Source organism: Longimicrobium sp. (genome assembly GCF_036388275.1).
Classification (GTDB): domain Bacteria; phylum Gemmatimonadota; class Gemmatimonadetes; order Longimicrobiales; family Longimicrobiaceae; genus Longimicrobium.
Genome location: NZ_DASVSF010000015.1, coordinates 1 through 56,872, shown reverse-complemented (window position 1 = coordinate 56,872; position 56,872 = coordinate 1). Strand labels below are relative to the sequence as shown.

The following is a 56,872-nucleotide window of genomic DNA, read 5'->3' as shown; positions in this document are numbered from 1 at the left end:
TTTCGCAGCGTTCCGCGTTATATTGGACGCAAGCGATGGACAGCTGAACACACCGGCGGAACGCATCCCCATGGCTGATAGCATCAAACGCAGGTTTCCGATCTCCGCCGCTACGTTGAGGGAGCTTGCACGCTTCTATCTCTTCAGCGTCTGCGTAGCTCTCGTGCCGATCCTGTTCCGCTGTATGCCGTCGCCCACCGGACAACCGACGCGCACGCTCGCCGACGCCGTCGCGCACGGCGAGTTGCTGCTGGTAGGGGTTGGGGCCGCGGCGACCGCCTTGGGTGGGATGCTTGGCACGGGAAAACCGCACGATCTCCGGCATCTTGTTGCAGGCGGAATGTGCAACCTGACCGTGATTGTCGCGTCCCTGTACTTCGCGGGAATTCCCGCCGCGAGCCCGATCGATTCGGGTGCCGTGTTGGACGTTTCGGGGATGCTGTTCACGTGCTCCATGCTCGCGAGCACCTACACGATCACCCTACCAAGCGAGGTTGCCGAATGAACATCCACTTGGCCGCGCTTTACGGAGGCCTGGCTTCAGGCGTCTTGATGATGGCGCACTTCGCGGTGTACCGGCGACAGCAGTTCGGCGTGCAGGGCGCGGACGGACCGCGTGACCTCCGTCCCGTGCTGATCATGGATGCCATAGCACTGGCATCTGCGATCCTCATAAGCGTGATGCTTCACCGGGCACTAATAACAGTGGCGCCGGGCAACCCTCGGTGGGCGCTGGAGGGCGCGCGCTACCTCGGCCTGGGGCTGGTCGGCGTGGCGATCGTGCTCGCGGTCGTCGATACCCTCAGCATCTGGCGCAGCTCCCGGGGCGAATAGCCGTCAGTTCGCGGGCGCGGCCTCGACTGTTGGCTGCCGGTCGAATCGGAGCGACCGCGCGTACACCTTACCCTCAATCCGGTCGCTCCGCTGACCTGCACGAGAGGTGCACGATGTTCTTGCACGTCAACTCAGTGGAACCGCTCGAAGGGTACTCACTGCGGCTGGAGTTCAGCGACGGCTCCGTCCGCGATGTGGATCTCTCCGAAGAATTGTACGGTGAGGTGTTCGAGCCCCTTCGCGACGCGGATATCTTCAGGAAAGTCGCCGTCAACGAAGAGACAGGGACCATCGAATGGCTGAACGGGGCTGACTTCGCCCCGGAGTTCCTGTACGAGAGCGGAAGCCCGGCGCGCCAGCCCGCCTGAGCGGCTACGCTGAGACCGTCCCCTCGTCCAGCTGGCGGCCGCGCCACTCGGGGAGCATGAGCGCGCCGATGATCGCGACGCCGAAGAACCCGGCGAAGGTGCCGAAGACCGCCCATGAGCCGCCCGCCGCCATCAGCGGGGGCACCGCCAGCGGGGCCAGGATGCTGGCGATGCGCCCGAATCCCGCCGCCCACCCGGCGCCGGTCGCGCGCACTTCCGTCGGGTAGACCTCGGGGGTGGCGGCGTAGACGGCGCCCCACGCGCCCAGGTTGAAGAATGAAAGCAGGCACCCCGCGATCAGCACGGCGTTGCGCGATTCGGCGCCCGCGAACAGCAGGGCGGCCAATGCCGAGCCGGCCAGGAACGTGGCCAGGGTGGGGCGCCGTCCCCACTTTTCGATCAGGTAGGCGGACACCGCGTAGCCCGGCAGCTGCGCCAGCGTGATGATCAGCGTGAACTCGAACGACCTGACCAGCGAGAAGCCGCGCTCCATCAGCAGCGTGGGCAGCCAGATGAAGGCGCCGTAGTACGCGAAGTTGATCCCGAACCACACCAGCCACAGCGCGAGCGTCCGCCGCGCCAGCGCGCCACGCCACAGCTCGCCCAGCCCCACGGTGCGCGCGGGCTTCGCCGCGGGAGCGGGGGCCTCGACCGCGGGGGAGGATACGCCCGCGGCGGATTCGAAGCGGCGGACCACCTCCTCGGCCTCGGCGGCGCGGCCCTTGGACTCCAGGAAGCGGACAGACTCGGGAAGCGCGCGGCGGACGACGCCCGAATAGAGCGCGGGAAGAGCGCCCAGCGCGAACGCCCAGCGCCAGCCGTTCTCCGACCGGGGGATGACGTAGGTGCCGATCAGCGCGGCGAGTATCCACCCGAAGGCCCAGAACGCCTCCAGCAGCACCACGATGCGCCCGCGGATGCGCGCCGGGGCGAACTCGCTGACCAGCGTGGAGGCCACCGGCAGCTCGGCGCCCAAGCCGAAGCCGATCAGGAATCGAAAGACGAGCAGCGACGCCACCGACCACGAGAACGCCGCCGCGCCCGTCGCCACGCCGTAGATCAGCAGCGTGGCCGCGAACACGGTGCGGCGGCCCACGCGGTCGGCGACACTGCCGCCCAGGGTGGCGCCCAGCGCCATGCCGATGAAGCCCACGGCCCCGATCCACGCCAGCGTGCCGCTGCCCAGCCCCCACTGCGTGGCGAGCGCGGCCATGACGAACGAGATCAGCCCCACGTCCATGGCATCCATCGCCCAGCCGGCCCCGGCGACGAGAAGCAGGCGGCGGTGGATGGGCGTGAACGGCAGGCGGTCGAGCCGGTCGGCGCGGGAAAGGGCGGCCATGGGTCCGTGGTCTGGTGAAACAGCGCTACGGTGTGCCAGATTCTATCTTCAGGCCACCGCCTGCGCCAACCTCATCCGCCAGCGAGCGAACGGAATGCCCCGCGCCCCGGAACCCGGCTTCGAAGACCGAGTCCGCGAAAGCTTCACCCGCCAGCGGCTGATGGAAACGCTGGGCGCGCGGCTGGTTCGCGTGGGCGCGGGCGAGGTGGACGTGGAGCTGGACGTTCGCGACGAGGTGGGCCAGCAGCACGGCTTCGTGCACGCGGGCGCGCTGGCGTCCATCCTCGACAGCGCCGCCGGATTCGCCGCCTACACGCTGATGCCGGCCGATGCGGGCGTGCTGAGCGTGGAGTTCAAGGTGAACCTGCTGGCGCCGGCGCGCGGCGAGGTGATCGTCGCCCGTGGGCGGGTGGTGCGCGCCGGGCGCACGATCAGCGTGGTGACGGCGGACGCGTTCGGCGTCGAGGGCGGACGCGAGACGCACGTCGCCACGTTCACGGGCACCATGATGACCATCCAGGGCCGGCCAGGCGTCGCGGGCTGACCGGCCGCCGTCGATCATCCACCCCTCCATCCAGAGTCCCAGATGCGCATCTTCTCGTTCGTCCCCCTCGCGCTGGCCGCACTGGCGGCCTGCTCCACGGCGTCCGGGACCGCGGCGTCCGCCGCTCCGTCCGCCGCCGTAGCCGACTCGCAGGTAATCATCCTGGTGCGGCACGCGGAAAAGGCGGTCATCGCGGGTGAAGCCGATCCGCCCCTCAGCGCGGCGGGCGAGCAGCGGGCGCGTACCCTGGGAAGCCTGCTGCGGACCTGGGAACTGGGGCCAGAGCCGGCGGCGCACAGCCCGGAGTTCATCCTGCGCAACCGCGGGATCGACAAGATCATCGTCACGCAGTACCGGCGAACGCAGGCCACCGCCGCCCCCCTCGCGCAGCTGCTGCGGATCGTTCCCGACACGTTCACCACGCGTGCACCGGATCACCCGGCCGCCGTTGCCGCCGCGGCGCGGGCACACCGGGGCAAGGCGGTGGTGGTGGTGGGCCACAGCAACTCCGTCCCGGCGATCATCACCGCGCTAGGCGCGGGGCCGATGACGGACCTGTGCGAGGCGGAGTACTCCCACCTGTTCATCGTGGTGCTCAAGGACGGCGCGGCGCCGCGCCTGGAGCGGCGCACCTACGGCGAACCCGATCCTCCCGGCGCGTCGAACTGCCCGCGGTAGCGCCTCAGCGGCCCTGGACGATGTCGCCGCTGTCCACCTGGCCGTTCGGGGCGGGCACCCATCCCGCCCCGCGCCGCACCCGCGCGCCGGGAAAGTACGACGGCAGCCCTTCGCCCCCGTGCTGCACGCCGGTGACGAGCTGGTAGTGCAGGTGCGGGAAGAGCGAGCTTCCCGACGACCCCACCGCGGCGACTACCTGCCCCTGCGCTACCGCGTCTCCCACACGCACCGCGACGGAGCCCTGGCGCAGGTGAGCGAGCACGCTCATCTCGCCGCCGCCGTGGTCGATCACCACCGCGTTGCCGTACGCCACCAGCTCGTCGGCACAGAGCCTGGAGAGGTCGAACTGGCCGTCGTCGGCGCTGCCGTCCATGGCCGCGATCACGCGTCCGGCGGCCGGGGCGCGGACCGGCTGGCCGTACCCGTACCACTGCTCGTGCGACGAGCCGTCTCCGGCGTGCGTGCTGTCCGCCGCGCCGAGCACCACGAAGTCGTATGCGTAGCGGCTGGCGTTGCTCGTGAAGCAGTGGGAGGCCAGCATGGGGTGCGTCCAGTTCCATCGCCGGTGGTGCGAGTAGAAGTCGTGGCCGTCCCACACCAGCACCCGCCCGTCCACGGGCATCTGCAGCGCCGTGCGGTTGGCGTACGGCTCGGGCGCAACGGTGGCGTGAACGACGACGGGCGCGGCCTGCCCCTCGCCACCCCGTGCACGGAACTCGAGCTCGTATCGCAGGGTGGCGAGCTCCACCTCGCGCGGAAACTCGGCGAATGGATTGAAGATCATCCCCGTGGCGCCGGGGGCGAGCAGGCGGTCCGGAAGCAGGGTGAGCGCGCTGGGGCTGGGGCCGTTCTGGTTTACCAGCTTGCGCACTTGCAGCCCGCCTGCGCGGTCGTAGACGGACACCTCCACGCGCACGACTTCCAGCGAATCGGCCCCGCGGTTCTGGACGACGAAGTCGAAGTTCAGGTACTGTGACGCGCCCTTCTCGATGAACACGCGGCCGGGTGCCACGGTGACGCCAACCGCAGGTGTGTCGGCGGGCGCGGGGGCGGGGGCCAGGGTGATCGCGAGCAGAAGAGAGAGCATCGGCTGTTTCCGGGGCTGCGGTGTACAGGGTCTTGTGCGCCCGCCGCCGTACGGCGGCGGCGCACGCAGGTTTCAGCGGATGGCGATCATCCGCGATCTGGAGCGAGCATAGGGAGTGATCGATGGCGGATACGGGACGCGAAGTGGCCACGCTGGGCGGGGGCTGCTTCTGGTGCACGGAAGCGGTGTTCGTGGACCTGCGCGGGGTGGACCGCGTGGTGTCGGGATACATGGGTGGGCCGATGCCGAACCCTTCCTACGAGCAGGTGTGCTCGGGACGCACGGGGCACGCCGAGGTGGTGCAGGTGACGTTCGACCCGGCGGAGATCCCGTTCCGTGAGATCCTGGAGATCTTCTTCACCACCCACGATCCCACCACCCTCAACCGCCAGGGTGGAGACGAGGGGACGCAGTACCGCTCGGTGGTCTTCTATCACGACGACGAGCAGCGGCGCGTGGCCGAAGAGGTGATCCGCGAGTTGACGGAGCGGCGGCTGTACGACGATCCCATCGTCACCGAGGTGAGCCCCGCATCCGAGTTCTACCGGGCGGAGAGCTATCACCAGGACTACTACGCGCGGAACCCCTACCAGGGATACTGCCAGGTGGTGATCGCGCCCAAGGTGAGCAAATTCCGCAAGGCATACACGTCGCGCCTCAAGCGCTGACGACGGCGGCCGGTCCGGATTTGCCGGACCGGCCACCCCCACCCGTCACAAACCGCACGGCTCGGGCGTAGACACGTGCGTCCCATCCGCCGGAACCCTCAACGTACGCACCGATGTCCATCCTCCGCCCTTCGCGCCTGCTCCTGGCCTTGGCGCTGGCATGCGCCGCGGCTCCGTCCGCCGCCCAGCAGCCGGGGGAGTCGCGGCCGGAAGTCGGCGTGATGCCCTATTTCGGCACGGCGTTCCTGGTCGCCATGCAGGCAGGCGTGCAGATTCAGGTGCGCCCCTCGGCCAACAGCGAGTGGACCTTCTTCGCCGACTACAACCGCTGGCTGTGGGGGCTCATCTGCGTGGCCTACGTGGGCGCGGACGAGAACGGGGACACGTACTTCGATGACGGCCGTTGCGGTGAAGAGGGCAACGCCATGCACATGGGCGTGATGCGCACATTCAACCACGCGGGGACCTGGCAGCCCTACGTGTCCGCGGGGGCGGGGCTTTCGGAGGTGGTGACGAAGGCCAGGGATGATCGTCCGTCATTCGTGCTGGAGAGCGGTGTGGACATTGGCGGCCAGAAGATGCTGAACGGCCGCTTGGGCGTTCGCTACCAGACCCGCCCCGGCGCGGGCGGCGGCGCACTGCCCGCCGACTTCATCGGGCCGGTGATGGCGCTCCGGCTGACGTTCTAGGTCGAGGGACAGCGAACAGGGAATAGGTCCGGCAAGCAGACCGATTCAGCCTCCCATCGAACACGAAGCCCCGCACCATACCTGGCGAGGGGCTTCGTGTTGTCCTACTTCTTCGGTCCCGGCTTCGGCGCCGGGGGATTGTTGCCTCGGCCGCCGCCGGACGGGTTGCCGGTGGTGGCCGGACCGTTCGGCGGGCGCGGCTTGTCGGTTGCCATGGCGGAGCTCTCCTGTCCATCCCTCTCGATCGTGGCAGCGGACGCTGGAGGGGGAGCCCACCGTCCGCAGGCGCTCGGTGGCACCGGCGCGCCAATCCATACGACAGGTGAACGCGCAAGTTTCATCCACCCAACAGGATACCGGGTCGAGCACAAAACGGAGGGGGCGCGGGGATCATCCTCCCGTGCCCCCCCCCCGTGTCCTCCGTGCCCTCCGTGTGAGACCCGTCAGTTGTCTTCGATCCTCACCCGATCGGAGCTTCCGCGGCCGAACGTCTCGGGGCTGTACATCTCTTCCGCGCGCGGCGGCGGCACGATGAACTCGCCGAGCGTGGTGGCGCGCGCCACGTAGGAATAGGTGTGCACGCCGGCGTTCAGGTGCGTGGTGAACGCCTCGGCGCGGTCGTCGCGCAGGTTCTGGTGCTGGAACCACGGCCCCCACCACCAGCCGCGGTGCGAAACGGTCCAGGGCGCCTGGTCCGGCGTGTCGGCCGGCGGCACCACCTCGGCGCCGCGCAGGGCCGTGTTCACGGGCTCGAACCCGGCGGGCAGCGGATCCACCAGCGCCACGTGCACCCGGCGGCTGGGCGTCACCATCGTCACCGTCACCCGCACCCGCGCACCCGGCCTGATCCGCCACACGCCGTCCTCCCCGCGCACCACATCCGACGGATCGTCGATGGCCTCGTAGGTGCGCTCCACCGAGAACCCGCGGTCCAGCGACGGCAGATCCAGCCCGCGCGGCGCGTACCGCAGCCCCGCGCGGTAGTACACGCGCCCCGCGCCTTCCTTGCCGACGGTCACCGACTCGGGATTCAGCTCCACCAGGGCGTCGATGGGCACCGTCAGCTGGTGGCGGTCGGCGTTGCGGCCGGCGAACGCGTGCTCGCCGGCAAAGCGCTCGCCCAGCCACACGCGGGCGACGAAATCGGGGGTCTGCGCCTCGTACTCGCGGAAGTAGCGGTCCAGCGCCAGCAGCACCCACGCGTTCTCCTGCGTGTTGCTCCACCGGCCCGCGCGCCGCCCGCCCAGCAGCCCGCGCACCGTCTTGGCCACCAGCGGGTTGCGGGGCTCCGTCCGAAGCAGCGCCTCGAGCACCACGGCGTCCGTGCGGCGGCTGCTGTGAAGGAGCAGGTACTCGCCCTGTTCGTAGGTGTTGGCGAAGGTGGCGGTGGAGGCCGTCTCCGTCGCGCGGTTGTTGACGATGCGCAGCAGCTCGTCACGCGTTTCCTGCGTTCCCCCCTGCCCCGCAGACGCGGCGAGCAGCCATCCCACCACCTCCAGCGGAAGCCGGCCGGCCTCGGCCTCGCGCAGGAGCGCCGTCACCTCGCCGCCCACGCGCTCCCCCGCCAGCGAGCGGACATAGAGCGCATACGCACGGATCGCGCGGCGGGACGGCTCCGGGTACCAGGCCGGCATACGCTCCCGTACCGTGCGCGTGTACTGCAGGGCCCGCTGAAGCATGTCGTCGGGCACCGGGTAGCCCCGCTCGCGCATGCGAACCAGCGCGTGCGTCACGTGCACGCTCACGTACGGCCACGACTCGCGGTCGCCGCGCCAGAAGTCCCAGCCGCCATCGTGGTTCTGCATCCTGCGGAGCGCCTGGATGTCGCGCGCCACCGAGTCCGCCAGCGCCTGCGCAGGCGGCAGCCCCTCGGCGCGGAACTCGGTGAGCACGTCGCGCAGCGCGGCCACGGCCAGCAGCCGCGAGGCGATCTGCTCCGAGCCATGGTACGGGTACTTGACCAGGTACAGGAACGCGTCCGTCAGCTCGTGCAGCGCCGTGGACGAGGTGCTCACCTCCAGTCCGCCAAAGCCGGGAAGCACGTCGTTCTCGTCGATCTGCAGCGGCAGCGTGGCCGCGCCCTCGGTGAAGTTGCCGTACGTGGCGAACGCCTCGGCCGTAGCCGGCGTGTAGACGGGCAGGGTGACGAACGCCGCGTCGGAGCGGGCGCCGGAGACGGCCGCCACCTGCACGTGCGCCGTCCCCGCGCGCACCGCCTCGCCCGGAATGCGCACCTCCACGCGGTCGTTTGCCGGCACCGTCACCCGGCGCCCTGGCTCGGCGAACGCGATGCCCTCCGCGCGGGCGGCCACGTCCACGGTCATCGGCTCCCCCGTCTGGTTCTGGATGACGACGGTGAAGTCGAAGCGGTCGCCGAAGTTCAGGAACCGCGGCGCCGACGGGCGCACCATCAGCGGCTGGCGGACGGTAAGGGACGACTCGCCCGCCCCGAACCGCGCCAGCCCCTGTGCCGCGACGGCCATCACACGGTAGCGCGTGAGGCTGCTGGGCAGGGTGAACGGAACCGTCGCCCGTCCCTCCGCGTCCGTCCGCACCACCGGCGTCCACACCGCCAGCGGGTTGAAGTTGGTGCGGACGGCGATGGCGGGCTGCGGCTCCTCCGGAGGGGGCGCCGACACCGGGGCGGGCATGGGCGGCGCCGGGGGAGCGGTGGACGACGCGCGGCCTACCACGCCGCCCATCCTGCCCTGCAGCACCACGCCGTCCGCCGCGCCGAACCCGGTGACGGTGATGCTCTCCAACTGCACCTCGTCCGCCCGCATCACGATGTCCACCTGCACCGGGTCCGGACCCACCACCACGTCGCGCGACGCGGAGCCCAGCCCGATCCTGGCTGCGGTGAGGGTCCGCGGGCCGGACGGCACGCCGGTCAGCCGGAACGCGCCGGCCGCGTCCGTCGCCACCCGCAGGTCCGTTCCCTCTACGGTGACCATCGCGCCCGCGACCGGCTGCCCCGCGGTGTCGCGCACCCGGCCGCTGACCACCCCCACGCCCGAGCCGCGCTTCAGCACGGAGGGGTGCAGCCAGGCGTCCGTCGTGCCCGGACCGGACGCCGGATGGAACAGCTCCAGCGGGTCGCTGAAGCGGTAGCCGGTGAGCGCCAGCACCGCCTCGTCCACCACGGCAAGCGCCACCTCGGCGCCGGGCACGGGACGGCCCTGCGCGTCGTTCACCTGCACGGTGACGGACGCCGGCGCGTCGGGCACCGCCACCGAATCCGCGGCGAGGGGAACGATCGACAGCGACCGGCCCGTGGGCGGCACGCTGAGCATGGCCGTGCCGCTGGCGAAGTCCGTCCCGCGCGATCCCGGGATGGTGTCCGACGCGCCCACCACGTCCACCTGCACGTGGGTGTTGGGGATGTCGGCCTCGGTGACGGGCACCGCCAGGATGAACGTGGACGAGTCGGACTGGATGGTATCGGTGCTGACGATGCCGTTGCGGCGCACCGTCATCAGGCCGCGCGCGGGCCAGAACGGAAGCTGCACCAGGATGCGCGCCGTATCGCCCGGCGCATAGCGCTCGCGGTCGGGAAGAAGGCGAACCTGCTGGGCGGCCCCCATCCGCTGCCCCGGCTGCTGAAAGGGCGCGCCGCCCGACACCCACACCGTCACCTCGGTGCGCGACGGGCGGCCCCGCTCGTCGGTGACGTCCGCCACCAGGCGGTAGCGCCCGCCCTCCGGCGTCGCGAAGGTGCAGGTGCGAGGATTGAGATCCGAGACGAAGCCGCACGTCAGCGTATCGCCCGCCACCTCTTCCCATCCGCCGCCCCGCTGCACCCAGGACAGCCGCTCGGCCCGCATCCGCACGGGGCGCCCAGTGACCGGCTTTCCATCCAGGTCCACCACCATGCCCTCCACGCGGATCGGCTCACCGCGCATCTGCCAGGCGCGCTCCGTCCGCAACCCGACGTACACCTCGGCGGGATGCACCAGCAGCTGGGCGTTGGCCGTCCAGGGCTGGCGGTTGACGTCGACGACGGTGGCGTACGCGTTCAGCGTGTAGGCGCGCGGGGGGACGGCGCGGTCCAGATCCAGCCGGATGGCGTGCCGCCCCTGCACGTCCGTCTCGCCCTCCAGCGTGCGCGTCTCCTGCGGCGGCGGCGGGCGCGGCCTCCACGACCACCATCCTGCGTCCTCCATTCCGAACCGCCACTCGGCCCACCCGGGCGGGGTGTACGTCGCCGGATGGCTCTCCACACGCCACGACACCTCCGCGCCGGGAAGCGCGCCACCGCTGAAGTACGAGGCGGTCACCGACACCTGGGCCGAGCCGCCCACCACGTGCGGACCCGGATCGGCCTGCGCCGCCACCTCGAACTCCGGGCGGCGGAACTCCTGCACCTGGAACTGGATGGGGTGCTCGCCCTCCATTCCGTCCAGGCGCACCGTGATCGCGGCGCCGCCCAGGTTGGCCCCCGCGGGAACGGTGAACACCCCGTCGAAGCCGCCGAACTCCGTCAGCCGCGCGGTGCCCTTGGCGATCTCGTTCCCCTGCGGGTCGCTCGCGCGCCAGGAGACGCCGGAGCCCACGCCCGCGGAAGCCAGGCCGCCCCTCTTGGTGCGCTCGAACCGCCGCACCCATCCCTTGAAGCGCACCTCCTCGCCCGGCCGGTACAGGTTGCGGTCGGTGATGCCGTACCACAGCAGCTCCGTCTCCCTGGGCTCGCGCGTGAGGGACAGCCAGCCGCCACGGCCCTGGACGAGGATGGCCTGGTCGCCGGGCGGGCCCGCCGCCAGGTACCGCTGACCCTCGCGCTCCGCCGCGCCCGGAAGCGCCAGCGACACCAGCCCGTCCCGGCCCGTCACCCCGGCCGTGCCGTCGGGGAGCATGCGCACCTGCGCGCCGGCGATGGGGCTGCCGTCGTGCAGGGCCGTGGCCCACACCAGCACCTCCTGCGGGTCGGCGAACGCGGCCACGCCCACGCGGGTCACCTGCAGCCAGGTGGCGGACTCGCGGCCCGCCTCGGTCTCTACGGACACCAGCACGTGCCCGGGCTCGCCCCGCAGCACCTCGTCGGCGTCGATCGCGTGTTCGGTGACCGCGCCCCGCGCCGGGTTCGCGCGGAGCCAGCGGTCCACCACGGTGGTTCCCGGAAGGACGCCCGCCTCGGGGGTCCACCGCCGGAACTGCGCCCAGTCTTCCGGCCGCACGCGGTTCATGCGAAGGCGCAGGCGCGGCAGGTCGTGGGTGAACACGGAGACGGTGCGCGGGCCGGACGCCTCCAGCACCATCATCCGCTCCGCGAACCCGATGATGCCCGGCTCGGGCGGTCCCACGCGGAACACCCGCGTCTCCTCGCGCCCCAGCACCTGGCCGAACTCGTCGCGGATGCCCCGGCCCAGGGTCACGGTGTAGCGGGTGTTGGGCTCGGCGTCGCCGTGAATCCAGAGCTGGTTACCGACTACCGACACGCGCAGGCCGGGGAGGGCGGGCTGCACCCGCACCCACTCCGGGCGCCGCGCCGCGGAATCCAGCGCGTTGTTGAACTGTACCCGCCACGCTGTGCCGGGCGGGCACACATCGTCGCGATACCCGCATTGCGCCTCGGTGACGCGCAGCGGGGCGTACGTGCGGAAGCTCCACTCCTGGACGCGCGTGGTGCGCAGCGGCCCCTCGGCGGAGGGCGCGCCCTGGCGCACCTGCACCTGGATGGGCGTGTTCAGCGGAAGCGGCTGCGTGGCGCGGAAGGCGATCCAGGTGCCGGGCTCCCCCTGCGCCGCAAAGGCGCGGGCCACGGAGTCGCGCTGGATCTCCTCCGCGGATGCCAGGCGGACCGTCCGCTCCACGCCACCCGCCGTCAGCCGGATGGAGGGAAGCAGCGCGGGCGGCGACACCTGCTGGTCGAAGTGGATGAGAAACACGGGATCGGGCCGCACGCGGTCGCCGTACGGCCACGCCCCGATGCCGTTCAGCTCGGGGGTGCGGAAGGTCCACCGCACCTCTTCCGCCAGCGCGCCGCCGGATGCGGAGCGGGTGCCCGCGGGGATGGTGACGGTGTACTCCGTGGCGAACGGCACCCGGCCCTCGGGGGTGAACACCACGGTGCGCACGTCCAGCCAGCGCCAGCGCCCGGCGATGCGCGGGGTGATGACGACCGGCGCCTCGCGCGCCTCCACGTTGCTGACGGTGGAAAGCGGCACCATCGCCTGCGAGAAGGTGACGGTGACCTCTGCGCCCAACTGCACCTCGCCCCGCGGCGCGGCGCGGACCACGGTCAGGGGAGCGCGCGCCGCCACATCCGAGGGACGCTCCGGCCCGGCGCTGTCCGGCGGGGGAAAGCCCGCCAGCACCGTGCGCCCGGTGCGCGGCGGCGGCAGCGTGGCCGCGGGAAAGGCGAACCGCTCCGCCGCGGCGACGGAGGGCAGCGGCGCCAGCCGGGCCAGGATGCGCTCCGCGTCTGCCCGCGGCAGCATCAGCGCGGGGGCGGGCGTCTCGCGCTCCGGCGCGCGCAGCGGCGCGGCGCTCAGGCGAAAGCGCAGCCCGCTGCTGTCGGGGGCCACCGTGTCCGGCGCGGTGGAAAGCGGCCGGACGTGCAGCGGCGGGATGACCGAACGGCGCTGGGCCTGGAGGGGCGCGGCGCCCACCGCCAGGAGCAGCGCGATCAGGAGCGGAACGGGCCGAAGCAAGACTCGCATGGAACGTGTGCCGGTGTGTCTGGGGACGGCGGACGCGGGGCGCCGCTACGAAGGGTGAACGCCCGCGCGGTGCCAGGTCTGACACACACGGTACGGCGGACAGGGCCCGCGAGCCAGAGCGGCGGCCGAAAAAAAGGCCCCGGCTCTCGCGAGCCGGGGCCTTCGTGTCGATCCGCGCCGCCGCGATCAGGCGTAGGCGAGCGACTTGGCGTCGTGGAACTGGTTGGCGGCCTCGATGAAGGCCTCGAAGAGCTTGCGCGTGCCCTCGTGCGTGTCGATCAGCATTTCCGGGTGCCACTGCACCCCCACCAGGAACTGCCCCTCGCGCGTGCCCTCCAGGGCCTCGACCATGCCGTCCTGCGCCCATGCGGTGGCCACCAGCCCCTCGCCCAGGCGGTCCACCGACTGGTGGTGCATGGAGTTGACCATCGCCTGCTCCACGCCGAACGCCGTGTGAAGCCGCGACCCCGGGGCAATGCGAACGTCGTGCGCCAGGTGGTCGCGCGCCCACCCCGCGCCGGGGAAGTAGTCGTGCTTGAGGGCGCCGGGGAACAGCTCGCCGCAGTCCTGCACCAGCGTGCCGCCGGCCGCCACGTTGATCACCTGCTGGCCGCGGCACACGCCCATCACCGGCTTGCCGTCTTCCAGCGCCCAGCGGGCGAACATCAGCTCCACGTAGTCGCGCGCCAGGTCGGTGCGTCCGCACAGCGCGTGGCGCTCGGCGCCGTACGAGGTGGGGTCCACGTCCACGCCGCCGGCGATGAAGATGCCGTCCAGGTGGTCGTAGATGCCGCGCAGCGTCTCGGGATCGTTCTCCAGCAGCGGCACCATCCAGGGAATGGCCCCCACCGAGGTGCACGCCAGGAAGTAGCGCTGGTTCATCACCCACGACGCCGGAAGGTCTTCCGGAATGCGGTCGATGGACTGGAGCGTCTGCGTGGGAATGCCGATGACCGGGCGCTGTTGCATGCTGATCCTGCTGCGTGAACCGCGATGAAAGAAAGGGGGACGAGAGCCCCGGGGCGGGAGGCAAAATCAGGGCCGGGCAACAAGATGCCCACGCCCCGCCCGCCATGCAACGCCCCCGTACACCCTACCGGCGTGCACGTTCGCCGGGAGTACGGCAAATGTTTCGCCGCGGGTGGTTCAGAAGCCGGGGGGAAGGCGCGTGGGCGCGGTTTCGTGCAGCGGCGGGGCGGGGGCGGCGGCGGAATCGTGGCGCACCAGGTTCACGGGCGATCCGCCGCGTGCGCCCAGCACCAGGTCGGCGTAGCCGTTGGCGGGGTCGCCCCCGGCCGAGCGGATGCGCCGCACCGTGCCCATTCCGCGGTTGTACGCCGTCAGCGCCTCCTCCTGGTCGCCGTCGTACACGGCCAGCAGGTACTTCAGGTAGCGAAAGCCCAGGCGCAGGTTGGTGCGCCGCTCCAGCAGCTGCTCGCGGGTGATGCCCGGCATCAGCTCGTTGGCCGTCGCGGGCATCACCTGCGTAAGCCCCAGCGCGCCGACCGGGCTACGCGCGGACTCGCGGAAGGCGCTCTCCACGCGAACGAGGCGAAACGCCAGCTCCGCATCCAGCTCCTCTTCCCGGGCGGCGCGCTCGATCTCGTCCGCCAGCTCCACCGAAATGCCGTAGCGCCGCGCGTACTCGGCCACCTGCCGCTCGCGCGCCTCGGCCGCGCGCGACGCCGCCAGCGCCGCGTCCACCACGCCCCACGCGCGGGCCGCCACCGCGCGGACGGGCGGCAGCAGCGCCAGCACGATGACGGCGCCCAGCACCAGCCAGGGACGCGCGCCCCTGGGCCGCAGCGAGCGCAGCGGGGCACGGCTCCTCCATTTCTCGCGGCGGACGGCACCCAAGCTAACGGCTCCGCGCCGTTCGCGCGACCGCCGCCGCCGTGCGCGTCACTCCTCCGGCCCGTGGTAGGGCACGGGTTCCTGCGTCAGCCGCCGCCACTCGCGGACGGTGGACCACCTGACCGGAGTGCGCGCCCCCAGCGCCTCGCGCGCACCGGGCGCCAGCTGGCGAAGGACGCCGGGAAAGCCCTCCGGGTCGTCGATCTCCCACCCCTTCCGCATGTGGAAGTAGCGCCGCAGCCGCACCATCGCGCCGCCCAGCATCAGGGGAAAGGGAAGCGTGTACAGTGCGCCCAAGACGTCGTTCCTCACCGTCTGGTGCAGGTAGCGCCGCTTGTCGCGCCCCGCCTGGTCGGCCACGTGGCAGACCACGGCATCCGGCAGGTACACCACCCGCCACCCTGCATCCAGCAGGCGGATGGAAAGCTCCTTCTCTTCGCCGTTGATGCCCAGCGCCTCGCGAAAGCCGCCGACCCCGAGAAGGGCATCTCGCCGCAGCACATGGCCGTAGCCGATGAAGGTGGCCACCCGCGAGCGGACGGTCACCGGCGCGGGCTGCGCGTGCGGCGGCCAGGCCCGCCCCTGCTCGTCGCCCTGCGCCAGCGCTACGGCGCCCACGCGGGGGTCGGTGTCGAGGACGGCCACGACGGCGCGGATGGCCTCGGGGTCCACGATGGCCGCATCGTCGTCCAGGTTCAGCACGTACGGCGAGGCGGTGGCGCGGGCGATCGCGTTCCGCCCCGCGGCCAGGCTGCGGCTCGTCTCGTTGCGCAGGACGCGCAGCCCGGGCGGCGCGTCGCGTCCCAGTGCCTCCCGCAGCGCCGGCTCCACCGGCACGCGCGAGCCGTCGTCCATCACGATCACGTCGCCCTGCAGCTCGCCGAGGGCGTGCAGCGAGCGGATGCACCTCACCAGTGCGTCGGGCCGGTCGCGGGTGCAGACGCCGACGGCGAGCCGGGAGGAAGGCGGAACGCGGGGCTGTCCCTCGTCCTGGCTCACGCGTCCCCTTTCGAAAAGGCGTGGACGTTGGCGGCGTACCAGGGCGGCAGGTCCAGCGCGGCCACCGCGGCGCGAAGCTCCCCGTCCCGCCGGGAGAGCGGGAAGCCGCGCTCGGCGAAGCGGCGGATCCAGTACTCGGGGGGCTGCTCGTTGACGTGCAGCACCCCGCCCTGCAGCGGGTGCGCGGCGGAAAAGACGATTTTGGGAAAGCGCGTGAGCAGGGCCAGCAGCTTGGGCGCGTGCCAGGCGGGAAAGTGCTCCGCCACTTCGAGGCACACCACCAGGTCGAAGTCGCCCAGCGCCTGGGCGGCGGAGGCGACGTCGGCCGCGCGGAGGCGGACGAGGTCCAGCGGCTGCACGTCCAGTCCGCGGCGGCGGGCCCGCTCCAGCGCGGGGGCGGAGGCGTCCACCCCCTTCAGGCGGAGGGTGGGATCGGCCGTGCGCAGCGCCTCCAGCAGCCGTCCCCCGCCGCATCCCACGTCCAGCACGGAGCGGACGGGAAAGTGGTGGAGGATGGTCCGCGCGAACCCGTCCCAGTCTCCCACCTCGGCGCCGTCCCAGAACCGGTCGTCGTACGGCGACTCGGCGGCCGGCCGCGCGCGGTCCGCGTACCAGGCGGCGAGCGCCCCTGCGTTGCGCGTGCGCCAGTAGAGCGCCGGGTGGCGCCTCTTCACGCGGTCCAGCAGGCGGCGCAGGGGTGAGGACATGGGGAAGGTCGGAGGATGGCCGGCGGAGCCGGGAGCTACCGCGGGAGCGGATCCATCTCAATATTCAGGAGCCGGCCGGGCGGGCGCCGACGACGCGCGGGGAATTGCAGGCCACCCGCGCGGGCCCGGGCTGCAGCACCAGGAAGTCGATCACCAGCGTAACGCCGGGCACCATCTCGGCGTTGGCACGCGCGCACTGCAAGGCGCCGAACCCGCGCACCGAGCCGTGCAGGTGAATCTCCGTCCCCACCACCACGGGGCGGATGGCCGCCGCGTCGATGGAAGGTTCCGCCGCCATCCTCGCCTGCACCTCGCGCACGATGGCCGCCTCGCGGCCGGTTCGCTCGGAAATCTGCGCCGGCGTTTCGGCCGGCTCGCCGCCGCCCAGCAGGGCACAGGCACCCATCCCGGATGCCACCCACACCATCACCGCCGCCCCCATGCGCCGCGCCGCCCGCCGCCGATCGCCAGCCATCCAGCCTCCGAGCTTGGGAAACCTGCGAGGCGCTTCGTACGTTACAACGGGTACGGCGCCGTCCTCACGACGCGGTTTTCGCAATCGACAGGCCAGAAGCGGCGCTGAATCATGAGCACCTATCTCCGAACCACCCGGTCGCACACCTACTCGCTGCTCTTCGCGCTGCCGCTGCTGGTGCTGTACGAGCTGGGCGCCGTGCTGATCGCGGACCGTGGCGGCACGGGAATGCGCAACGGCGCCGACGTGCTGCTGCGGACCATGCTGGCCGCGGGCGGCGTGCAGGGAACGCTGGCGTTCACCGCCGCGCTGGCGCTGGGGGCCGCCGTGCTGGTCACCTGGGAGCGGCGCAGGACGCGGGTGCCGCTGCGTGGTTCGTACTTCGGTGGCATGCTGGCGGAGAGCGCCGTCTACGCCCTGCTTTTCGGAGGGCTGATCGCCACGGCGACCCACTTTCTCCTGGGCGGGTTCGTGCGGCTGGCGGCGGACGGCGCGCTCACCACGCTGCCGCTGCTGGACGGCATCGTCCTCTCGCTGGGCGCCGGCATCTACGAAGAGCTGCTCTTTCGCGTGCTGCTGACGGGCGGGCTGCTGGCGCTGCTGGTGTGGATGGGCTTCCGCCGCACCCCCGCGGCCGCCGTGGCGGTGATTGTCTCCGCCTTCCTCTTCTCCGCCTTCCACTACGTGGGGCCGTACGCGTATCCGTTGGAGCTGGGCAGCTTTACCTTCCGTCTGCTGGCGGGCGTGGCGTTCAGCGCGCTCTACGTGTGGCGCGGCTTCGGGATCGCCGCGTGGACGCACGCGCTGTACGACGTGTTCCTGGTGATCGCCGGCCAGGGGTGACCGGACGCCAGCGCGAATCTTGCAGAGCGCGTTTCCATCCCCGCTCCGCCACCACACGGTTTTCCCCTCCGCTCCCGGACGCCCATGACTACGCTACGTGCCAGTCTGATCGCGCTCACCGCTCTCCTTCTCAGCGTTCCCCTTCACGCGCAGTCCATCCGCGGCCGCGTGGTGGATGCGGTGGGCGAAGGCGTGCCCGAGGCGAGTGTCGTCGCGACTGAAGGAGGAGGCCGCCGGCAGGCCGTCCGCACGGGAGCGGACGGCGCGTTCGTGCTCGCGCTGCGCGGGCCGGGCGTGTACCGGCTGAACGTTACTCGAACCGGGTACGCCCCTACGGCGTCCGGCGAGATCACGGTGTCGGCGGCGGAGGCGGTGGAAGTGTCCGTGCGTGTGGCGGCCCAGCCGCTGGGGCTGGAAGCGGTGACGGTGACCGGCAGGCAGGGGCCGCGCCGCATCGCGTCGCTGGAGCCCACCGGGTTCTACGATCGCGAGGCGACGGGGTTCGGGCGGTTCATGCGCCGCGAGGAGATCGAGCGCCGGCGCGGGGCGCGGCTGGCCCAGCTGCTGGACGACGTGCAGGGGATCCGCCTGTACCGCGACCGCCGCGGCACCGAGTACGTGACCTTTACCTCTCAGCAGTCCAACGGCGCGATCCGCCGCGCGCAGCGGGGCGAGGCCGACGTGTGCCTGCCGGTGATGTACCTGGACGGCACGATGGTGTCGCAAGGTACGGCGAACGGGCCACTCGGCGTTTCCATCAACGATCTGGTGCAGACGGAAGACATCGAGGCCATCGAGGCGTACGGCAACGCCTCGCGCATTCCGCCGCAGTACAACGGCAGCAACTCCGCGTGTGGCGTAATCCTCATCTGGACGCGGACGGGGAGCTGAGGCGAGCCCGGCTCCCCGTCGCGGCCGGTCAACGGGAGGCGGTGGACGACGGCGTGGTGTAGCAGTAGCCCACCCAGCCGCGCTGGTTCACGCGCCGGGTCACCGTCGCGTCGCCGGGAAGCTGCGAGCGGTCCGTGGGCTCGCCGTCGAAGAACTTCTCTCCGCGTCCCAGGCAGGGGCTCCGGCCGGTGCTGCTGTACTTGGGCGATCCGGGTTCCGCGGGCGTGCTGGACGATACAGGCGCGCAGCCGCTTGCCATGGCGGTGAGGAGGGCGAACAAGGGGATGAGCCTGGACATGGGCGCCTCGTGGTTGGAAGGTTGACGATTCGTTACGATTGTCCCGCGGCAATCCGGGCGGCGTGCCGGACCCCGGACCGGGACTCCTCGCGAGATGAGCCGCCGCACTCGCCGATCACGCGCGAGACCTCGGTCGCAAGCAGTTCGTCGGACTCGAGCCGCCTCTGGTAGCTCGCTGGCTCGCGAAGTGGAACCCCGGGAATGTAGATCTCCCTGCCAGACTTGGTGTACAGGCGCTCGCCACGGACGTGGAGCGCCGGTGACGCTTTCGTGTCGAGGGTGACGTTCACCACGTGTTCCACCCGGTGCACCCACACGCTGTCGACGGTGCGCCGGGCCCGGAAGGCGCTGCTCCCGGAGGCGGGCCCGGCGGCGTATCCCAGGCGCCCCAGCGACTCGCGCGCGCAGGCCAGTGCGTTTTCCGGCGCGGGGGCGCTCTGGTGCACGGAGGGCGGCACGCAGGCCGACACGAGAACCACGGGGACGACGAGGACGGTGGAAAGGCGCATGATCTTCGCTCGTTGGACGCGAGGCGGGTGTGGTCGCCGTCCAGGGTCGCGGAAAGCGTGCCGGGCCGCACCGCGCGATTCTGCAAGCCGTGCGCAGCTCGCCCGTCCCTTTCAGGAGACAGGCCGCGTACCCTTCCTGTGACGCTTCCCGCCCAACGCGCCGCATGCTAGCTTCCCTGGCGAGAGCGGGCCACCAGCGGGAAACGGGAATGACCGAAACGGGACACCAGTTCTACACCGAGCGCGAGATCCGGGACCTGGGAAGCGCCGTCGACCAGCTGCGGGTGGGGCGCGAGGCGGTGCTCCGCGACTGGATGGAGCGGGTGCGCGCCAACCAGGCCATGGCCACGGGCCAGGCCCTGGCCGAGCCGCTGCTGCTGGACCACATGCCGCAGCTGTTCGACGCCATCCTCGACCGGCTGGAGATCAACCGCTCGCGCGAGGACGCCGAGCAGTTCGCCACGGTGCACGGATTCGCCCGCCGGCTGACCGGCTACAACATCGTCGAGACGGTGCTGGAGCTGCTGATGTTCCGCCGCGCCATCTGGTCGCACCTGACGGCCGTAGGCGCGCGGGTGGAGGGGGCGTACGCGGCCATGGAGCAGATCGACGGGATGGTGGACCGCGCCGTCCTCTCCTCGCTGAACGCGTACCTGGACCCGAACGCCGCCATGCTGCAGCGCGGCGCCCTGACCCCCGAGGCGGAACCCGGGAGCCCCGCCGTGGACGGCGAGACCCCCGTGGCATGACCGGTGGACCCGTGCGGCAAGCGCGCGGGTACACGCATCCGCCGGGGCCGTATCCCCGTGACCCGCGACCCTTTCAGAGTGCCAGGACCATGCGACTCTTTCCGACCCGTACCGCCGCGCTCGGCGCGCTTACGCTGCTGGCCGCGTGCGGCGGCGACGGCGGCACCACGCCCACGCGCCTGACGGCCGCCCAGGTGGCGGGCACGTACCAGGTGTGCGAGCTCCGTTTCTCGCCCGCCAACACCATCCTGCCCACGGCGGACCTGCTGACGTCCGCGGTGGATACCACCCCGCCCCCGGGCCGGTTGAAGTTCACCGTGGCGTTCTCGCAGACGGGCGAGTACGACCTGATCTACACGCGCGCGTCGGATGCCTTCACCCAGCAGGCGCGCGGAAGCGTGAGCTACGGCGAGCAGCACGTATCCATCAGCCTGCCGTCGAACTCGGCGATCACGTCGGAGCTGCTGCTGCCGCGGCCGCTGAACCTGCGCTTCACCGGCACGGGCGGAAACCGGCTGACGGCCGATGTGTCGGACAACCTGCAGTACCCCGTGAACCGCGCCGACTACGCCCGCGCGGCGGGGGTCAGCGACGAGGGGCTGCAGCCCACCATCAACGGCCGCCTGACCGCCCGGCTCGCCGTGAACGGCTGCAGCTGAACGACGGTAACTGCGGTCACGACGGTCACGACGGTCACGGCAACGACGGGCACACCGGCCCCGGGACGCGCCCGACGGCGGACGGCGCACAGTCCGCGCAGGCGGACTTCGTGACGTTCCAGCCGCGGTTTCAACCGCCATCGCGAGGCCCGTCATCGTGAGCGCGCTTCGCCCGTGCGATGGGCCCGTGAGGCAAGCGGAATCGAATGAACAACCCAGCGGGTCCGGCGCGGATGGCCGGACCCGTGTCGTCAGATAGGGAATCCTATGCGAGCTTTGTTGATGCGGATGGCGGTGGGCGCGGCGGCGTTCGGGGCGGCGCTGGCGGACCCGTCGGCCGCCGCGGCGCAGGCGGACGGCGAGTGGAACTCGCAGCGCGCCCTGGAGCTGGTGTCGCGCGCCCAGCATCGGCGGCAGGTGACCCAGGCCGACACCGGCATGGCCGACTACCAGGCCGACGCCCGGGGCTACGTCTACTTCTACCTGGACCGCATGGACATCGGCGAGCGCAACCTGGTGAAGACCGACCAGGTGGCGCTCGACGTGTACTGGAAGGCGCCCAACCTTTCCAAGCAGCGCATCATCGGCCTGCGCGACGAGCGCGCCCTGCCCACGAACATCCGCTACCACGAAGACCACCTGACGGTGGTGCAGGACAACTTTGGCGACCTCATCCGCCTGGGCGACGGCGACGAGGTGGCCGACGTGCCGCACCCCGCGTCGCCCGGCGCCACGGCCGTCTACCACTACCGCCTGGTGGATTCCACCAGCATCCGCCTTCCCGGCGTGAGCGAGCCCGTGCGCGTGTACAAGCTGGAAGTGCGCCCGCTGGACCCGTCGCGCGCCGCCATGGTGGGCTCCATCTTCGTGGACCGCCGCGCCGGCGACATCGTGCGGATGGACTTCACCTTCACGCCGGTGGCGTACGTCGACAAGTTCCTGGACTACATCAACATCCGCATGGAGAACGGGCTCTTCAAGGGCCGGTTCTGGCTTCCCATCCAGCAGCAGGTGGAGCTTCGGCGGCAGCTTCCCGAGCTGGGGCTGCCCGCCGGAGGCGTCATCCGCGGCACCATGCGCGTCAGCAACTACCGCTTCAACCAGGGGCTGGACGACGCGATGTTCCGCGGCCGGCGCGTGGTGTCGGTGCCCGTGCAGCAGCGCGAGGCGTTCGCCTTCGAAGAGGCCATCGACGCCGAGCTGCGCGAGGAAGGGATCAGCCCCGGCACCGAGCTGGGCGACGTGCGCCAACAGGCCGCCGAGCTGATGGGCCGGCGCCTGCTGAGCGGACTTCCCGCCAACCGCATCGACGTGGGCAACGCGTCGCAGGCGCTACGCTTCAACCGCGCGGAGGGGCTGGCCCTCGGCGCGGGGTACCGCTGGCGGCAGACGGAGGGAACGACGCTGGCCGTGCGCGCGGGCCTGGCGACCGGCCCCATGAAGCCGTTCGCGAGCGTCGACGCGTGGAGCGGGGCCCTGGCCAGCCGTCTCGGCGTGGGCGTCTATCTGAACCAGACGCGCGACGTGGGCGTCGGCCCGGCCATCTCCGGATCCATGAACACCGTCACCGGGCTCATCGCCGGCTACGACTTCACCGATCCCTATTTCGTCAGCGGCGCCGAGGTGCGGATGGACCGCGGCCTCCGCGGCGGATGGACGATGCCGGTGCGCGTTCGCGCGGAACGGCACCGGCAGGCTACCGTGGCGGCGGACTACTCGCTGGCGGGCGGCACCAACTTCCGCGACGTGCCCCGGATCGAGGAGGGAACGTTCTTCGGCGGGTCCATCGGGGTGCGGCGCGAGGTGCCGGCGCAGGTGGCCCGGGGCTGGTCCATGGGCGTGACGGTGGACGGCGGGAACCTCGATTCATCCCTTCTGAACCGCCACTTCCAGTTCGTCCGCCCGCGCGTGGACGCCGGGCTGCGGCTGCGCTTCGCCGGAGGACGGGACGTGGCGATCGAAGGCTCGGCCGGCACCTCGATCGGGGACCTGCCCAGGCAGGCGAAGTGGGCGCTGGGCGGCCGCGGCACGGTGCCGGGCTACGCCTTCCGCGCGTACGGGGGCGACGCCTTCGCCTTCTCGCGGGCCACCGCCGCGGCCGACCTGTGGAGCCCGTTCCTCCGCGGCCGCGTGTTCGCCGCCGCCGGGCGTGCCTGGGAGCGCGAGGGGAACGTCGTTCTGCTCGACGTGACCCCTGAGCCCCGGTACCGCACGGGGACGATGACCTCCGTGGGCGCGGGCGTCGGCATCCTGTACGACATCCTGCGGATCGACGTGGCGCGCGGGCTGGGGCGGTTCGGGCAGTGGGAGGTGATCGTGGAGGCCAATCCGCAGTTCTGGGACTTCCTGTGACCGTCCGCGCGCCCGTCATCGACGCCTTTCACCTTCCGGCGCTGGAGCATCCGCGCGCGACCACGTGGTCGTACGGCAAGGGCGACGATGCGTTCGAGGTGCGCATCCCGCGCCTGTCGCCCGCGGACCTCAAGCGGCAGGTGGACGCGCTCGTCACGGCGCGCGACCGCCACCTGGCGCATCGCCCCGTGGCGGAAATCGTGGGCGTGATCGACGCGGTCGCGGCGCGGCTGCTGGACCCCGCCGATCCACTTCGCCAAGCGGCGGAGCGCGCCCTCCCCGCGGTGACGGCCTACTCGCCGCCGATGATCCGCCTGGTGCTGGACCGCATGGCTGCGGACTGGCGGGCGCCCCGCCTGCGCGAGCTGCTGCGGGCCGAGTTCGGCGACCCGCGGGTGCTGGACGGCTTTCGGCCCGCGCCGCGCAGCAACGGCCTGCACGCCGCGTTCGGGCCGCGCTTGGCGGTGCACGTGTTCAGCGGCAACGTCCCGGGCGTGGCGGTGACGTCGCTCGTGCGCTCGCTGCTGCTGAAGTCGGCCACGCTGGGCAAGGCCGCCGTCGGCGAGCCGCTGCTGGCGGCGCTGTTTGCGCGCGGCGTGGCCGAAGCGGACGCGGAGCTGGGCCAGTGCCTGGCGGTGACGTACTGGCCCGGCGGCGACGAGGCCATGGAACGCGCCGCCCTTGACTCGGCCGACGCGGTGGTGGTGTACGGGGGCGCGGACGCGGTGGCCACCATCCGCAGCCGCACGCCGGTCACCGCACGCTTCGTGGGCTACGGGCCCAAGGTGTCGTTCGGCGTGGTCGGCCGTCGGTTTCTCGGAGAAAACGACGCGCGGGAGGCTGCGCGCGGGGCGGCGCTGGACGCGTCGACATTCGACCAGCAGGGGTGCGTGTCGCCGCACCTGTTCTACGTCGAAGAAGGCGGCCCCGTGTCGCCCGACGCGTGGGCGGTGATGCTGGCGGAGGAGATGGCGGCGGTGGAGCGCGAGCTGCCGCGCGGCGTGCTGGCCCCGGGCGAATCGTCGTCCATCCGCCAACTCCGCGCGGAAGCCGAGTTCGCTGAAGCGGGTGGTGGGGGCATGCGGCTCCACGCGTCGGCGGAAGGCACGGCGTGGACGGTGGTTTTCGATCCCAAGCCCGACTTCACGGCCTCGTGCCTGAACCGGGTGATCCGCGTGAAGCCGGTGGCCTCCCTGAACGACGTCCCCGGGCTGGTGGAGCGGTTCGGGCCCGTGCTGCAGACGGTGGGCGTGGCGGCGGACGCGGAGTCCACGCGGTTGCTGGCGGAGGCGCTGGCCCGGGTGGGAGCGAGCCGGTTCACGACCTTTGGGCAGATGGCTTGGCCGCCGCCCTGGTGGCACCACGACGGCCGCCCGCCCCTCCGCGAGCTCGCCCGCTGGGCCGACATCGAGGGATAACTGCGGGTTTCACACGGAGGGCACGGAGGACACGGAGGAGGAAAAGGGAGGGAGAAAACCTCTCCTTCTTTTCCTCCTTCGTTTTTCCCCGTGCCCTCCGTGCCCTCCGTGTGAGGCACTCTTCGGTTACGGACTTCGCTGCGCGGGACTGCTGGGATTCGTCTGCCCACCGGCGGCGGGTGTCCCAGAGGCGGACGGCGCGGCCTCGGCGGGCGCGTTCTGCCCGGGCGTCACGGCGGCGGGCGCGGCACCCGGCTCGGGGCGCCCGGTCTTGGCCGCCTGCGCCGCCGCGGGGTCGACCACGTCACCGCGCGCCTGCTGCACCGCCTTCGCCCGCCCCTGCCCCATCCCCTCGCGCTCGAACTGGTTGAGCCACGCCATCACGTCCGGCGGCGGCGTGTACGAGGCCACCTTGTGCGACCGCGCCTCGCCCTGCTCCAGCCCGGCGACGATGTGCTCGTAGTTGCTGCCGGGGTGCCACAGCACCCAGTCCTCCAGCCCCACGTCGTACACGCCTTTTTTCTGCTGGCGCAGCTGCTCCGCGCCGTACTTCTGGTGGTTGCGGCCCAGCCAGGGCGCGCTGAACGCCTGCAGCCAGGGCATGATGCGCGCGGGCTGCACCCCCGCCTCCTGCAGCTTGTCGTTGCGCCAGCGCGCCATCCCGGCGGACTTGAACAGCACCTCGTACGGCATCAGGTCGGGCTTTCGCACGCCGGGCAGGTGCGTGGGAAAGTAGTGCGACGGGTACATCATGGGCAGGATGTGGTCGGCGATGGCGCTGATCGTTTCCCACTGCTGCCCGATGTTCACGTCGCTGCCCTCGTTGGGCGACAGGCCGAACACGTCCGCCGTCACGGTGACGCCCAGCGGATGCAGCCGGCGCCGCGCCTCCAGCAGGAACGCGGCGATGGCATCCGTGCGGTCACCCCGTGCCTTGGGGTGCACCTGCGCCGGAAGGCTCTTGTACGGCTCTGCGAAGCGCACGTAGTCGAACTGGATCTCGTCGAATCCCAGCTTCGCCACCTCTTCGGCGATGTCGAGGTTGTAGTCCCACACTTCCTCGTCCCACGGGCTCACCCAGGTGTTCCCCGCCTTGTCCACCCACAGGCCGCCGCTGGAGTTCTTGACGGACCAGTTCGGACGTGCCTTGGAAAGGATGGGGTCCTTGAACACGACGATCCGCGCGATCGTCCAGATGCCGTGCGCGTGCAGGGTGTCGGTGAACGCCTTGGGGTTGCGGATGGTGATCTCGCTGTCCTCCGTCATCTCGTTCTGGAGGGCCAGGTTGCTCACGTAGTGCAGCCCGCGCTCGTCCTTGACGTCCACGACGAAGGCGTTGATCTCGGTCTGGTCGGCAATCTCGATCAGCCGCTTGCGGTGCACGCCCGACCCGGCCTTGTACGCGTTGACGTACAGCCCCCGGATGATCGGCGGCGCCTTGCCGCGCGGCGAGCGGGTGGCCTGCGGCTGGGCCGGCGCCGCGCTGTCGCCCTTGGCCGCCTGCGCGCTGTCGCCCCCCGCGCCCTTCTCTCCGGTTCCGCCCCCGTCCCCGCCGCACGCGGCCAGAACGACCGCGAGCGGCACCATCGCGAGCCGGCGCACACTGATCATCGACATGCTTTTCTGAGCTTGATTGTGGACCCTGGATGCGCCTGAACGCGCGCCCTGCCGAGCGGCGGCAAGGTTCGCGCCGGGGGAAGGACGACGGGGCGGCGCCCACACCGTGGACGCCGCCCCCATCATCCCTGCCCGCAGCTGCCGTCGACCGCGGTTACCGGCCCGGCGTCCAGGCGTTGTTCCGCCGGTTGGCGTCGGGAAAGTACCGCAGCGGGTCGATCTCCACCCGCGTGACGGTGCCCGAGACGGGAATGGTCACCGTCTGCACGCGCGTGGACGGGTTCAGCCACTGGTCGATGGTGATGGTGTGCGTCACCGTCTGCCCCCCGCTCGTGGTGACCACGATCTCCGCCGGCGCGGGCGCCTGGCCCACGTCGCGCACCGTCACCTGCACGCCGTTCGGGGTCGGCCGCACGTCGCTGAGCGCATGGTCAAGCGTCACGGTGCGGTACCAGAACGGGTACCAGAACCAGTCCAGGTCGCGCCCGGCCACCCGCTCCATGGTGTTGAAGAAATCCCACGGATACGGGTGCTTGAACTGCCAGTCGCGCGAGTACTGCCGCATCCCCGCAAAGAACACCGAGTCGCCCAGCGTGCGCTGCAGCGAGCGCAGCAGCGTGCCCGGCTTGCTGTACGCCGACACCCCGAACGCCGGCCCGAACACCAGGTCGATGTGCCTCATCAACGGCGCCTCGCCCTTGTCGCCGGCAATCTGCAGGTACGACTCGCGCGGGCCCTCGAACGGATCGTGGTTCGGGAAGAAGTCCCTGGTCGCGCGGTTCTCGTTGAAGGTGGTGAAGCCCTCGTCCATCCACGCGAACGCGGCCTCGTCCTGGCCCACCATCATGGGGAACCACTCGTGCCCCACCTCGTGGGAGATCACCTCGTACAGCCCCAGGCGCTCCTCCGGCCGGCCGATGAACACCAGCATCGGGTACTCCATGCCGTACACCGGGCCCTCGGAGATGGTGATCTGCGGATACGCGTAGGGAACCATCTCGCGGCTGAAGAACTCCATCGAGTGCTCGCCGAACCGCGCCGATCCTTCCCAGTGCGGCGCGCCGGGGCGGTACAGCGAGTGGACCATCACGTCGCGCGTTCCGCCGCCCGGCGCGGGAATCTGCGCCCGCAGCGCGTCCCACTGGTAGCGATTGGAGGTGGCCCAGGCGAAGTCGCGCACGTCGCGCGCGGCGAACCGCCACGTTACGCGGCCATTCGTTCCCGGGGCGGTGCCCTGCCCCAGCTGGTTGCGCCGCAGGACGGTGACGGTGCTGTCGCTACGCGCGGCGACCTCCAGCTGCCGCCGCACGTCGGCCGACAGCACCTCCTGCGGGTTCTGCAGCTCGCCCGTGGCGCCGATCAGGTAGCCGGCGGGCAGGGTGAGCGCCACGTCGAAGTCGCCGTACTCCAGGTAGAACTCGCCCTCGCTGCGGTAGGGCGTCACGTCCTGCCCGGCCACGTCGTCGAACACGGCGATCTGCGGATACCACTGGGCGATCTGGAACACCCGGCCGCCCAGCGCATCTTCCCACCCGGTGCGGGGCGCCCCCATCGGCGGGACCACGAAATTCCACGCAATGTCGAAGATGGCGCTGTCACCCGCCGCGATGGGGCGCGGCAGCAGCACGCGCGACAGGGTGCCGCCCGCCAGGTAGCCCACGCTGGCGCGCTGCTCCCGCTGGTTCGCCTCGTACTGGCTCTGGGTGAGGGGGCCCAGCGTGTCGCCGTTGAACGAGAACGACGTCAGCTGGATGCCGCCGGTGTTGAACGGGCTGCGCGCGCCGGTAAAGCCCTCGGTGAACAGGTTCTGGTACAGGTTGAAGCGCACCTCGGCCAGGGCCACGGGCGAGCGGTTGTGGTACACGATGCGCTCGCGCCCGGTCAGCCGCCGGCTCTCGGGGTTCAACTCCGCCTGGATGCTGTAGCGGACGCGCTGCTGCCAGTAGCGCTGCCCGGGGGCACCATTGGCGCTGCGGGTGCCGGCCTGCAGGGCGCGCTGGTACTCCTCCGGCACCTCCACGGTGCGCACGAAGGGGCGCCCCGCGGTGTCGAGCGCCGCGCCCTGCGGCAGCGGCGCGATGATGGGCTCTGATACGGGCGCGCAGGCGCCCATGACAAGCACGGCCAGCAGGGCCGTGCGGCTGACGATGGTTTGCAACGTATGAACTCCCGGTCAGATGTGCGGGACTGCGGGTATCTACACGCGGATCAAATCTCTTGCCACGGGCGAATCGCGCCGAAGGATCTAACCGCGGGCACGTACCAGCAAGGGCGCGGCAGCCAGCACCAATGCCGAGGCCTCGGCCCTGCTGGGGCGACTAAAGTCGCGGCAACGACGGCCCGAAGTCCGCCTTCGCGGACTGCATGCGCCATTGAGTGCACGAGGCCAGCCGAAGCGCCATGCCCTGTGAGGCGCAGGCGCACCCTCCCGTCCTGTACGCCACACCTCGCGCGCCGAAGGATCTAACCGCGGACACGTACCAGCAAGGGCGCGGCAGCGAGCACCAATGCCGAGGCCTCGGCCCTGCTGGGGCGACTAAAGTCGCGGCAACGACGGCCCAAAGTCCGCCTTCGCGGACTGCATGCGCCATTGAGTGCACGAGGCCAGCCGAAGCGCAAACGACTTCTCCCCCTCGCCCGCTTGCGGGAGAGGGGGCCGGGGGGAGAGGGCAGCCGGGGGCATGCGCCGGCGCCGGTCGCAACGCTCCATCACCCGCCAGCCGCGAAAAGGCCGAGGCCCGAACATCCACGCCGCTGCCGCGCCCGGGCTTCAAGGTGCCCCATGCCAGATCCTTCGGCCCGCGAAGGATGTGCGCGTAGCGGGTGCGGCGCGCCTGGGCCTCAGGATGACACAGTCGCAGACGCGCCGTCTACCCCGCGCGCCCATTCGGCCGCGGCGGCCAGGTCCGGCGGGAGAGGCGAGTCGAAGCGCATCGCCTCGCCCGTGCGGGGGTGCGTGAAGCGGAGCTCCGTCGCGTGAAGGAACTGCCGCGGCGTGCGGCGGGCCAGCCCCGCCGCCCACGCCCGCTCCGGCCCGCCGAACCCCTTGTGCCGCTCCGCCCCATAGGTGTGGTCGCCCACCACCGGGTGCCCCAGGTGCAGCAGGTGCACGCGGATCTGGTGCGTGCGCCCCGTATCCAGCTCCGCGCGCACCAGGTCCGCCGCGCGCCACCGCTCCAGCCGAATGAACCGCGTCCGCGCCGGCCGCCCGTCCTCCACCACCGCCATCTTCCTGCGGTCGGTGTGATGCCGGCCGATGGGCGCGTCCACCGGAATCACGTCCGCGGCCAGGCGGCCCCACGCCGCCACCAGGTACGCACGCCGGATCCGCCGCGCCTTGAGCTCGTCGGAAAGGGCGCGGTGGGCGTCGTCGTTCTTGGCCACCACCATCAGCCCCGACGTGTCCTTGTCCAGCCGGTGCACGATCCCTGGCCGCAGCACCCCGCCGATTCCCGACAGGTCGCGCACGGCATGAAGCAGCGCGTTCACCAGCGTGCCCTGCGGGTTGCCGGGCGCGGGGTGCACCACCAGGCCGGGCGGCTTGTCGATCACCAGCAGGTCGTCGTCCTGGTGAACGATGGCGAGGGGGATGTCCTGGGCGGCGAGCGGGGAAGGCGCGGGCGGGGGGATGCGTACCTGCACGCGATCGCCGGGGACGGGGCGGTCGCGCTTTTTGGGAACGGCGCCGTTCAGCAGGACGCGTCCGTCCTCGATCAGCTGCGCGGCGCGGGAGCGCGAAAGGTCCAGCCGCGCCGCCAGCCAGCTGTCCAGCCGGTCGCCCGCCTCGTCGCCGGCCACCAGCTCGACGGCGTCGTCAGGCGCCGTCAGGTTTCTTCTCCATCTGCTGCTCCTCGCGCCAGAGCGAAACCGCCAGCATCAGCGCCCCCACTGTCACCCCGATGTCGGCCACGTTGAACACCGGCCAGCGCATGGTGCCGAACCCGAAGTCGAAGAAGTCAATCACCCCGCGCGACGAGCGGACGCGGTCGATCAGGTTGCCGATGGCACCGCCCGTCACCAGGGGAATGGCGATCAGCCGCATCTTGTCCGACCACGGCGTGGTCCGGTACATCATGTACAGCAGCACCGCCGCGGCCACCGGGAGGATGCTGAACGCGATGCGCGACCAGTCGCCCAGGTGCAGCCCGAAGGCCGCGCCGCGGTTGTAGATGTACGTCAGGCGAAAGAAGTCGCCGATCACCGGTACCGGGTCGTACAATCGCAGGGTGCGCTGCGCGATGATCTTGGTGACCTGGTCCAGGACCACCCAGCCGATCACCAGCCCCAGGTACAACGCCATCTTCCGCCGCGCCTCGTCGGCCGGCGTGCCCACGCTCGTCGTCGCGTCCGCCATCATCCGTCCTGTTTCGCAACCCGGGCGATCCCCACCGTGCCGGTCACCCCGTCGAGGTCCACCTCGCGGATCGCCTCGTATCCCTCGTTCGTCACCGACCCGCTCTCCACCGCCACGCCCAGCGTTTCGCGGGCCACGAACTCGCCCCACTCCCGCGCCACGTCCAGGATCTCCCCATCCCCGAAGATTCCCAGGCGGATGCGGTCGCTGACCTCGAAGCCCGATTCCTTGCGCAGGTTCTGCACCCGGTTCACCAGCTCGCGCGCCAGCCCCTCCAGCCGCAGCTCGGGAGTGACGGTCGGGTCCAGCGCCACGGTGAAGCTGGCCTCCGCTTCAACGTGGAAGTCGCCCTCCGCCGTCTGCACCACGTCGAACTCGGCGTCGGTGAGCGTAAAGGTGAGCGGCTGCCCCGTCTGCCCGTCCGTGTACGAGATCTCCACCGGCTCGCCGCGCCGGAAGGCCGCGAGCAAGGCGGACGACAGCTCGCGGATGGCCGCGGCGGCCGCCTGCGTGTTCTTGCCGTGCACCTTGCCGATGCCCTTGAAGTTGGGCTTGGCGCTGAACGACACCAGGTCTTCGGCGTGGTCCATGAACTTGACCGCGCGCACGTTCAGCTCGTCGCGAAGGATGCCGAGCAGCGTCTCGTCCACCTCGTATCCGTCCGGCACCACCGCGTACACCGTCCCCAGCGGCTGGCGCACCTTGATGCCCACCGACTCGCGCGCGGCGCGGCCGAGCGTCGACAGCGTGCGCACCGCCTGCATCCCCCGCTCCAGCTTCTCGTCGCGCGCGGCCGTGTCGATGGACGGAAAGTCCGCCAGGTGCACCGAGTTGCCGGTGAGCGCGCGGTGCAGCCAGTCCGCCAGGAACGGGGCGACCGGCGCCATCAGCCCGGCCGTGGCCACCAGGGCCGTGTGCAGCGTGGCGAAGGCGGCGCGCGTGTCGGCCTGGTCGGCGCTCCCCCAGAACCGGTCGCGCGAACGGCGCACGTACCAGTTGCTCAGGTCGTCGGCGATGAATCCCGACACGGCGCGCACGGCCCGCGTCAGGTTGTAGTCCTCCAGGTCCTGCGTCACCTCGCCCGTCACCGTCGCCAGCCGCGAAAGCAGCCAGCGGTCCAGCACCCCGCGCTCCGCCGGCGCCGCCACGTCGCCGTCGGCCGAGAAGCCCTCGAGGTTGGCGTACATCGCGAAGAAGCGGTACGTCTGGCGCAGCGTGTCGAACGTCTTGCGCTGCACCTCCTTGACGCCTTCCGGATCGAAGCGCTTGGGAAGCCAGGGGTTCGACGAGGACATCAGGTACCAGCGGAGCGCGTCGGCGCCGAACTCGCCGATGGCGTCCCACGGGTTTACCGTGTTCCCCTTGGACTTCGACATCTTCAGGCCCTTGGCGTCGAGCACCAGGTCGTTGACGACCACGTTGCGGTACGCCGGCCCGCGGCCCAGCAGGGTGCTGATGGCCAGGAGCGAGTAGAACCATCCGCGCGTCTGGTCCACCCCTTCGGAGATGAAGTCACCCGGAAACTGGCTTTCCTGCAGCTCCTTGTTCTCGAACGGGTAGTGGTGCTGGGCGAAGGGCATGGCGCCGGAATCGAACCAGACGTCGATCACCTCCGGCGTGCGCTTCATCGTTCCGCCGCACTCGCAGGGGAACGTCACCTCGTCCACGTACGGGCGATGCGGATCGGGAAGCTCGGCCAGCCCCGACTTCTCGCGCAGTTCACCGAACGAGCCGATGAAGTGGATGTGCGAGGGATCGCGCTCGCACACCCAGGCCGGCAGCGGGGTGCCCCAGTAGCGGCTGCGGCTGATCGCCCAGTCGACGTTGTTTTCCAGCCACTCGCCGAACCGACCCGTGCCCATCTCGGGCGGAAACCAGCGGACCTGGGCATTGTTCGCCAGGAGCTGGTCGCGCACCTGCGTGGTGCGGATGAACCACGAGTCGCGCGCCATGTACAGCAGCGGGCTTCCGCAGCGCCAGCAGTGCGGATAGCTGTGCTCTTCCTTGGACGACTTGAAGACGCGGCCGCGGCGCTTGAGCTCGATCACCAGCTCGGTGTCGGCGTCCTTGACGAACTGGCCGCCCACCAGCGGAATGTCTTCGCGAAACCGGCCGCGCTCGTCCACGGGCATGATGATCGGCAGGCCGACCTCCTGCCCCAGCTTGTAGTCGTCGGCGCCGAACGCCACCGCGGTGTGCACGATGCCCGTGCCGTCCTCGGCCGTCACCCAGTCGGCGCCGTACACCTTCCACGCGCGCGCCACCGTCTCGGCGTCGAAGCCCACCGGGTGCGCCCAGTCCAGCGGACGCTGGTAGCCCAGGCCGATCAGCTCGGACGCGGGGAAGGTGCGTGTCACGCCGTCTTCCGAGCCGAACAGCGGCGCCACGCGGGCGCGGGCCAGCACGTAGCGGCGGTCCTCGTGCGCGACCTCAGCGTACTCCAGTTCGGGGTTCACGGCGAACGCCACGTTGCTGACCACCGTCCACGGCGTCGTGGTCCAGACGAGGAACTCGCGGCCGTCGGGCTGCCCACCGGACGACCCCACGATGGGCGCGGTGAAGTACAGGGACGGGTCCTTGACGTCCTTGTAGCCCTGGGCCAGCTCGTGCGACGACAGGCCCGTGCCGCAACGCGGGCAGTAGGGCAGCACCTTGTGGCCCTTGTAGAACAGGCCCCGGTCGGCGATCTGCTTGAGCAGCCACCACACGGACTCGATGTAGTCCGGGTGATAGGTGACGTACGGCTTGGAATAGTCCAGCCAGTAGCCGATGCGCGCCGAGAAGCGCTCCCACTCTTCGGTGTAGGTGAGCACGCTTTCGCGGCACACCTCGTTGAAGCGCGCGATGCCGATCTCCTCGATTTCGCGCTTGCCGCTGATGCCGAGCTTCTTTTCCGCCTCGATCTCCACCGGCAGGCCGTGCGTGTCCCACCCCGCCATGCGCGGGACGAAGCGCCCCTGCATGGTGCGGAAGCGCGCCACCGTGTCCTTGATGGTGCGCGACATCATGTGGTGAATGCCCGGGCGGCCGTTGGCCGTGGGCGGGCCTTCGTAGAACGTGAACGGCTTGCCGTTCGCGGTCCGCTGCAGCGACTGGCGGAAGGTGTCCTCGGCCTGCCACTGCGCGAGGACCTCGTCTTCCAGCGCGTTGACGGACGAGGGGAGCTCGGGAAATTTCTTCATCTGCCGGCCTTCACGAAACGAGCACCCGCCGGGGCGGGACATGGGCGAAAGCTCGTAATATAACGCGCCGGGCAATCGACGCACCCCGGACCGTCGGCGCCATCGCCACCCACGCCTGACGCACCTAAATCCGCGCCACGCCGGCAATCTGTCATCCAGAGGCCCAAGCGCACCGAACTCACCCCCACGCCACTCCACGCGGGCCGAAGGATCTTGCCAGCGTCACATCTCGATCTGGGCGCGGCAGCGAAACGAAAACTTGAGATGCCTCCCGCAGCATTGGTGCGAGCCGAAGCCCTGGGTGTGAGCCCAGCCTGCATGAGGGGGCAGCCGAAGCCTGCTGGGGCGAATAAATTCGCGGCAACAACCACCCGAAGTCCGCCTTCGCGGACTGGCTTCCCCGGGTGCACTCCGCGCCTGTGTGGCGCGCCTGCGGTCCTCGCCATCATTTGTCATCCAGAGGCCCAAGCGCACCGAACTCACCCCCACGCCACTCCACGCGGGCCGAAGGATCTTGCCAGCGTCACATCTCGATCTGGGCGCGGCAGCGAAACGAAAGCCTGAGCCGCGTCCGTCCCGGCATTGGTGGGTGCCCAGGCCTGCCGGGCCGATCGTAGCATCCCATCGACCACGCGCTGCCGACGAGGAGGCTGCTGCTGGCTGGCTCGTCGCCGCGTACATTTCGGGCGAGTCGTCGAACGACCACGAACTCGGCCTCCCCGCAGCTACGCGATCATGACCCCACCACCCCTGCTGCTCCGCCCGTGGCGCCCAGAGGACGCGCCGGAACTTCGCACCGCGATCGACGAAAGCCTCGCGGAGTTGCGCCAGTGGATGACGTGGGGCGCGGACGAGCCGACGCCGCTCGACGTGCTCACCCGCCGCTTGGCGGGGTACGCGGACGATTTCGACGCAGGGTTGCGGTGGAGATTCGCCGTGGTCCATCGGCTGACCGGACGGCTGCTGGGAGGCGCGAGCCTCCACCCCTACCCCGGTCCCGGCGCCCTGGAAGTGGGCTACTGGGTCCGTTCGTCCGAGGTGCGGCAGGGGATTGCTGCGTGCGCGGCGGGTGCGCTCACCCGGCATGCGTTCGAGCACCACCGGGTAGAGAGGGTGGAGATCTGGTGCGATCCCGGCAATCAGGCGAGCGCACGCGTGGCGCTGGCGCTCGGCTTCCAGCCGGTGGGAAGCCGGGAAATCGAGCGGGCGGATGGAAGCCCGCGGCAGGTGGACGTCTACCGTCTTCACGATGTCGATCGGTTGCCCCTGCGCGCGGGCCACGACGTGCTCATCGACGCGGGCCTTCCCCAGCGACCCGCCCACTGAGGGTTACGCGGGCGGACAAAACCTACCCGCGCCGCGACGTCCGAGCCATCTGTCATCCAGAGCCCAAGCGCACCAGGCTTACCCGCACACCGCTCCATGCGGGCCGAAGGATCTTGCATGCGTCATATCTCAGCGCGGGCGCGGCAGCGACACGAAAGCTTTTGACGCGTTCAGCCCAGCATTGGTGTGAGCCGAAGCCTGCTGGGGGAGGCCCAGCCTGCATGGGTGGGTGTCCGAGCCTGCTAGGGTGGGAGCCCAGCCCTGCATGAGGGGGGAGCCGAAGCCTGCTGGGGCGAATGAAGAATTCGCGGCAACAACCACACGAAGTCCGCCTTCGCGGACTGGCTTGCTCGGGTGCACTCTGCGCGTATGTGGCGCGCCCGTGCTGTCACCCCGGAAGGCGCGCCAGGGGACAGTGCTGGCAGCTACTCGCCCTGAACTCATGCATTACAATATTGTGATTGACACCGAGTACCGTCCGGTGTATCTCGCTCGGATACTTCGGCCGGGAGGGAGCGCCAATCATGAATGACACTATCCAGAACAGCGCGAGCGACGTGCTGCGGCGCCGCTACATCAAGGACGATCCGCGCCGCGCCGCCGCAGTGCAGACGGAACGGATCAACGCCGAGATCGCACAGTTGATCTACGACCAGCGGACCGCGGCGGGGCTGACGCAGAAGCAGTTGGCGGCGCTCGTCGGAACCCGCCAGTCGGTCATCAGCCGTCTGGAGGACGCGGATTACGAAGGGCACTCACTTGGCATGCTGCAGCGGATCGACGCCGCGCTGGACCAGCGGCTACACGTCAGCATGACTCCGATCGACCACACGGCGGCAGCTTGACGGAGGTGTGGGGGCTTTCGGGTTCCTCGCACCTGCAAGCCTCCTGGTGGGTTGAGAGGCTTCCCGCAGTTGTTGTGGCGGATTCATCTGCTCCTATGCAGAGACGCGAAAAAGGCCGGGGGATTTGTAGCCCCCGGCCCCACTTACCCAACATGGAGCTACTCGGCTACAGCCGCTCGACCACGCCCTCCACCAAGGCCGTCAGGTTCGGCTCGGCGGCGCCGGCGACGGCGATGATCTTCCGGATGTCGGCCACTTCCAGCGCATCCGGCAGGCACTGGTCGGTGATGATGGAAACGCCCATCACCCGCATGCCGCCGTGGATGGCCACGATCACCTCCGGCACCGTCGACATCCCCACCACGTCGGCGCCCATCATCCGCAGCATGCGGTACTCGGCGCGCGTCTCCAGGTTGGGCCCGGCGACGGCCACGTAGACGCCGCGCCGCAGCGTGATCCCCCGCTCCAGCGCCACCTCCACCGCAATCCGCCGCAGCTCGGCATCGTACACGGCCGACATGTCGGGAAAGCGCGGCCCCAGATCGTCCAGGTTGGGGCCAATGAGCGGGTTGTCGCCCAGCAGGTTGATGTGGTCGGCGATCAGAACCAGGTCGCCCGGGCCCCAGAACGGATTCATCCCGCCGCACGCGTTGGAGACGACGAGCGTGTCCGCGCCCAGCGCCCGCATCACCCGCACGGGAAAGGCCGCCTGCTGAAGGGTGTAGCCCTCGTAGCGGTGAAGGCGCCCCTGCATCGCCACGACCGGCTTGCCGCCCAGCCGGCCCAGCAGCAGCCGCCCCGTGTGCGTCTCGACGGTGGACAGCGGAAAGTGCGGGATCTCGGCGTAGGGGATTTCCGCCTCCACCTCGATGCGCTCCGCCAGCCCGCCCAGCCCGGTGCCCAGGATGATGGCGACGCGCGGCTCCAGCGTGCTCCGGCCGCGGATCTCCTGGACGGCGGCCGCGATCTGCTCTCTCACGTCCACCCGTCAGCTCCCCTGCGCATCGGGATCCTCGTCGCCCCGGCCGACGGCGGAGGTGCGCTCTTCCTCCTGCTCGATTTCCGTCAACTGCCGCTCCACGAGGGCGCGGAATAGGCGAAGGAAGCGCACGCGCTGGCCCTGCAGGCGCCGAAGTGTTTCGGCAGCCATCGTGGCTTGGCGACGCGCCTCGCCCACGATGCGGTCGGCCTCGGCGCGGGCCTCGCGCAGCACCAGGTCGGCCTCGCGGGCGGCCTGCTCGCGCACCTCCTCGCGAAGCTGCTGGGCAGAGACCAGGGCCTCGTTCATGGCGCGCTCGCGGTCGCGGTACGCGGCAATGGATTCCGCCATCCCCTCCACGCGAACGCTCAGCCCGGCGTTCTCACGCACCAGCTCCTCGAAGCGCTGGGCGACCGTGTCCAGGTAGTCGTCTACCGACGCGGCGTCGTACCCGCGGACTACCTTCCGGAAGTCGCCCTTCTTCTTTCGTACGTCCAGCGGCGTGAGATCGATCATCGCCCGCGCTCTCCAAAGAGGGTCGAGCCCACGCGGACGAGGGTGCTTCCCTCTTCCACCGCGATCTCGTAGTCGTTGCTCATTCCCATCGAAAGCTGGCTTCCATTGAAGGCGGGTACCTGCCGCGCCGTATCCTCGCACAGCCGCCGCGCCGCCGCGAAGGTGCGCCGGATGACGGCCTGGTCGTCGGTAAACGGCGCCATGGTCATCATCCCCCGCAGCCGCAGGCCGGGCAACTCCGCCATCCGCCCGATGGCATCCACCGCCTCGTCGGCCGCCAGCCCGAACTTGCTCTCCTCGCCCGAGGTGTTCACCTGGACGAGCGCGTCGACGGTGGTCCCCGCGCGCTCCGCCTCTTTCGAGAGCGCTTCCGCTAGGCGGAGCGAATCCAGCGAGTGCACCAGGTCGGCGAGCTCCACCGCCTTGCCGGCCTTGTTGCGCTGAAGGTGGCCGATCAGGTGCCAGCGCACGGCCGCGCGGCCCACGACGGCCACCTTGTCCTCCATCTCCTGCACGCGGTTCTCGCCCACGTCAGCGAGCCCGGCGGCGATGGCGGCCTGCACGATCTCCGGCGGATGCGTCTTGGTTACGGCCACGAGCGTCACGTCGCCGGTGCGCCCGGCGCGCTGCATCGCCCGCTCGATCCCCTCCCGAACCTCCGCAACCCGCGCGGCCAGCATCTCGGCGTTCATGCCGACGATTGTATGTCGTTGCGGGGGCGGTAGCAAGCGAGCGGAGCAGTCAGGGCAGGCCGTGGAACAGGTCCGCCAGCTCGCGTGGGGCGGTGGTCTGGGGATTGTGGCCGGCGGGCATCTGCAGCACGGTCCAGCCGTGTGCGCGGGCCCGGTCCGCGTACGGGGAGAACGAGTCCGTCTGCTTGCCGGGCTCCATCGTCAGGACGTACGTGGCGCGGAGGCCGCGGCCGGGTGGATGGGCGAGAAGCAGCGGCTCGGCGAAGCTGCGGTACGGATGAGGAACGTCCCATGGCGGATCGCGCGCCGGCTCCAGCCAGGGCGGCACGATCATCCCGAACCGCGTCCAGCTTGCAAGGGTGGAATCGCGCAGCGGCGAGCTGAGGCTCAGCACGCTTTCTCCGTGCTCCGGCAGGTACGCATCCAGGTACACCAGGTGGCTGATGCGGTCCGGCACCTGGTCCGCCACGCCGGTGATCACCATCCCGCCGTAGCTGTGCCCTACGAGGACGACGCCGCGCAGGTCCTCGTAGACCAGCGTGTTGACGATGTCGCGCACGTGCGTGCCCAGCCCCACCTCGGGCGAGCCCAGGTGCACGCGCTCGCCCAGGCCCGTGAGCGTCGGCCGATAGACGGTGTGGCCGCGCGCGGTCAGCAGCGAATCCACGCGCTTCCACGCCCATCCCCCGCCCCACGCGCCGTGCACGATGACGAACGTCTTCCGCGCGGCTGGATCGGGCGCATCCTGTGCGGCGGCGCCCGTCCCCGGCAGACCCAGGAGGACGAGCGCCGCCAGGAGCGGCACGCAGGAGCGTCGGAGAGAAGTCATGCGGATGTCCGGAGCGCGGAGCGAGATCAGTCGCCGGTGAGGACGCCACGGCGCTCCACTCCGCCCGGAGCGCCTTCGTTCAGCATCTTCTCCAACTGGTCAGGCGTCAGGTGGCGGTGCAGGCGGCCGCCGTGGGCCAGGGAGATGGCGCCCGTTTCCTCGGATACCACCACCACCATCGCATCCGTCTCCTCCGAGAGGCCGAGGGCGGCGCGGTGGCGCGTGCCCAACGTGCGGTCGTCCAGGACGGACTGGGTGAGCGGCAGGATGACGCCCGCCGCCACGATCTGGTCGCCGCGGATGACCGCCGCGCCGTCGTGGAGGAGCGAGTACGGGGTAAAGATGTTCAGCAGCAGCGCGTCGGATACGCGGGCCTGCAGGGCAGTGCCCGATTCCAGGTACTCGCCCAAACCGACTTCGCGCTCCACGGCGATGATGGCGCCCACCTTGCCGCGCGACATCTCTTCCACCGCCTGCGACACCTCTTCCGCCACCTGCATCTGCTCCAGCCGCGAGAACACGCGAAGGAGCCGGTTCTGCCCCAACTGGGCAAGGGCGCTGCGAAGCTCCGGCTGAAAGACGATCAGCGCGGCGATCACGCCGAACTCGAAGACGCGCTCCAGCAGGTACTCCAGCAGCGACAGGTTCAGCACCCGCGCCGCGCCGTAGGTGGCCACGACGGCAAAGATGCCCAGCAGCATCTGGATGGCGCGCGTTCCCGCCAGCACCCGCAGCACGCGGTAGACGACGACGGCGACCACCAGGATCTCGAGGAGGTCCTTCCAGTCGGGCGCCAGGAAGCCGAAGCGCTCCACCAGGCCGTTCACGAGCCCTCCGGCGAAAGCCGCAGCACCGCGTGCGCCACGTCCAGCGCGTGACGGGTGGAGCGGACGTCGTGCACGCGGAAGATGCGGGCGCCCCGCGCCAGCCCGGCCACGCACGCCCCCACGCTCCCCGCGTCGCGCAGGTCCGCCGGAACGCCGCCCAGGAGCGCGCCGATGAACGACTTGCGCGATGCACCCAGCAGCACGGGGCGCCCCAGCCGCCGCTCCAGGCGCGCCAGCCGTGCGATCAATTCCAGGTTCTGCTCCGCGGTCTTGGCGAACCCGATGCCGGGGTCCAGCACGATCCGCTCGCGCGCGATCCCGGCCCGGTCCGCACGCTCCAGCGCCTGCTCCAGCTCCGCCGCCACGTCGTCCACCACGTCCCCGTAGTCCGTCATCCGCTGCATGGTTTCGGGCGTGCCGCGCATGTGCATCAGCACCAGCCCGGCGCCGGAGGGAGCGACGATCCCGCCCATCCGCGCGTCGCCCAGCCCGGAGACGTCGTTGATGACGTCCGCGCCGCCGTCCAGCGCCTCGCGCGCCACGTCCGCCTTGCGCGTGTCGACGGAGACGGGAACATCAAGCGCGTCCTTGATGGCGCGCAGCACAGGCACGACGCGCGCCGCCTCTTCGTCGGCGGAGACGGCGGGGGCACCGGGCCGCGTGGACTCGCCGCCGACGTCGATCAGGTCCGCGCCGTCCTCCGCCATCCGCCGCGCCTGCTCCACGGCGCGGGCGGGGTCCAGAAACCGGCCGCCGTCGCTGAAGCTGTCGGGCGTCACGTTCAGGATGCCCATCACCAGCGGCCGGTCCAGCGACAGCACGCGCCCGCGGATCGCCCAGACGTCGTTGGAGACGGTTGGCGAACGCGGCAGATCGAGACGTGCGCTGGAGATGACCATGGGGCCGAAAGTATCGAACGCAAAAGCGCCAAGGCAAGCACGCAGTTGATTTGGAACGCTGTCAGGTGGGGCGTGAGGTTGGAGGCTGCACCCGCGCTCCCTTGGCGCCGAGGCCGCGCACGGCGAATGATGAATTCGCTGCAACAACCACACGATGTCCGCCTGCGCGGACTGCACGCGTTTGTGGCTCGAGCGGTCGGGCGCGCCCATGCTTTCATGCAAGGCCGGCCGCGCTCCGCGTGCAGGTGAAGCCCCGAACCGCGGCGCGACAGCACGACGTGTCGTACCTGCCTGAAGCACGTTTGTCATCCCGATCGAGCGGCCCCGGCGATCCCTGACGCCTGCACCAGAGACCGCAGCGACTGAGGGATCCGCCACACACTCCGCGTGGCGCGCCGCGACCGCGGATCGAGCCGATCCAGTTGTTGGTACCGTTACAGACGGGCGCGGTTCGCGCGCGTAGAGAAACGTGGGAATGATGTTTCCGCTGCTGGTGAGCGGGAAGCGCAGTGTGTGGCGGATCCCTCAGTCGCTGCCGTCATCGGTGTGCGGGCAGGTCTTCCTTGGCCGCTCCATCGGGATGACATCGGCTGCTCCGGTGCGTCGGGCCGTGACGCAAAACATCCCGGGCTCCATGGGGGAGCCCGGGATGTTTTCGGCCACCGAAGTGACCGTACTTACCGTAGTGACCGTCGTTACCGCCGTTACGCGAGCCTCGGCTTCAATCCCTCGATGCCGCCGGCCGGCTTGGGCCGGTCGGGCGCGGGCGCCGGCAGGCCGGCGAGGTCGGGCGGGCCCGGCTCGTCAAGCGGCTTCAGCGGCGGCAGTTCCTTGCCCGCGGCCAGCAGCAGCACGTCGTCGCGCGTCAGCGTCTCGCGCTCCAGCAGCTGGTTGGCCACGGCGTGCAGCAGGTCGATGTTCTCGCGCAGGGTGTCACGCGCGCGGCCCAGTGCCTCGTTCAGCACGCGCCCCACCTCGGCATCCACCAGCTCCGACATCTTTTCCGACACCTCGCGCCGCTGCCCGATGTCGCGCCCCAGGAACACCTCGTGCTCGCCCTCGGCGATGGCCACGGGGCCCACGGCGTCGCTCAGCCCCCACTGCGTCACGTAGCGCCGGGCGATGCGGGTGGCCTGCTGGATATCGCCCGACGCGCCGGTGGTCACCCGGTCGCGCCCGAACACCAGCTCCTCGGCCGCGCGCCCGCCGTACGTCATCACCAGCTTGGCTTCCAGCTGCTGGCGGGTGACGGAGACGCGGTCGTCCTCGGGCAGGGTGAACGCCAGCCCCAGCGCGCGCCCGCGCGGGATGATGGTCACCTTGTGCAGCGGGTCGTTCCCTGGAATGGTAACCGTGCAGACGGCGTGGCCAGCCTCGTGGTACGCCGTCAGCCGGCGCTCCTCGTCCTTCATCACGAACGAGCGGCGCTCGGCGCCCAGCATCACCTTGTCCTTGGCCTCCTCGAAGTCGCCCATGTACACCTTGTCGCGCCCGCGGCGGGCGGCGAGCAGGGCGGCCTCGTTCACCAGGTTGGCCAGGTCGGCGCCGGCCATGCCGGGGGTGCCGCGCGCCAGCACGTTCACGTCCACGTCGGGCGCGGTGGGCACCTTCTTCATGTGCACCTTGAGGATGCCCTCGCGGCCGCGCAGGTCCGGCAGGTCCACCACGATCTGGCGGTCGAAGCGGCCGGGGCGCAGCAGCGCCGGGTCCAGCACGTCGGGGCGGTTGGTGGCGGCCACCAGGATCACCCCGTCGTTCCCCTCGAACCCGTCCATCTCCACCAGCAGCTGGTTGAGCGTCTGCTCGCGCTCGTCGTGCCCGCCGCCCAAGCCGGCGCCGCGGTGGCGGCCCACGGCGTCGATCTCGTCGATGAAGATGATGCAGGGCGCGTGGCTCTTGCCCTGCTCGAACAGGTCGCGCACGCGGCTGGCGCCCACGCCCACGAACATCTCCACGAAGTCCGAGCCCGACATGCTGAAGAAGGGCCGCCCGGCCTCACCCGCCACGGCGCGTGCAAGCAGCGTCTTGCCCGTGCCCGGAGGGCCCACGAGCAGCGCGCCCTTGGGAATGCGCCCGCCCAGCCGGCCGAACTTCTTGGGGTCCTTCAAAAACTCCACGATCTCCTGCAGCTCGGCCTTGGCCTCGTCGGCGCCGGCCACGTCGTCGAAGCTCACCTTGGGGGTGTCGCCCGACAGCATGCGCGCCTTGCTCTTGCCGAACTGGAAGGCCTTGTTGCCGCTGGCCTGCATCTGCCGCATGAAGAAGATCCACAGGGCGATGATCAGCAGCCAGGGGAGCGACGCCAGGAGCAGCCGGCCCACCCCCACGGCCGGCTCGCGCGCGCTGATGCGCACGTTGGCGGCCTCGAGCGCGGTGATCATGTCCTCGGAGTCGCGGACGGGCGCGCGGGTGCGGAAGCGGTGGAACCGCTGCAGCTGCTCACCCGTGCCGCGCGTCCAGGGCTGCTTGACGCGCCCCTCCACCATCACGCCGTCGATGACCGTCACCGAGTCGACGTTGCCCTTCTTGAGCTCGGCCTTGAACTCGGAATACGCGATGTCGCGCACCGGCTCGGCGCGGCGGCTGGTGAGCTGAACGGTAAGGATGGACACCATCACCAGCACCAGCCAGAACCCGGCGGTGCGCGTGACGCGGCCCAGCTTGGGCGGCTGGGGCTTGGGAGTGCCCTTTTCTTCGTCTGCCATGGACTGCTTTTTCCCTTCCGGGGCCGCGGCGGGCGCGGGGTCCCGTCGCGCGAATAATCAGGTCAGCCGGCCCGGCCGCTCAGGGGGCGATCACCCCGATGAACGGCAGGTTCCGGTAGAATTCCGAATGGTCCAGCCCGTACCCGATGACGAACTCCAGCGGGCAGTCGAAACCCAGCCAGCGCGGCTCCTGCGCCAGGTTGCTGGCGATGTGCTTGTGGAGCAGCGCGCAGACTTCCAGCGACTTGATGTTGCGCCCCCGGAGCAGCGGGATCAGGCGGTTGAGGGTGGTGCCGCTGTCGACGATGTCTTCCACCAGCACCACGTGCTTGCCTTCGATGCTGGCCGGCGTTTCGTACAGCAGGTTCACCTGGCCGGAGCTGGTGGTGCCGCTGCCGTAGCTGGAGGCGACGAGGAAGTCCACCTCCATGGGCCGGTTGATGCTGCGCACCAGGTCGCTCAAAAAGATGAACGATCCCTTGAGCGTGCCCAGCACCAGCAGTTCCTCGTCGCGCGGATAGGCCTCGGTGATCTCGGCCCCGATCTCCCGCACCCGCTGGGCGATCTGCTCGGCGCTGAACAGCACCCGTGATACGGAGTGCCCGCCGGTGCGGGCAAGGTCGAGTTCGGTGTCAGACATCGGAGACCAGAAGAGTGATGGCCCGTTCCCCGGGCCGGGGCGCCAGGCCTTCGGCGGTGCCCACGCCGGGCACCCACAGCACGGACCCGGCGGCGTCGGCCAGCACGGGCGCGGCGCGGCGCGCGCCCACGGGCAGGCGCGCCTCGCCGAACAGCTTCTTGAGCGGGCGCGTTCCCGCCCGCGTGCGCATCCGGTCGCCCGGCATCCATCCCCTCAGCGCCAACGGCCAGGCGACGCGGTCCGCGGCCATGCACACGGTGGCGGAATCCGCCTTTGCCCCGGGCCGCACCTCGCCTTCGGCCCAGCGCGCCACGCGCTCCCGGCCGCCGACGCGGAACCGGCCCTCGCCCGCGGCCCCCGTGATGGCCAGGGGCAGGTCGGGCAGCGGCTCGCCCAGGTTCTCGGCCGCGCGGTGAAGGCGCGCGACGCCGAACTCCGTGGTGATCAGTACGCCACCTGGGAGCCGAAGGGTCCGTCCGCTGGGTGCCTGGCTGATAAACTCAAGCGCCGTGCGGGTTCCCGCCCGGTCGGGGACGGTGGCCAGCCGGCGCAGCGCGGCACGGAGCAGGCGGGCGGCTACGGGCCAATCATAAGCCGCGAAGCGCTCGCGAACAAGCAGCAGCGCCCCGTCTTCTTCGTGCACCGCCTCGGCAAGCAGGGGCGCGAGCACGGCTTCCCACGCGGCCTCGTCTTCGCGGGCCAGCTGGGCCAGCCGCACCAGGCTGGCACGCGCGCCAGCCGCCACCGTGCGCTCGATCAGCGGGAGCAGCCCGCGGCGGATGCGGTTGCGGGCGGGGTCCAGCGACCGGTTGCTGGGATCGTCGCGCCAGCGCAGCCCCGCGGCGCGTGCGTAGCGGCGGAGCTCCGCGCGCCAGAACGGAAGGAGCGGGCGGATCAGCCCGGTCGCGTCCACCGGGGGGATGCCGGCCAGCCCGTGGATGCCCGTGCCGCGCAGCACGCGAAAGAGCACGGTTTCGGCCTGGTCGTCGGCGTGGTGGGCGGTGGCGAGGTGGGTGGCGCCGGCCCCGGCCTGCGCGGCGCGGAGAAAGGCGTACCGCGCGTCGCGGGCTGCTTCCTCCGTCCGCGGCGGAGGGTCCGCGCGCGCCTCGGAGAGCGGAACGCCCCAGGCGCGGCACAGGCCGCGGACCCAGCGCGCGTCGGCTTCGCTGCCGGGGCGCATCGCGTGGTCGAAGTGCGCGGCGGACAGGGTCATCGAGGGATCGTCCGCCGCGAAGCGCAGCAGGTGCAGCAGCACCACCGAATCCATCCCGCCCGACACCGCCACCATCACGTGCGCGCCGGTGCCCCGGACGCCCAGCGTCTCGAGGTTCTGGCGAACGCGCTGGTCGAGCGGGGGTGGAGGGGTGCGGGGCATTCCGGGAGGGTGATGGAGGATCGGAGGCAGCCGGGCGACATCAGAGCGGGGTCGACTGGCTGACGCACCGGCCTCGGCGCCCCCCTCTCCCAACCTCTCCCCCGCAAACTGCGCGGGGGAGAGGCGTCAGCTCGGTGCGCGCGGGGGGTGCGGTGCGTCGGCGGGCGATCTTGATGGGTTCGGTGCGCTTCGGCGGCTGCGGCGCAGTCCCCGGCTGGACCCTCCCCGCATGCTGCGCATGCGGGGAGGGGAGAATTCGATTGCGCTTCGGCTGGCGTGGTGCGCCAGACTGGCTCCCTTCCCCCGCGCAGTTTGCGGGGGAAGGGCTGGGGATGGGGGGCGCCGGCCCGAGCACCAGGCCGACCCTCGCGCACCTGAACCCCGAAGTGTACCCCCTCTCCCACGCTGTTTGTGGGAGAGGGTGGCACGCGTGTCAGCGCGGACGGGTGAGGGCCCCACGGCAGCCGAGGCCTCGGCTACGGTGACCGCTGCCGCGCCCCGGCTTGTACGTGTCCGCGGCTAGATCCTTCGGCCCGCGACGTCTGTGCTGCGGGCCGTTACCGTGCGCCTGGCCCTCAGGATGACAGGCCTCGTCCGTTCCCGCCGGACCGCCTCCCCACCTCGTCGACCGGCGGGCGCCTGGCGGAGTTCACCGTCAGTTCCGAGTGCACGCCGCGCACCCCCTCCACGTCCCACGTGTCGTCCGTGGCGTAGCGCACCTCGTGGTAGTCGGGAAGCTCGCCGCGCAGCATCACCACCCCGTCCTTCACCTCCACCGTAATCGCCTCGGCGTCTACCCAGGTGTCGTAGAAGAGCGCGTCCTCCACGTCCTTCTTCACCTCTTCATCCGGGCGGCGGCGCGTGCGCAGGCGGTGGTGGTACGGGCCCAGGCCGTAGCGCGCGGGGCCGTGCAGGTTTCCGCTCTCCCACTGTCCGTCTTCCCGCAGCGGCTGGGGCCCGCGGTCGTTCGGCACGCGCCCTCCGCCAGCGCCGGGATACGGGCGAAAGTCGCCGCCGTAGCCACCCCGCGGACCCATCCCCATTCCGGGTCCCGCGCCGCGGGCCGGGTTCCAACCGCTGGGACCCGCCCAGCCGGCATCGTATGACGGCATCCGTCGTTCCTCCGGGACTCGTGCTGATCCCATGGCGAGTGTGCGCCGGGCGGCGCGGGCCCATTGCCCGCGCCGCCCGAAATCGCCCGCGTCAGGGCCGCAACAACCGTTCCAGCCAGGGCTCCATCTCGTCGTCCGCAGGGCCGGGCGGAAGGGGCCGGCCCGCCACCTCGTGGAGCACCCGCGCCAGCCGGTCGGGCCGGTCGGTGATCACCCCGTCCGCGCCCCACGAGAGCAGCCGGCGCATGTCTGCTTCGTCGTCCACCGTCCACACGTGGACCGCCACGTTGTGCGCGTGCGCCTCGGCGATCCAGCGCGGACTCAGCACCTGCCGGCCGCCGCTGCGCTCGGGCATCTGGAAGGCGTCCACGGGCGGGCGGTAGAGGCGCGTCGCGTGCGCCAGGTGCAGGGCGTAGAACGCGTACAGGTCCTGTCCGCCCGCGCTGGTGGGCCCCGCGTAGTCGTGAAAGAGCGAGCGGTTGCGGCTGTCCCCGGCGGCGATCAGGACGCGGTGCGCGGACCCGGTTTCCTGGATGGTCCGCAGGACGGCGGCCTGCGCGCGCCCGTCCTTGACCTCCACGTTCACGCGCGCGGCGGGGAGGGCGTCCAGCACCTCGCGCAGGGTGGAGATGCGCACGCCGGTGTCGCGGAAGGGGAAGGTGCGTCCGCCGTCGGGGGTGTAGCGGTAGCCGGCATCCAGGCGCTGCAGCTCCGCCAGGGTGAAGCCCGCCACGTCGCCCGAGCCGTCGGTGGTACGGTCCACCTGCGCGTCGTGAATGACCACGCACTCGCCGTCGCGGGTGGGCTGCACGTCGATCTCCAGCAAATCGGCGCGCCACCAGTGCAGGGCGCGCCGAAAGGCGAGGAGCGTGTTTTCGGGCGCCAAGCCCGAGCCGCCTCGGTGGGCGATCAGCAGGGGCGCGCCGGCAAGGTACCGGTGCCCGGGGCGCGAGCCGCCACCGAGCGGAAGCCAGGGAGAGCGCACGGGAAGCGGAATCCGCGCGCGGCGGATCAGGCCGCGGCTTCCAGCCGGTCGATCTCGCCGGACGTAAGGCCGTACAGGCGGTACAGCACCAGGTCGATCAGCCGGCCGGTCATCACGCGGGCGTACACCAGCTTCTGCGAGTCGGCGCCGCTTTCCACGTAGGCCGTCAGGTCCAGGTACTTGTCGCCGAGCATGGTGAGGATCTCCTCGACCGCGTCGGGGTGCGGGCGGGCCGGGGCCAGCGCGTCGGCGGGAACCTTCTCCACCAGCAGCCCCTCGATCAGCGCCAGGAACCCGGAGAACACCATTTCCGTCAGGTGCCCGCCGGGAATGGCCTCCTCGTCGGTCAGCTCTTCCCAGGCCAGCTCGTTGTCGTACAGGTCTTCGCCCTGGCGCTTGAAGTTGTCGAGCCCTTCGGGCGAAAGCGGCTCCGCGTCCTTGGCCACGCGCTCCGCCGGGCGGCTCAGCGCTTCCAGGATGCGCGCGCGGCGGCGCTCTACGTAGGCGGCTCCAGACACGGGGGCGGCGGCTTGGCTGCTCATGGGGATCAACGGTTCCTGCGGGGCTGCGGACATCGGTTTGGGGGGCTGAACATAGGCTGGACGCGGGCGGGCCGCAACGTGGGAAGTGCGGGGGAGTGCGTGAGTGCGTGAGTGCGGAAGTGCAGGAGACGCTCCGGCGCGTCAGGCGTGCTGGGCGGTGGCTTCGGGTTCTGCCGAGGAGGGAATGGATGGCTGCGCGTCCACGTCGGCCAGGGACAGGTCCGCGCCGTCCAGGGAGCCGGGGTCCAGGCGCGCACCCGCCAGGTCGGCGCCGCGCAGGATGGCGCCCTCCAGCTTCGCGCCGGTCAGGTCGGCCCCGGTCAGGTTGGCACCGGTGAAGTTGGCGCCGCGCAGGTCTGCGCCGCACAGCCGCGCGCCCGTGAGGTCGGCGTGCTCCAGCGCCGCGTGCTCCAGCCGGGCGGCCGACAGGCCGGTGCCGTGAAGGTATGCGCCGGTGAGGTTGGCGCCCTTGAGGTGTGCGCCCTCCAGGTCGGCGCCGGTGAGCACGGCACCCTTCAGGAACGCACCCGTCAGCCGCGCGCCCTTGAGGTGCGCCCACTCCAGGAACACGCCCTCGGCGTACGCCCACTCCATCGTCAGCCCCTCGCCGTGCACGCCCCACAGGTTGGCGGCCTTCAGGAACGCTTCGGTGAGGTTGGCTTGCGTCAGGTCCGCGCTCACCAGGACCGCCCCGGCCAGCTCCGCGCCAGACAGGTTGGCCCCGCGCAGCGACGCGCCCGACAGGTGGGCGCCCTTGAGGATCGCCCGCTCCAGGTTGGCCCCGCCCAGCTCCGCCCGCTCCAGCCGCGCGCCCCGCAGGTCCGCCCCGCGCAGCCGCAGGTGCCCGGCGGCGATGAGCATCCACAGGTCGCGGTCTGAGAGAATGCGGGGCTCCATGGGCAGGCTCAGGTGGCAGGTGGGATTCAGCCGCGGTCCACGCCTTGGGGCGCAAGCCGCCAGCGCATGCGGCCGGCCCAGCCGCAGCGGGGACACTCGCGGGCTGCGCCGCCGAGCCGGGCGAGGGCGCGGTCCAGCCCGGTGGTCCGCCCTGGCTGCCCCGTGACGGCGCGGCAGGTGGGGCATACCGGGGCCTCCGGAAGCGCGGCCACGTAGCGCAGCGCGACGTAGGATGCGATCAGAGCGACGGCGAGCACCGCCCACACCACTGCGGCCAAAGGCACCTCCCTGCGCCGCTTGCGTTTGGCCAGCCACGGGGGGGCCGACTCCGGACAGAGCTTATGCAACGCGCGTTCCCGCCGGATCGCACGGACCTTGCTCAGGGGCCAGGCTCCCCCGCAGCCTGGCGGCGGAAGCGGGGGCACGGATGCCGCATCAGGCGCCACCCGGAGCCCGGCACGGGCGCCGGCGCTGAACAACGAACCGCAGGAGTGACGACCATGACCGATCGCAACGTGGACCCCGCCTTCGATCCCGAGGAGATCGACGACGCCGATCCCCTCGGGGAGCAGGCGTTCGCCGAGGCCGGCTTTCAGGACGCCGACGACGGCGGACCCGACTTCTCCGCTCCGGGCCTGGTGGATTCGGCCGACGACAAGCGGCCCGGCGGCTTTGGGCAGAAGGTGGCGGGCGTGCCCGAGGACCAGCAGCGCGTGTTGAACACGCCCAGCGAGCAGCGCCCCGACAGCGAGAACGCCGTCATCCGCGAGCGCGGCGGCGCGAGCAAGGGCGACCCGGCGGTCGGCGGCACACGGCCGGACTGAGCGGGAACGGGGGATGAAAAGAGCCGGCGGCCGCTGATGCGACCGCCGGCTCTTTCTATCCTCGTAGACGACGAGCGTCCTGCGCGCTACTCCATGCTGGCCAGGTACTTCAGCGCGCTGATGCCGGGCATGAAGAAGTAGGCACCGCCGCGCGTGGTGACGAAGCGCGGAAGCTCCTTCACCCGGTGGCGCACCGGGCAGCGCTGCTCCACGAAGTTGCTCACCTGCGCGGGGTCCACGTGGTCGCCCACCGGGTGCGGCCCGATCAGCGGGTCCGGGTCGGCGTACAGCCCATCGAACTTCATGCTGTTCACCCAGGTGCTCTGCACGAACTCGAACTGGCGCCCGATGTCCGTGTTGAAGCAGATGAAGTGAAGCCCACGCCCCCGGTCGTCCGTGTTCGCGGCGATGATGTCGGCCGGGTCGAACGACGGGACCAGCGGCTGGCCGTACGCACGCCCGCGGCGCAGCAGGCGGTGCCGGTCGGCCACGAGAAGGCTGCCCTCGGGGCCAGGCTCCATGCCGTCGCGCGGGTTGGTGCGGCGGATGTGCGCGCCCAGCGGGCACTTGTCGCCGCGCTCGTCGGCCCACTTGCCCGAGTACATGAAGTCGTTGGCGGTCTTCAGGTCGAACTCGGCCGGCTCGGCGTCCGGATGGCGCGCGAGCGGGGCGCCGTTGGGCCAGCGGCCCACGATCTTGGCGCCCAACCGCTTGCGCTCCTCGGCATCGTGGCGGGCCTTGGCATCCAGGAACTGCCAGAAACGCTGCACGTGCTGCTCCATCTGGCGGAACGTCACGTAGCTGGCGTTGCGGCCCAGGTCGCGCCGGGCCGGGGTGCCCGGAGGATCATCCGGGTCGGCGGCGGCCAGGGGAAGCACCGCGCGGGAGGCGGGCGTCTCGGGCACCGTCGGTGAGTCGGGGATCTGCCCGTAGGCGTTCGTGTAGCCCAGCAGCACCTCGCCCGCGGGGACCACGGCCTCGGTGGGCGACGGCGCCTCGTCGTCATCGGGAGCGCCGAACCCGGCGATGCGCGGCTGCGCGATGCCGTCGTGGAAGCCGAAGTGCTCCTTGTCGGCCTCCAGCATGATGCTGCCCAGCGGCGCGCCCAGCCGGGCGCCGTGACGCTCGGCGCGCGCCGCCTCGGCATCCACCATCTCCTTCAGCCGCTCGGGGGTGCCGGCGTACAGGTACACCATGGCGTGCACGGTGTCGTCGGGCCCGCCCCACGACCACGTCTCCGGCGCCGAGGGGCCGTTGTCCCCCAGCACGCGCTGCTTGTGCTCGGTGATCATCCCCTCGGTGAACTCCTGGGCGAAGGTGTCCATCTCCTCGTCCTTCAGCCCCAGCGCCCTGAGCCCCTCGGCCGTGAAGCCCACGTTGAGCGCGTGGCCTTCCTTTTCCACCACCGAGCTGCGCTTGCCGCCCGAGGTGACGGCGCCCCCGACGTCGCCCACCCAGCGCCGGGCGGCGGCCGCGTCGGCGGGCAGGTACACGGGCAGGTAGTCGGCATGCTTCAGCGCGTAGAAGCTGCGCGCCACCAGCCCCTGCACGTCGTGCATCTCCACCCTGGTCGCCGGGGTAGGCTTCGGCTTGGCGGTGGAGAGCGCCGGACCGGTGTTGTCGACGTTGGTGGTGCCGCCGAAACGGCGCACCCACAGCCCGGCCTCGGCGGCGGTCATGTCGCCGTACAGGCCCAGGCGCATCTTGCTGTTGTTGTTGATGTTGTCCACCGAAAGCCAGCGGTACGCACTGTACCACACCTGCGTGGGGATCTGGCTGTCGCGCGAGTACGTCTTGAACTTCTGCTCGTCGGTGGCGCCGTCCTGGATCAGGTTCTTGGTCCGCGGAAAGCCCACGCAGTTGCTCCACACGCCGGTGAGGCCGCTGTGCGACTTGTCGATGAAGTCGCCCAGGTAGTTTTCCCAGCTGCCGTCGAAGTTGCTGAAGAACTCCAGGCGGCGCCCCTCGTCCACGATCACCCAGCGGGCGAAGTGGATGGACGGAATGCCGGCCAGCGTGCCCTGGTTGCTCAGGTACTTCGCCGAGAAGTTGATGAACGCCAGCACCGCGCGCAGGATCGTCCCCCGGAACCAGAGCGGCTCCTTGATGTAGATGACGCTGCTCATCTGGTTCTGGACGATCCGGTCTTCGACGGAGAGCAGGTCGTCGATGCTCTTGTTCTGCAGGATCACCGGATCCGTCTTTTCCAGCTTGCGCAGGAACAGGTACGCCGCCCCCAGCACCACGACCGCCACCGCCACCAGCCCGCCCACCACCGTCAGGGCCGTGCTCCACGATCCCGTCACCAGCCGCACCACCACGGTCAGCGCCGCCAGCACGGCCAGCACCGCGCCGATGGCCACCTGCTTCAGATAGTCCGGGTTGAAGAGCAGCTTGGGGAAGGGCCCCGGCTGCTGGCGCGCCCACGCGAAGTCGGGGTTCTGGAACACCCAGTCGCGCACCCGGTTGCGAATGGCCAGCGGCTCGCGGGGGAAGTCGTCCTTGCCCGCGTTCTCGTCCAGGTACCGCTCGATGGCCTGGTGAAGCTCTTCTTCCCGGTGGATCTGGTCCACCGAGCGATGCATGGTCCCGGTGTAGAAGGTGTTCGAGCGCAGGTGGTGCCGCAGCATGAAGCCGTGCACGGCCGCGCGGTCGTGGCTGCCGGGCCATCCCTCGCAGTGGTTGAACACCCGGTCCAGCCCCGGGCCGGCCACGGCCAGCAGCTCGTCGATGTGCTCGTCGAGCGGGCCGTCGAAGTCGGTGGCGAACAGCAGCTTGGGCGGGATCGGCGGCCCCTTCACCTGCACCTTGCCGTCGTACTCCGGAAGCTTGTTGGTGGGCCAGGGCGAGGGCTCGTGCACCAGGATGCGCGCGAAGTGAAGCGTGGTGATCTTCGCGAACGGGATGATGCAGTTGACTTCGAAGTCGTAGCCGTCGTTGGGATTGGCCACTTCCTTGAGCAGCGCCTGTAGCTCGTCGTAGTGGCCGGCCTTCACCGGCACCATCACCAGGAGCGACGCCTGGCTGGTGTGCCCGTCGGTCTTCGCCGACTCCAGCTTCTGCAGCGGCGTCCGCGTGCGCGCGGCGGCCACCTGCCGGCGGCGGTGCAGCTTGTCGGACACCACGGTGGTCTCGGCGCCGACGTGCACCCTGGTTTCGCCCTCGGGGGGAGAAGCGATCGCGGGGACCTGGATGACGTTGGGATCGGTCGCGGCGGACTGCGGCTGGTCCGGGCCGGGAGGGGCGAGCGGGTTGTCGCTCATCAGCGGGGGCTCCTGCTTACGCGAGGGTTTTGCCGGCGGAGGGTAGAGCGGAGAGGCCGGCGGGGACCGGGCCGTTCGGAGCGGAGAGCGTGGGGAGGGTGCTTCCGTGGAGAAACGGGCCGGATCGGGGATGCGCATGTTTACGCAAATTAGGGTCCGTCCGCCTCTCGTTCGCGCCCATTTTCCAAGTCGTTCAGGGATAGTCAGTTACGCGCACCCCCTGCATTCTGCCTGGGATTGGCGGTGGGGCGGTGGGACGCACGCTCCCCAGACGACCGGGACACGCGCACCCCTGCATGCTGCCTGCGGATGCAGCATGCAAAGAGAAAGATTGTCCGCTCACAGCAGGGTGCTTATCATGGTGCGGCCCCGGCTCCCTACCCCGCCGGCAACCCCTCGCCAGACCATTCCTCCCGCGAAAGGCATCCCCCGTGAGTACCCTGGCCCCGCCCCCGCCCGCCGCCGCCGGCACCGCCCCCGCGCGCCAGCCGCAGTCGCCCAACGCGCAGGGCGGCCTGAAGATCCGCATCAAGCGCCGAATCTTCTACGCGCTCACCGGGCGCCGCGTGCTGCGCGCCGTGTTCGCGGTCCTGCGCCGGCACGCGCCGCTGGCCAAGGTGGGCACCCGCGTGGTCGTCAGCCGCCACGCCGACGTGCTGGAAACGCTGGACCGCGACGAGGTGTTCACCATCAGTCAGGTGAACGGGCCGTCCATCGACCGCATCAACGGGCCCTTCATCCTGGCGATGGACCGCGGGCCGGAGTACGACCGCGACCACGCCGCCCTGCGCTCGTGCGCGCGGCGCGAGGACGCCGGGCGCATCCGCGAGATGGCGCGCGACGCGTCGGCCCGGGCCATCGAGGCGGCGCGCCCGCGGCGGCGCATCGAGGCGGTGCAGTCGCTCACGCGCGCCGTGCCGTCGGAGCTGGTGGAGCGCTACTTCGGCTTTCCCGGGCCGGACCGAACCGCCCTGCAGCGCTGGCTGCGCAACCTGTTCCAGGACGCCTTCGCCAACCCCATCGACGACCCGTACGTCCGCGAGGCGGCGCACCAGTCGTTCCTGGAGGTGAAGGCGTGGGTGCTTCCCGAAATCGCCCGGCGGCGCGCGGCGGGTACGGGACTGGACGACGACGTGATGGGCCGCATGATCGCCCTGGGCGCCACCAACCCCTGGGCCGACGACGACTGGGTCCGGCGCAACATCGCCGGGCAGATCGTGGGCGCGGTGGATACCATCTCGCGCTTCAGCATCCTGGCCATCGACGAGCTCCTTCGCCGCCCGCGCGAGCTGGAGGGCGCGCAGGCTGCCGCACAGGTGGGCGACCTGGACCGCGTGCGCCAGTACGCGTGGGAGGCGGTGCGCTTCAACCCGCACACACCGCTGATGGCGCGCACGTGCTCGTCGGCCTGCACGCTGGCGGCCGGCACGCCACGCGCCAAGCAGATCCAGCCCGGGAGCGGGATGGCCATCGGCACCCTTTCGGCCATGTTCGACCCCGACGGCTTCCCCGATCCGAGGCGGTTCCGCATCGACCGCGACGTGAAGTCGTACCTGCACTTCGGCTGGGGGATGCACCAGTGCTTCGGGATCGGCATCAACATGGTGATGATCCCCGAGATCATGGCTGCCATGCTGCGCTTGGACGGGCTGCGCCGCGCTCCCGGCCGCGCCGGGCGCGTGGTGCTGGATGGTCCGTTTCCCGATCGCCTGGCGCTGGAGTTCGACTGAATCCGTCGACTGCGGCCTCACGCAGAGCCGCAGAGCCGCAGAGAGAGGATACGGAGAGAGGACGCCTCACATGCGGGCATCGAGAACGCGGAGGGAGGGCCTCCGGGGTTCCTCGCTGCCCCTGCGTGTGAGGCTCTTCTTTTTCTTGGTGTAGACGGCGGCGCGGAGCATGCGGCGGGGGGCGCAGGGTAGCGCTTCGTCCCTCAACCCGGCGTACCGATGCAACTGACGGGGATTCACCACCTGACCGCCGTGTCGGCCGACATCCGCGGCAACCACCGCTTCTACACCGGCGTCCTGGGGATGCGGCTGGTCAAGCGCAGCGTCAACCAGGACGACGTGAGCGCCTATCACCTGTTCTACGCCGACGCCGTCGGGTCGCCCGGCACGGACCTGACCTTCTTCGACTGGCCGATGCCGCGCGAGCAGCGCGGGACGCACGCCATCACCCGGACGTACCTGCGCGTTACGGGCGCGGCGTCGCTGGAGTGGTGGGCCCGCCACCTCGCCGACCAGGGCGTGCAGGCCGGCGCGGTGGAGGAGCGCGACGGGCGGCTGACGCTGGACTTCGAAGACCCCGAGGGGCAGCGCCTGTCGCTCGTGGATGACGGCGGCGCGGGCGATCCCCCCACGCCGTGGGACCGCTCTCCCGTTCCCCCCGAGCACCAGGTCCGCGGGCTGGGACCCGTCATGATGAGCGTGCCCAGCCTGCGCACGACCGACATGGTGCTCACGCAAGCGATGGATTTTCGGCCCGTGCGCCAGTACGCGCACCCCGACAATCCCCGCCACGCGGTGCACGTGTACGAGATGGGCGCGGGCGGGCCCCACGCCGAGCTTCACGTCGCGGTGCAGCCGGACCTGCCGCCCGGCAGGCTGGGCGCCGGAGGCGTGCACCACGTCGCCTTCCGCACCCCCCACGACGAGGAGTATCACGGCTGGGTGCGGCGGTTGACCGAGATGGGCATCCGCAACAGCGGCGAGGTCGACCGCTACTACTTCCGCAGCCTGTACTTCCGCGAGCCCAACGGCATCCTCTTCGAGATCGCCACGGACGGGCCCGGCTTCGCCGTGGACGAGAACCCCGCCACGCTGGGCGAATCCGTGGTGCTGCCGCCGTTCCTGGAGCCGCGCCGCGAAGCGATCGTCGCCGGCCTCAAGCCCATCGACTAGGCGGGACAGAACCCGCGTCACGGAAAACGGCAGGGCCACGGAAAGTCCTCTCCGCGGCCCTGCTGCCTTTATCCGTTCGCCGGCGTTCAGTGGACGCGGATTCCGCGCGCCACCAGCCCCAGGCCGCCGGCCAGCAGGCCCAGCATCATCAGCGTGTTGAACAGGCTGGTGGGCCGGAAGTAGATGTGGAGATTGGAGAGGATGCCCGCCAGGATGATGGCCGCGCCCACCAGCACCAGCAGCCAGCCCACCGCCGAGCGCCCGTTGAAGAACAGCATTCCGATGCCCGCCAGCAGCGGGATCAGCGTCAACCCGAAGGCGTTGTAGCCCCCCACCCGCCAGAACCCGCTGCTGACCTCCACCTGTGAAGTCAGCAGGTACGCGCCCGCGAACGCCATCGTCAGCCCGATGATGAATTCCAGCACGCCGCCCGGGGTGCCGCCCGCGCCGCGGGTCCGCTCGATTTCGGTCACGGAAGTTCCTTCGTGCTCGGGTGGGGAGTTCGGCGGGAACCATAGTATCAGCGTTCTCGCGCTCCGGTGCAACGGGTGATGCGGGCGTACAGTACGGCCGGGCCACAAGTTGTTTCGCCGCAGGCACAAGCGAAGAGGGCGGCCCCTGTCACGGGGCCGCCCTCTCGGTCTTCTTCCCGTCCGGGTCGCCGCTCTCTTCCATGGGGCCGAATCTAGTCCGCACGAACGAGGCGGCGCAAGATAAAGAAGCCGAACTGCGGGTTTCACACGGAGGGCACGGAGGACACGGAGGAACGGCAGAGGATTTGTCTTTTCCCCCGTGACCTCCGTGCCCTCCGTGTGAGGCCGCTGTTATCGGGGCATGCGAAACGCCAAACGCCCGCCCTGATCACGAGGATCAGGGCGGGCGTTCGGAATAAAAGGCCGGCGGCGCCGTACTCTCCCACCGGGTGGCCCCGGCAGTA

Annotated in this window: 49 protein-coding genes; 18 read left to right on the top strand and 31 right to left on the bottom strand. The window is 70.8% G+C overall.

Going from position 1 to position 56,872, the window contains the following annotated elements; genetic code table 11:
* Positions 1–70: 70 nt before the first annotated feature.
* The 3 genes from VF632_RS05430 (at position 71) to VF632_RS05420 (ending at position 1,202) form a co-directional block, all read left to right on the top strand.
* On the top strand, positions 71–505 hold the full coding sequence (locus VF632_RS05430; RefSeq protein WP_331021843.1) for a hypothetical protein: 435 nt from the start codon (positions 71–73) through the stop codon (positions 503–505).
* Complete coding sequence (locus VF632_RS05425) at positions 502–834, top strand: hypothetical protein (protein ID WP_331021842.1); 333 nt, start codon at positions 502–504, stop codon at positions 832–834. Before VF632_RS05430 ends, VF632_RS05425 begins: the two co-directional genes overlap by 4 nt.
* Before the next feature lie 113 nt (positions 835–947).
* Positions 948–1,202 (top strand): DUF2442 domain-containing protein, encoded by a 255-nt coding sequence (locus VF632_RS05420; RefSeq protein WP_331021841.1) that lies wholly within the window; start codon positions 948–950, stop codon positions 1,200–1,202.
* 4 nt (positions 1,203–1,206) lie between these two features.
* Here VF632_RS05420 and VF632_RS05415 read toward each other — a convergent pair whose 3' ends face one another.
* Entirely contained in the window at positions 1,207–2,544 is a 1,338-nt protein-coding gene (locus VF632_RS05415; protein ID WP_331021840.1) for an MFS transporter, read from the bottom strand.
* A gap of 94 nt (positions 2,545–2,638) precedes the next feature.
* On the opposite strand from VF632_RS05415, the gene VF632_RS05410 reads away from it, so the two are divergent.
* Positions 2,639–3,088: a PaaI family thioesterase gene (locus VF632_RS05410; RefSeq protein WP_331021839.1), complete on the top strand. Its 450-nt coding sequence runs from the start codon at positions 2,639–2,641 to the stop codon at positions 3,086–3,088.
* Between the two features lie 42 nt (positions 3,089–3,130).
* Positions 3,131–3,766 (top strand): histidine phosphatase family protein, encoded by a 636-nt coding sequence (locus VF632_RS05405; protein ID WP_331021838.1) that lies wholly within the window; start codon positions 3,131–3,133, stop codon positions 3,764–3,766.
* A 4-nt stretch (positions 3,767–3,770) separates the two neighbouring features.
* Here VF632_RS05405 and VF632_RS05400 read toward each other — a convergent pair whose 3' ends face one another.
* Complete coding sequence (locus tag VF632_RS05400; protein WP_331021837.1) at positions 3,771–4,853, bottom strand: M23 family metallopeptidase; 1,083 nt, start codon at positions 4,851–4,853, stop codon at positions 3,771–3,773.
* 122 nt (positions 4,854–4,975) lie between these two features.
* On the opposite strand from VF632_RS05400, the gene msrA reads away from it, so the two are divergent.
* On the top strand, positions 4,976–5,521 hold the full coding sequence (msrA, locus tag VF632_RS05395) for a peptide-methionine (S)-S-oxide reductase MsrA (protein WP_331021836.1): 546 nt from the start codon (positions 4,976–4,978) through the stop codon (positions 5,519–5,521).
* A 113-nt stretch (positions 5,522–5,634) separates the two neighbouring features.
* Positions 5,635–6,210 carry a hypothetical protein gene (locus VF632_RS05390; protein ID WP_331021835.1) on the top strand — a complete coding sequence of 192 codons (576 nt, stop codon included), beginning with the start codon at positions 5,635–5,637 and terminating at the stop codon, positions 6,208–6,210.
* Positions 6,211–6,653: 443 nt separating this feature from the next.
* On the opposite strand, the gene VF632_RS05385 is transcribed toward VF632_RS05390, so the two are convergent.
* The 6 genes from VF632_RS05385 to VF632_RS05360 all read right to left on the bottom strand — a co-directional run bounded on the left by VF632_RS05385 (position 6,654) and on the right by VF632_RS05360 (position 16,904).
* Positions 6,654–12,869 (bottom strand): alpha-2-macroglobulin family protein, encoded by a 6,216-nt coding sequence (locus VF632_RS05385; RefSeq protein WP_331021834.1) that lies wholly within the window; start codon positions 12,867–12,869, stop codon positions 6,654–6,656.
* A 186-nt stretch (positions 12,870–13,055) separates the two neighbouring features.
* The gene (locus VF632_RS05380; RefSeq protein WP_331021833.1) at positions 13,056–13,838 is read right to left on the bottom strand and encodes a gamma-glutamyl-gamma-aminobutyrate hydrolase family protein; all 783 of its coding nucleotides are present in this window, start codon (positions 13,836–13,838) and stop codon (positions 13,056–13,058) included.
* A gap of 177 nt (positions 13,839–14,015) precedes the next feature.
* Positions 14,016–14,726: a transglycosylase SLT domain-containing protein gene (locus VF632_RS05375; protein ID WP_331021832.1), complete on the bottom strand. Its 711-nt coding sequence runs from the start codon at positions 14,724–14,726 to the stop codon at positions 14,016–14,018.
* A 45-nt stretch (positions 14,727–14,771) separates the two neighbouring features.
* On the bottom strand, positions 14,772–15,722 hold the full coding sequence (locus VF632_RS05370; RefSeq protein ID WP_331021831.1) for a glycosyltransferase family 2 protein: 951 nt from the start codon (positions 15,720–15,722) through the stop codon (positions 14,772–14,774).
* Entirely contained in the window at positions 15,719–16,429 is a 711-nt protein-coding gene (locus VF632_RS05365; protein WP_331021830.1) for a class I SAM-dependent methyltransferase, read from the bottom strand. The genes VF632_RS05370 and VF632_RS05365 overlap by 4 nt, the downstream gene beginning before the upstream one ends.
* A gap of 64 nt (positions 16,430–16,493) precedes the next feature.
* Positions 16,494–16,904, bottom strand: coding sequence for a BON domain-containing protein (locus tag VF632_RS05360; RefSeq protein ID WP_331021829.1), 411 nt, complete (start codon positions 16,902–16,904; stop codon positions 16,494–16,496).
* A 111-nt stretch (positions 16,905–17,015) separates the two neighbouring features.
* Between VF632_RS05360 and VF632_RS05355 the strand changes: the two genes are divergently transcribed.
* Positions 17,016–17,747 (top strand): type II CAAX prenyl endopeptidase Rce1 family protein, encoded by a 732-nt coding sequence (locus VF632_RS05355; RefSeq protein WP_331021828.1) that lies wholly within the window; start codon positions 17,016–17,018, stop codon positions 17,745–17,747.
* An 84-nt stretch (positions 17,748–17,831) separates the two neighbouring features.
* Positions 17,832–18,638, top strand: coding sequence for a carboxypeptidase-like regulatory domain-containing protein (locus VF632_RS05350; RefSeq protein ID WP_331021827.1), 807 nt, complete (start codon positions 17,832–17,834; stop codon positions 18,636–18,638).
* Positions 18,639–18,666: 28 nt separating this feature from the next.
* On the opposite strand, the gene VF632_RS05345 is transcribed toward VF632_RS05350, so the two are convergent.
* Both VF632_RS05345 and VF632_RS05340 read right to left on the bottom strand, forming a co-directional pair.
* Positions 18,667–18,936, bottom strand: coding sequence for a hypothetical protein (locus VF632_RS05345; protein WP_331021826.1), 270 nt, complete (start codon positions 18,934–18,936; stop codon positions 18,667–18,669).
* 32 nt (positions 18,937–18,968) lie between these two features.
* Positions 18,969–19,445 (bottom strand): hypothetical protein, encoded by a 477-nt coding sequence (locus VF632_RS05340; protein ID WP_331021825.1) that lies wholly within the window; start codon positions 19,443–19,445, stop codon positions 18,969–18,971.
* 209 nt (positions 19,446–19,654) lie between these two features.
* Here VF632_RS05340 and VF632_RS05335 point away from each other — a divergent pair, with 209 nt between their 5' ends.
* The 4 genes from VF632_RS05335 to VF632_RS05320 all read left to right on the top strand — a co-directional run bounded on the left by VF632_RS05335 (position 19,655) and on the right by VF632_RS05320 (position 24,623).
* Positions 19,655–20,194, top strand: coding sequence for an RsbRD N-terminal domain-containing protein (locus VF632_RS05335; protein ID WP_331021824.1), 540 nt, complete (start codon positions 19,655–19,657; stop codon positions 20,192–20,194).
* 89 nt (positions 20,195–20,283) lie between these two features.
* Positions 20,284–20,853, top strand: a complete 570-nt coding sequence (locus VF632_RS05330) for a hypothetical protein (RefSeq protein WP_331021823.1) — start codon at positions 20,284–20,286, stop codon at positions 20,851–20,853.
* 267 nt (positions 20,854–21,120) lie between these two features.
* A complete protein-coding gene (locus VF632_RS05325; RefSeq protein ID WP_331021822.1) occupies positions 21,121–23,205 on the top strand; it encodes a hypothetical protein in 2,085 nt (694 codons plus the stop codon).
* Positions 23,202–24,623, top strand: a complete 1,422-nt coding sequence (locus tag VF632_RS05320) for an acyl-CoA reductase (RefSeq protein ID WP_331021821.1) — start codon at positions 23,202–23,204, stop codon at positions 24,621–24,623. Before VF632_RS05325 ends, VF632_RS05320 begins: the two co-directional genes overlap by 4 nt.
* A gap of 126 nt (positions 24,624–24,749) precedes the next feature.
* Here VF632_RS05320 and VF632_RS05315 read toward each other — a convergent pair whose 3' ends face one another.
* From VF632_RS05315 to ileS, 5 genes are all read right to left on the bottom strand, one after another.
* Complete coding sequence (locus tag VF632_RS05315; RefSeq protein WP_331021820.1) at positions 24,750–26,240, bottom strand: putative glycoside hydrolase; 1,491 nt, start codon at positions 26,238–26,240, stop codon at positions 24,750–24,752.
* A gap of 154 nt (positions 26,241–26,394) precedes the next feature.
* The gene (locus VF632_RS05310; protein ID WP_331021819.1) at positions 26,395–28,398 is read right to left on the bottom strand and encodes a M1 family metallopeptidase; all 2,004 of its coding nucleotides are present in this window, start codon (positions 28,396–28,398) and stop codon (positions 26,395–26,397) included.
* A gap of 683 nt (positions 28,399–29,081) precedes the next feature.
* The gene (locus tag VF632_RS05305; RefSeq protein ID WP_349263969.1) at positions 29,082–30,041 is read right to left on the bottom strand and encodes an RluA family pseudouridine synthase; all 960 of its coding nucleotides are present in this window, start codon (positions 30,039–30,041) and stop codon (positions 29,082–29,084) included.
* 13 nt (positions 30,042–30,054) lie between these two features.
* On the bottom strand, positions 30,055–30,597 hold the full coding sequence (lspA, locus tag VF632_RS05300) for a signal peptidase II (RefSeq protein ID WP_331021817.1): 543 nt from the start codon (positions 30,595–30,597) through the stop codon (positions 30,055–30,057).
* Positions 30,594–33,776, bottom strand: coding sequence for an isoleucine--tRNA ligase (ileS, locus tag VF632_RS05295; RefSeq protein WP_331021816.1), 3,183 nt, complete (start codon positions 33,774–33,776; stop codon positions 30,594–30,596). The genes lspA and ileS overlap by 4 nt, the downstream gene beginning before the upstream one ends.
* Before the next feature lie 735 nt (positions 33,777–34,511).
* Between ileS and VF632_RS05290 the strand changes: the two genes are divergently transcribed.
* Positions 34,512–35,102: a GNAT family N-acetyltransferase gene (locus VF632_RS05290; protein WP_331021815.1), complete on the top strand. Its 591-nt coding sequence runs from the start codon at positions 34,512–34,514 to the stop codon at positions 35,100–35,102.
* A gap of 524 nt (positions 35,103–35,626) precedes the next feature.
* Positions 35,627–35,947, top strand: coding sequence for a helix-turn-helix domain-containing protein (locus tag VF632_RS05285; RefSeq protein ID WP_331021814.1), 321 nt, complete (start codon positions 35,627–35,629; stop codon positions 35,945–35,947).
* Positions 35,948–36,113: 166 nt separating this feature from the next.
* Here VF632_RS05285 and VF632_RS05280 read toward each other — a convergent pair whose 3' ends face one another.
* The 14 genes from VF632_RS05280 to VF632_RS05215 form a co-directional block, all read right to left on the bottom strand.
* Positions 36,114–36,926, bottom strand: a complete 813-nt coding sequence (locus VF632_RS05280) for a purine-nucleoside phosphorylase (RefSeq protein ID WP_414682884.1) — start codon at positions 36,924–36,926, stop codon at positions 36,114–36,116.
* Positions 36,927–36,935: 9 nt separating this feature from the next.
* Positions 36,936–37,442 carry a DivIVA domain-containing protein gene (locus tag VF632_RS05275; protein ID WP_331021812.1) on the bottom strand — a complete coding sequence of 169 codons (507 nt, stop codon included), beginning with the start codon at positions 37,440–37,442 and terminating at the stop codon, positions 36,936–36,938.
* Positions 37,439–38,134: a YggS family pyridoxal phosphate-dependent enzyme gene (locus VF632_RS05270; RefSeq protein ID WP_331021811.1), complete on the bottom strand. Its 696-nt coding sequence runs from the start codon at positions 38,132–38,134 to the stop codon at positions 37,439–37,441. Before VF632_RS05270 ends, VF632_RS05275 begins: the two co-directional genes overlap by 4 nt.
* A gap of 49 nt (positions 38,135–38,183) precedes the next feature.
* A complete protein-coding gene (locus VF632_RS05265) occupies positions 38,184–38,963 on the bottom strand; it encodes an alpha/beta hydrolase family protein (protein ID WP_331021810.1) in 780 nt (259 codons plus the stop codon).
* 26 nt (positions 38,964–38,989) lie between these two features.
* A complete protein-coding gene (gene cdaA / locus VF632_RS05260; protein ID WP_331021809.1) occupies positions 38,990–39,790 on the bottom strand; it encodes a diadenylate cyclase CdaA in 801 nt (266 codons plus the stop codon).
* Complete coding sequence (gene folP, locus VF632_RS05255) at positions 39,787–40,689, bottom strand: dihydropteroate synthase (protein ID WP_331021808.1); 903 nt, start codon at positions 40,687–40,689, stop codon at positions 39,787–39,789. Before folP ends, cdaA begins: the two co-directional genes overlap by 4 nt.
* A gap of 704 nt (positions 40,690–41,393) precedes the next feature.
* Positions 41,394–43,394, bottom strand: coding sequence for an ATP-dependent zinc metalloprotease FtsH (ftsH, locus tag VF632_RS05250; RefSeq protein ID WP_331021807.1), 2,001 nt, complete (start codon positions 43,392–43,394; stop codon positions 41,394–41,396).
* A gap of 79 nt (positions 43,395–43,473) precedes the next feature.
* Entirely contained in the window at positions 43,474–44,034 is a 561-nt protein-coding gene (hpt, locus tag VF632_RS05245) for a hypoxanthine phosphoribosyltransferase (protein ID WP_331021806.1), read from the bottom strand.
* Positions 44,027–45,409 carry a tRNA lysidine(34) synthetase TilS gene (gene tilS / locus VF632_RS05240; protein ID WP_331021805.1) on the bottom strand — a complete coding sequence of 461 codons (1,383 nt, stop codon included), beginning with the start codon at positions 45,407–45,409 and terminating at the stop codon, positions 44,027–44,029. The genes hpt and tilS overlap by 8 nt, the downstream gene beginning before the upstream one ends.
* A gap of 575 nt (positions 45,410–45,984) precedes the next feature.
* Positions 45,985–46,521, bottom strand: coding sequence for a BON domain-containing protein (locus tag VF632_RS05235; RefSeq protein ID WP_331021804.1), 537 nt, complete (start codon positions 46,519–46,521; stop codon positions 45,985–45,987).
* A 91-nt stretch (positions 46,522–46,612) separates the two neighbouring features.
* Positions 46,613–47,506 carry a glycerophosphodiester phosphodiesterase gene (locus VF632_RS05230; protein ID WP_331021803.1) on the bottom strand — a complete coding sequence of 298 codons (894 nt, stop codon included), beginning with the start codon at positions 47,504–47,506 and terminating at the stop codon, positions 46,613–46,615.
* 26 nt (positions 47,507–47,532) lie between these two features.
* Entirely contained in the window at positions 47,533–48,048 is a 516-nt protein-coding gene (locus tag VF632_RS05225) for a hypothetical protein (RefSeq protein WP_331021802.1), read from the bottom strand.
* Positions 48,049–48,189: 141 nt separating this feature from the next.
* A complete protein-coding gene (locus tag VF632_RS05220; RefSeq protein ID WP_331021801.1) occupies positions 48,190–48,945 on the bottom strand; it encodes a pentapeptide repeat-containing protein in 756 nt (251 codons plus the stop codon).
* Between the two features lie 26 nt (positions 48,946–48,971).
* Positions 48,972–49,229 carry a hypothetical protein gene (locus tag VF632_RS05215; RefSeq protein WP_331021800.1) on the bottom strand — a complete coding sequence of 86 codons (258 nt, stop codon included), beginning with the start codon at positions 49,227–49,229 and terminating at the stop codon, positions 48,972–48,974.
* 216 nt (positions 49,230–49,445) lie between these two features.
* Between VF632_RS05215 and VF632_RS05210 the strand changes: the two genes are divergently transcribed.
* Positions 49,446–49,769 (top strand): hypothetical protein, encoded by a 324-nt coding sequence (locus tag VF632_RS05210; RefSeq protein ID WP_331021799.1) that lies wholly within the window; start codon positions 49,446–49,448, stop codon positions 49,767–49,769.
* Positions 49,770–49,855: 86 nt separating this feature from the next.
* Here VF632_RS05210 and VF632_RS05205 read toward each other — a convergent pair whose 3' ends face one another.
* Entirely contained in the window at positions 49,856–53,032 is a 3,177-nt protein-coding gene (locus VF632_RS05205) for a hypothetical protein (RefSeq protein WP_331021798.1), read from the bottom strand.
* 431 nt (positions 53,033–53,463) lie between these two features.
* Between VF632_RS05205 and VF632_RS05200 the strand changes: the two genes are divergently transcribed.
* A complete protein-coding gene (locus VF632_RS05200; protein WP_331021797.1) occupies positions 53,464–54,762 on the top strand; it encodes a cytochrome P450 in 1,299 nt (432 codons plus the stop codon).
* A 219-nt stretch (positions 54,763–54,981) separates the two neighbouring features.
* Positions 54,982–55,935: a ring-cleaving dioxygenase gene (locus VF632_RS05195; RefSeq protein WP_331021796.1), complete on the top strand. Its 954-nt coding sequence runs from the start codon at positions 54,982–54,984 to the stop codon at positions 55,933–55,935.
* 86 nt (positions 55,936–56,021) lie between these two features.
* On the opposite strand, the gene VF632_RS05190 is transcribed toward VF632_RS05195, so the two are convergent.
* Positions 56,022–56,408, bottom strand: coding sequence for a hypothetical protein (locus tag VF632_RS05190; protein ID WP_331021795.1), 387 nt, complete (start codon positions 56,406–56,408; stop codon positions 56,022–56,024).
* Between the last annotated feature and the right edge of the window lie 464 nt (positions 56,409–56,872).

Excerpts from the sequence above, each read along its gene's own strand:
- VF632_RS05430 (WP_331021843.1), top strand. The coding sequence starts at position 71 with ATGGCTGATAGCATCAAACGCAGGTTTCCGATCTCCGCCGCTACGTTG.
- VF632_RS05425 (WP_331021842.1), top strand. The coding sequence starts at position 502 with ATGAACATCCACTTGGCCGCGCTTTACGGAGGCCTGGCTTCAGGCGTC.
- VF632_RS05420 (WP_331021841.1), top strand. The coding sequence starts at position 948 with ATGTTCTTGCACGTCAACTCAGTGGAACCGCTCGAAGGGTACTCACTG.
- VF632_RS05415 (WP_331021840.1), bottom strand. The coding sequence starts at position 2,544 with ATGGCCGCCCTTTCCCGCGCCGACCGGCTCGACCGCCTGCCGTTCACG.
- VF632_RS05410 (WP_331021839.1), top strand. The coding sequence starts at position 2,639 with ATGCCCCGCGCCCCGGAACCCGGCTTCGAAGACCGAGTCCGCGAAAGC.
- VF632_RS05405 (WP_331021838.1), top strand. The coding sequence starts at position 3,131 with ATGCGCATCTTCTCGTTCGTCCCCCTCGCGCTGGCCGCACTGGCGGCC.
- VF632_RS05400 (WP_331021837.1), bottom strand. The coding sequence starts at position 4,853 with ATGCTCTCTCTTCTGCTCGCGATCACCCTGGCCCCCGCCCCCGCGCCC.
- msrA (WP_331021836.1), top strand. The coding sequence starts at position 4,976 with ATGGCGGATACGGGACGCGAAGTGGCCACGCTGGGCGGGGGCTGCTTC.
- VF632_RS05390 (WP_331021835.1), top strand. The coding sequence starts at position 5,635 with ATGTCCATCCTCCGCCCTTCGCGCCTGCTCCTGGCCTTGGCGCTGGCA.
- VF632_RS05385 (WP_331021834.1), bottom strand. The coding sequence starts at position 12,869 with ATGCGAGTCTTGCTTCGGCCCGTTCCGCTCCTGATCGCGCTGCTCCTG.
- VF632_RS05380 (WP_331021833.1), bottom strand. The coding sequence starts at position 13,838 with ATGCAACAGCGCCCGGTCATCGGCATTCCCACGCAGACGCTCCAGTCC.
- VF632_RS05365 (WP_331021830.1), bottom strand. The coding sequence starts at position 16,429 with ATGTCCTCACCCCTGCGCCGCCTGCTGGACCGCGTGAAGAGGCGCCAC.
- VF632_RS05360 (WP_331021829.1), bottom strand. The coding sequence starts at position 16,904 with ATGGCTGGCGATCGGCGGCGGGCGGCGCGGCGCATGGGGGCGGCGGTG.
- VF632_RS05355 (WP_331021828.1), top strand. The coding sequence starts at position 17,016 with ATGAGCACCTATCTCCGAACCACCCGGTCGCACACCTACTCGCTGCTC.
- VF632_RS05350 (WP_331021827.1), top strand. The coding sequence starts at position 17,832 with ATGACTACGCTACGTGCCAGTCTGATCGCGCTCACCGCTCTCCTTCTC.
- VF632_RS05345 (WP_331021826.1), bottom strand. The coding sequence starts at position 18,936 with ATGTCCAGGCTCATCCCCTTGTTCGCCCTCCTCACCGCCATGGCAAGC.
- VF632_RS05340 (WP_331021825.1), bottom strand. The coding sequence starts at position 19,445 with ATGCGCCTTTCCACCGTCCTCGTCGTCCCCGTGGTTCTCGTGTCGGCC.
- VF632_RS05335 (WP_331021824.1), top strand. The coding sequence starts at position 19,655 with ATGACCGAAACGGGACACCAGTTCTACACCGAGCGCGAGATCCGGGAC.
- VF632_RS05330 (WP_331021823.1), top strand. The coding sequence starts at position 20,284 with ATGCGACTCTTTCCGACCCGTACCGCCGCGCTCGGCGCGCTTACGCTG.
- VF632_RS05325 (WP_331021822.1), top strand. The coding sequence starts at position 21,121 with ATGCGAGCTTTGTTGATGCGGATGGCGGTGGGCGCGGCGGCGTTCGGG.
- VF632_RS05315 (WP_331021820.1), bottom strand. The coding sequence starts at position 26,240 with ATGTCGATGATCAGTGTGCGCCGGCTCGCGATGGTGCCGCTCGCGGTC.
- lspA (WP_331021817.1), bottom strand. The coding sequence starts at position 30,597 with ATGATGGCGGACGCGACGACGAGCGTGGGCACGCCGGCCGACGAGGCG.
- ileS (WP_331021816.1), bottom strand. The coding sequence starts at position 33,776 with ATGAAGAAATTTCCCGAGCTCCCCTCGTCCGTCAACGCGCTGGAAGAC.
- VF632_RS05290 (WP_331021815.1), top strand. The coding sequence starts at position 34,512 with ATGACCCCACCACCCCTGCTGCTCCGCCCGTGGCGCCCAGAGGACGCG.
- VF632_RS05285 (WP_331021814.1), top strand. The coding sequence starts at position 35,627 with ATGAATGACACTATCCAGAACAGCGCGAGCGACGTGCTGCGGCGCCGC.
- VF632_RS05275 (WP_331021812.1), bottom strand. The coding sequence starts at position 37,442 with ATGATCGATCTCACGCCGCTGGACGTACGAAAGAAGAAGGGCGACTTC.
- VF632_RS05270 (WP_331021811.1), bottom strand. The coding sequence starts at position 38,134 with ATGAACGCCGAGATGCTGGCCGCGCGGGTTGCGGAGGTTCGGGAGGGG.
- VF632_RS05265 (WP_331021810.1), bottom strand. The coding sequence starts at position 38,963 with ATGACTTCTCTCCGACGCTCCTGCGTGCCGCTCCTGGCGGCGCTCGTC.
- folP (WP_331021808.1), bottom strand. The coding sequence starts at position 40,689 with ATGGTCATCTCCAGCGCACGTCTCGATCTGCCGCGTTCGCCAACCGTC.
- ftsH (WP_331021807.1), bottom strand. The coding sequence starts at position 43,394 with ATGGCAGACGAAGAAAAGGGCACTCCCAAGCCCCAGCCGCCCAAGCTG.
- hpt (WP_331021806.1), bottom strand. The coding sequence starts at position 44,034 with ATGTCTGACACCGAACTCGACCTTGCCCGCACCGGCGGGCACTCCGTA.
- tilS (WP_331021805.1), bottom strand. The coding sequence starts at position 45,409 with ATGCCCCGCACCCCTCCACCCCCGCTCGACCAGCGCGTTCGCCAGAAC.
- VF632_RS05235 (WP_331021804.1), bottom strand. The coding sequence starts at position 46,521 with ATGCCGTCATACGATGCCGGCTGGGCGGGTCCCAGCGGTTGGAACCCG.
- VF632_RS05225 (WP_331021802.1), bottom strand. The coding sequence starts at position 48,048 with ATGAGCAGCCAAGCCGCCGCCCCCGTGTCTGGAGCCGCCTACGTAGAG.
- VF632_RS05220 (WP_331021801.1), bottom strand. The coding sequence starts at position 48,945 with ATGGAGCCCCGCATTCTCTCAGACCGCGACCTGTGGATGCTCATCGCC.
- VF632_RS05210 (WP_331021799.1), top strand. The coding sequence starts at position 49,446 with ATGACCGATCGCAACGTGGACCCCGCCTTCGATCCCGAGGAGATCGAC.
- VF632_RS05205 (WP_331021798.1), bottom strand. The coding sequence starts at position 53,032 with ATGAGCGACAACCCGCTCGCCCCTCCCGGCCCGGACCAGCCGCAGTCC.
- VF632_RS05195 (WP_331021796.1), top strand. The coding sequence starts at position 54,982 with ATGCAACTGACGGGGATTCACCACCTGACCGCCGTGTCGGCCGACATC.